60 protein-coding genes (2 of these 60 running past the window's edge) are annotated in these 54826 nt (G+C 69.7%); 39 read left to right on the top strand and 21 right to left on the bottom strand.

Annotated features, from left to right (window positions below; genetic code table 11):
- The 3 genes from xylA to RS86_RS07940 form a co-directional block, all read left to right on the top strand.
- On the top strand, nucleotides 1–540 hold the end of the coding sequence (xylA, locus tag RS86_RS07950; protein WP_045271667.1) for a xylose isomerase. Its footprint begins 651 nt before the window's first position; the window shows 540 of its 1191 coding nt (coding positions 652–1191); its start codon lies beyond the left edge, outside the window; the stop codon is at nucleotides 538–540.
- 125 nt (nucleotides 541–665) lie between these two features.
- On the top strand, nucleotides 666–1994 hold the full coding sequence (gene xylB / locus RS86_RS07945; protein WP_052680154.1) for a xylulokinase: 1329 nt from the start codon (nucleotides 666–668) through the stop codon (nucleotides 1992–1994).
- Nucleotides 1995–1999: 5 nt separating this feature from the next.
- Nucleotides 2000–2965: an acetylxylan esterase gene (locus RS86_RS07940; RefSeq protein WP_045271666.1), complete on the top strand. Its 966-nt coding sequence runs from the start codon at nucleotides 2000–2002 to the stop codon at nucleotides 2963–2965.
- A gap of 48 nt (nucleotides 2966–3013) precedes the next feature.
- Here the strand turns inward: RS86_RS07940 and RS86_RS07935 are convergent, their stop codons facing one another.
- The 6 genes from RS86_RS07935 to RS86_RS07910 form a co-directional block, all read right to left on the bottom strand.
- Complete coding sequence (locus RS86_RS07935; protein ID WP_045271665.1) at nucleotides 3014–4453, bottom strand: GH1 family beta-glucosidase; 1440 nt, start codon at nucleotides 4451–4453, stop codon at nucleotides 3014–3016.
- Nucleotides 4450–6579 carry an alpha-xylosidase gene (yicI, locus tag RS86_RS07930; protein ID WP_052680153.1) on the bottom strand — a complete coding sequence of 710 codons (2130 nt, stop codon included), beginning with the start codon at nucleotides 6577–6579 and terminating at the stop codon, nucleotides 4450–4452. Before yicI ends, RS86_RS07935 begins: the two co-directional genes overlap by 4 nt.
- On the bottom strand, nucleotides 6579–7421 hold the full coding sequence (locus tag RS86_RS07925; protein ID WP_045271664.1) for a carbohydrate ABC transporter permease: 843 nt from the start codon (nucleotides 7419–7421) through the stop codon (nucleotides 6579–6581). The genes yicI and RS86_RS07925 overlap by 1 nt, the downstream gene beginning before the upstream one ends.
- Nucleotides 7418–8341 carry a carbohydrate ABC transporter permease gene (locus RS86_RS07920; protein WP_045271663.1) on the bottom strand — a complete coding sequence of 308 codons (924 nt, stop codon included), beginning with the start codon at nucleotides 8339–8341 and terminating at the stop codon, nucleotides 7418–7420. Before RS86_RS07920 ends, RS86_RS07925 begins: the two co-directional genes overlap by 4 nt.
- Before the next feature lie 73 nt (nucleotides 8342–8414).
- On the bottom strand, nucleotides 8415–9713 hold the full coding sequence (locus RS86_RS07915) for an ABC transporter substrate-binding protein (protein ID WP_045271662.1): 1299 nt from the start codon (nucleotides 9711–9713) through the stop codon (nucleotides 8415–8417).
- Between the two features lie 132 nt (nucleotides 9714–9845).
- Complete coding sequence (locus RS86_RS07910) at nucleotides 9846–10823, bottom strand: LacI family DNA-binding transcriptional regulator (protein ID WP_235281689.1); 978 nt, start codon at nucleotides 10821–10823, stop codon at nucleotides 9846–9848.
- Here RS86_RS07910 and RS86_RS20795 point away from each other — a divergent pair.
- Nucleotides 10810–10977, top strand: a complete 168-nt coding sequence (locus tag RS86_RS20795; RefSeq protein ID WP_200892772.1) for a hypothetical protein — start codon at nucleotides 10810–10812, stop codon at nucleotides 10975–10977. The two genes, RS86_RS07910 and RS86_RS20795, sit on opposite strands and share 14 nt — an antisense overlap.
- 101 nt (nucleotides 10978–11078) lie before the next feature.
- On the opposite strand, the gene RS86_RS07905 is transcribed toward RS86_RS20795, so the two are convergent.
- Nucleotides 11079–13055 carry a bifunctional lysylphosphatidylglycerol flippase/synthetase MprF gene (locus RS86_RS07905; protein ID WP_235281687.1) on the bottom strand — a complete coding sequence of 659 codons (1977 nt, stop codon included), beginning with the start codon at nucleotides 13053–13055 and terminating at the stop codon, nucleotides 11079–11081.
- A gap of 164 nt (nucleotides 13056–13219) precedes the next feature.
- On the opposite strand from RS86_RS07905, the gene RS86_RS07900 reads away from it, so the two are divergent.
- From RS86_RS07900 to RS86_RS07890, 3 genes are all read left to right on the top strand, one after another.
- Nucleotides 13220–13870 (top strand): response regulator, encoded by a 651-nt coding sequence (locus tag RS86_RS07900; RefSeq protein WP_419177696.1) that lies wholly within the window; start codon nucleotides 13220–13222, stop codon nucleotides 13868–13870.
- Nucleotides 13867–14982 (top strand): sensor histidine kinase, encoded by a 1116-nt coding sequence (locus RS86_RS07895; protein WP_045271660.1) that lies wholly within the window; start codon nucleotides 13867–13869, stop codon nucleotides 14980–14982. The genes RS86_RS07900 and RS86_RS07895 overlap by 4 nt, the downstream gene beginning before the upstream one ends.
- A 126-nt stretch (nucleotides 14983–15108) precedes the next feature.
- Nucleotides 15109–15606, top strand: a complete 498-nt coding sequence (locus tag RS86_RS07890) for a DUF2076 family protein (protein ID WP_045271659.1) — start codon at nucleotides 15109–15111, stop codon at nucleotides 15604–15606.
- Between the two features lie 81 nt (nucleotides 15607–15687).
- Here the strand turns inward: RS86_RS07890 and RS86_RS07885 are convergent, their stop codons facing one another.
- Nucleotides 15688–17037 (bottom strand): hypothetical protein, encoded by a 1350-nt coding sequence (locus tag RS86_RS07885; protein ID WP_045271658.1) that lies wholly within the window; start codon nucleotides 17035–17037, stop codon nucleotides 15688–15690.
- A 196-nt stretch (nucleotides 17038–17233) separates the two neighbouring features.
- On the opposite strand from RS86_RS07885, the gene RS86_RS07880 reads away from it, so the two are divergent.
- Entirely contained in the window at nucleotides 17234–18592 is a 1359-nt protein-coding gene (locus tag RS86_RS07880) for an alpha/beta hydrolase (RefSeq protein ID WP_235281686.1), read from the top strand.
- A 49-nt stretch (nucleotides 18593–18641) separates the two neighbouring features.
- Here RS86_RS07880 and RS86_RS07875 read toward each other — a convergent pair whose 3' ends face one another.
- Nucleotides 18642–18962, bottom strand: coding sequence for an ArsR/SmtB family transcription factor (locus tag RS86_RS07875; protein ID WP_045271657.1), 321 nt, complete (start codon nucleotides 18960–18962; stop codon nucleotides 18642–18644).
- Between the two features lie 83 nt (nucleotides 18963–19045).
- Between RS86_RS07875 and RS86_RS07870 the strand changes: the two genes are divergently transcribed.
- Together RS86_RS07870 and RS86_RS20790 are read left to right on the top strand one after the other, a co-directional pair.
- Nucleotides 19046–20284 carry an MFS transporter gene (locus RS86_RS07870; RefSeq protein ID WP_052680152.1) on the top strand — a complete coding sequence of 413 codons (1239 nt, stop codon included), beginning with the start codon at nucleotides 19046–19048 and terminating at the stop codon, nucleotides 20282–20284.
- Nucleotides 20285–20397: 113 nt separating this feature from the next.
- Complete coding sequence (locus RS86_RS20790; protein ID WP_200892768.1) at nucleotides 20398–22284, top strand: ParB-like protein; 1887 nt, start codon at nucleotides 20398–20400, stop codon at nucleotides 22282–22284.
- A 579-nt stretch (nucleotides 22285–22863) separates the two neighbouring features.
- Here the strand turns inward: RS86_RS20790 and RS86_RS07860 are convergent.
- From RS86_RS07860 to RS86_RS07850, 3 genes are read right to left on the bottom strand one after another with little or no spacing between them, the layout of a single operon-like run.
- Nucleotides 22864–24648, bottom strand: coding sequence for an ABC1 kinase family protein (locus RS86_RS07860; protein WP_045271656.1), 1785 nt, complete (start codon nucleotides 24646–24648; stop codon nucleotides 22864–22866).
- 13 nt (nucleotides 24649–24661) lie between these two features.
- Nucleotides 24662–25192, bottom strand: coding sequence for a DUF3995 domain-containing protein (locus RS86_RS07855; protein ID WP_052680151.1), 531 nt, complete (start codon nucleotides 25190–25192; stop codon nucleotides 24662–24664).
- The gene (locus tag RS86_RS07850; RefSeq protein WP_045271655.1) at nucleotides 25192–25791 is read right to left on the bottom strand and encodes a PadR family transcriptional regulator; all 600 of its coding nucleotides are present in this window, start codon (nucleotides 25789–25791) and stop codon (nucleotides 25192–25194) included. Before RS86_RS07850 ends, RS86_RS07855 begins: the two co-directional genes overlap by 1 nt.
- A gap of 149 nt (nucleotides 25792–25940) precedes the next feature.
- Here RS86_RS07850 and RS86_RS07845 point away from each other — a divergent pair, with 149 nt between their 5' ends.
- A complete protein-coding gene (locus tag RS86_RS07845; RefSeq protein WP_045271713.1) occupies nucleotides 25941–26702 on the top strand; it encodes a ribonuclease H family protein in 762 nt (253 codons plus the stop codon).
- 25 nt (nucleotides 26703–26727) lie between these two features.
- A complete protein-coding gene (locus RS86_RS07840; protein ID WP_045271654.1) occupies nucleotides 26728–27024 on the top strand; it encodes a DUF503 domain-containing protein in 297 nt (98 codons plus the stop codon).
- 22 nt (nucleotides 27025–27046) lie between these two features.
- On the opposite strand, the gene panB is transcribed toward RS86_RS07840, so the two are convergent.
- From panB to RS86_RS07820, 4 genes are read right to left on the bottom strand one after another with little or no spacing between them, the layout of a single operon-like run.
- Nucleotides 27047–27916, bottom strand: coding sequence for a 3-methyl-2-oxobutanoate hydroxymethyltransferase (panB, locus tag RS86_RS07835; protein ID WP_045271653.1), 870 nt, complete (start codon nucleotides 27914–27916; stop codon nucleotides 27047–27049).
- Nucleotides 27913–28305, bottom strand: coding sequence for an aspartate 1-decarboxylase (gene panD / locus RS86_RS07830; RefSeq protein WP_045271652.1), 393 nt, complete (start codon nucleotides 28303–28305; stop codon nucleotides 27913–27915). The genes panB and panD overlap by 4 nt, the downstream gene beginning before the upstream one ends.
- Nucleotides 28305–29171, bottom strand: a complete 867-nt coding sequence (gene panC, locus RS86_RS07825) for a pantoate--beta-alanine ligase (RefSeq protein ID WP_045271651.1) — start codon at nucleotides 29169–29171, stop codon at nucleotides 28305–28307. Before panC ends, panD begins: the two co-directional genes overlap by 1 nt.
- Nucleotides 29168–30064 carry a Rossmann-like and DUF2520 domain-containing protein gene (locus RS86_RS07820; RefSeq protein ID WP_082076663.1) on the bottom strand — a complete coding sequence of 299 codons (897 nt, stop codon included), beginning with the start codon at nucleotides 30062–30064 and terminating at the stop codon, nucleotides 29168–29170. Before RS86_RS07820 ends, panC begins: the two co-directional genes overlap by 4 nt.
- Nucleotides 30065–30517: 453 nt before the next feature.
- On the opposite strand from RS86_RS07820, the gene RS86_RS20370 reads away from it, so the two are divergent.
- The 5 genes from RS86_RS20370 to RS86_RS07805 all read left to right on the top strand — a co-directional run bounded on the left by RS86_RS20370 (nucleotide 30518) and on the right by RS86_RS07805 (nucleotide 32867).
- Nucleotides 30518–30748: a FitA-like ribbon-helix-helix domain-containing protein gene (locus tag RS86_RS20370; RefSeq protein WP_152642114.1), complete on the top strand. Its 231-nt coding sequence runs from the start codon at nucleotides 30518–30520 to the stop codon at nucleotides 30746–30748.
- Nucleotides 30745–31137, top strand: coding sequence for a type II toxin-antitoxin system VapC family toxin (locus tag RS86_RS07815; RefSeq protein WP_045271650.1), 393 nt, complete (start codon nucleotides 30745–30747; stop codon nucleotides 31135–31137). The genes RS86_RS20370 and RS86_RS07815 overlap by 4 nt, the downstream gene beginning before the upstream one ends.
- 40 nt (nucleotides 31138–31177) lie before the next feature.
- The gene (locus tag RS86_RS07810; protein WP_052680150.1) at nucleotides 31178–31504 is read left to right on the top strand and encodes a hypothetical protein; all 327 of its coding nucleotides are present in this window, start codon (nucleotides 31178–31180) and stop codon (nucleotides 31502–31504) included.
- Nucleotides 31497–31664: a hypothetical protein gene (locus tag RS86_RS20620; RefSeq protein ID WP_160299681.1), complete on the top strand. Its 168-nt coding sequence runs from the start codon at nucleotides 31497–31499 to the stop codon at nucleotides 31662–31664. The genes RS86_RS07810 and RS86_RS20620 overlap by 8 nt, the downstream gene beginning before the upstream one ends.
- A gap of 75 nt (nucleotides 31665–31739) precedes the next feature.
- Entirely contained in the window at nucleotides 31740–32867 is a 1128-nt protein-coding gene (locus tag RS86_RS07805; protein ID WP_045271649.1) for a nuclease-related domain-containing protein, read from the top strand.
- 14 nt (nucleotides 32868–32881) lie between these two features.
- Here the strand turns inward: RS86_RS07805 and RS86_RS07800 are convergent, their stop codons facing one another.
- The 4 genes from RS86_RS07800 to RS86_RS07790 all read right to left on the bottom strand — a co-directional run bounded on the left by RS86_RS07800 (nucleotide 32882) and on the right by RS86_RS07790 (nucleotide 36606).
- Nucleotides 32882–34477, bottom strand: coding sequence for an APC family permease (locus tag RS86_RS07800; protein ID WP_045271648.1), 1596 nt, complete (start codon nucleotides 34475–34477; stop codon nucleotides 32882–32884).
- 122 nt (nucleotides 34478–34599) lie between these two features.
- A complete protein-coding gene (locus RS86_RS07795; protein WP_160299680.1) occupies nucleotides 34600–35256 on the bottom strand; it encodes a hypothetical protein in 657 nt (218 codons plus the stop codon).
- A 191-nt stretch (nucleotides 35257–35447) separates the two neighbouring features.
- Nucleotides 35448–35966 (bottom strand): hypothetical protein, encoded by a 519-nt coding sequence (locus RS86_RS20365; protein ID WP_152642113.1) that lies wholly within the window; start codon nucleotides 35964–35966, stop codon nucleotides 35448–35450.
- Nucleotides 35967–36033: 67 nt separating this feature from the next.
- Nucleotides 36034–36606 carry a TetR/AcrR family transcriptional regulator gene (locus RS86_RS07790; RefSeq protein ID WP_235281684.1) on the bottom strand — a complete coding sequence of 191 codons (573 nt, stop codon included), beginning with the start codon at nucleotides 36604–36606 and terminating at the stop codon, nucleotides 36034–36036.
- Nucleotides 36607–36712: 106 nt separating this feature from the next.
- Between RS86_RS07790 and RS86_RS07785 the strand changes: the two genes are divergently transcribed.
- From RS86_RS07785 to RS86_RS07715, 16 genes are all read left to right on the top strand, one after another.
- Nucleotides 36713–37708, top strand: coding sequence for an SDR family NAD(P)-dependent oxidoreductase (locus RS86_RS07785; RefSeq protein ID WP_045271647.1), 996 nt, complete (start codon nucleotides 36713–36715; stop codon nucleotides 37706–37708).
- Nucleotides 37709–38302: 594 nt separating this feature from the next.
- Entirely contained in the window at nucleotides 38303–38611 is a 309-nt protein-coding gene (locus RS86_RS07780; protein ID WP_045271646.1) for a hypothetical protein, read from the top strand.
- Between the two features lie 108 nt (nucleotides 38612–38719).
- Nucleotides 38720–41047: a phosphoribosylformylglycinamidine synthase subunit PurL gene (gene purL / locus RS86_RS07775; RefSeq protein WP_045271645.1), complete on the top strand. Its 2328-nt coding sequence runs from the start codon at nucleotides 38720–38722 to the stop codon at nucleotides 41045–41047.
- A 19-nt stretch (nucleotides 41048–41066) separates the two neighbouring features.
- A complete protein-coding gene (locus tag RS86_RS20615; protein ID WP_160299679.1) occupies nucleotides 41067–41231 on the top strand; it encodes a hypothetical protein in 165 nt (54 codons plus the stop codon).
- 77 nt (nucleotides 41232–41308) lie between these two features.
- Nucleotides 41309–41632, top strand: coding sequence for a cupin domain-containing protein (locus RS86_RS07770; protein ID WP_045271644.1), 324 nt, complete (start codon nucleotides 41309–41311; stop codon nucleotides 41630–41632).
- Nucleotides 41633–41670: 38 nt separating this feature from the next.
- Nucleotides 41671–42021 (top strand): TraR/DksA family transcriptional regulator, encoded by a 351-nt coding sequence (locus RS86_RS07765; protein WP_045271643.1) that lies wholly within the window; start codon nucleotides 41671–41673, stop codon nucleotides 42019–42021.
- Nucleotides 42022–42163: 142 nt separating this feature from the next.
- Nucleotides 42164–42592 (top strand): Asp23/Gls24 family envelope stress response protein, encoded by a 429-nt coding sequence (locus RS86_RS07760; protein WP_045271642.1) that lies wholly within the window; start codon nucleotides 42164–42166, stop codon nucleotides 42590–42592.
- Nucleotides 42589–42780: a membrane protein gene (locus RS86_RS07755; protein ID WP_045271641.1), complete on the top strand. Its 192-nt coding sequence runs from the start codon at nucleotides 42589–42591 to the stop codon at nucleotides 42778–42780. Before RS86_RS07760 ends, RS86_RS07755 begins: the two co-directional genes overlap by 4 nt.
- Nucleotides 42777–43121 carry a hypothetical protein gene (locus RS86_RS07750; RefSeq protein ID WP_045271640.1) on the top strand — a complete coding sequence of 115 codons (345 nt, stop codon included), beginning with the start codon at nucleotides 42777–42779 and terminating at the stop codon, nucleotides 43119–43121. Before RS86_RS07755 ends, RS86_RS07750 begins: the two co-directional genes overlap by 4 nt.
- Nucleotides 43118–43684 (top strand): hypothetical protein, encoded by a 567-nt coding sequence (locus tag RS86_RS19855; protein ID WP_052680148.1) that lies wholly within the window; start codon nucleotides 43118–43120, stop codon nucleotides 43682–43684. The genes RS86_RS07750 and RS86_RS19855 overlap by 4 nt, the downstream gene beginning before the upstream one ends.
- A complete protein-coding gene (locus RS86_RS07740; protein WP_045271639.1) occupies nucleotides 43681–44286 on the top strand; it encodes a hypothetical protein in 606 nt (201 codons plus the stop codon). Before RS86_RS19855 ends, RS86_RS07740 begins: the two co-directional genes overlap by 4 nt.
- A gap of 76 nt (nucleotides 44287–44362) precedes the next feature.
- Nucleotides 44363–44602, top strand: coding sequence for a CsbD family protein (locus tag RS86_RS07735; protein ID WP_052680147.1), 240 nt, complete (start codon nucleotides 44363–44365; stop codon nucleotides 44600–44602).
- 43 nt (nucleotides 44603–44645) lie between these two features.
- On the top strand, nucleotides 44646–44912 hold the full coding sequence (locus RS86_RS07730; protein ID WP_045271638.1) for a GlsB/YeaQ/YmgE family stress response membrane protein: 267 nt from the start codon (nucleotides 44646–44648) through the stop codon (nucleotides 44910–44912).
- 109 nt (nucleotides 44913–45021) lie between these two features.
- Nucleotides 45022–45597, top strand: coding sequence for an RNA polymerase sigma factor (locus tag RS86_RS07725; protein ID WP_045271637.1), 576 nt, complete (start codon nucleotides 45022–45024; stop codon nucleotides 45595–45597).
- Complete coding sequence (locus RS86_RS07720; RefSeq protein ID WP_045271636.1) at nucleotides 45594–46214, top strand: hypothetical protein; 621 nt, start codon at nucleotides 45594–45596, stop codon at nucleotides 46212–46214. Before RS86_RS07725 ends, RS86_RS07720 begins: the two co-directional genes overlap by 4 nt.
- Entirely contained in the window at nucleotides 46211–46546 is a 336-nt protein-coding gene (locus RS86_RS07715) for a hypothetical protein (RefSeq protein ID WP_045271635.1), read from the top strand. Before RS86_RS07720 ends, RS86_RS07715 begins: the two co-directional genes overlap by 4 nt.
- A 55-nt stretch (nucleotides 46547–46601) precedes the next feature.
- Here RS86_RS07715 and RS86_RS20945 read toward each other — a convergent pair whose 3' ends face one another.
- Nucleotides 46602–48242, bottom strand: a complete 1641-nt coding sequence (locus RS86_RS20945; RefSeq protein ID WP_052680146.1) for a LuxR C-terminal-related transcriptional regulator — start codon at nucleotides 48240–48242, stop codon at nucleotides 46602–46604.
- A 194-nt stretch (nucleotides 48243–48436) separates the two neighbouring features.
- On the opposite strand from RS86_RS20945, the gene RS86_RS20355 reads away from it, so the two are divergent.
- The 6 genes from RS86_RS20355 to RS86_RS07680 form a co-directional block, all read left to right on the top strand.
- Entirely contained in the window at nucleotides 48437–49648 is a 1212-nt protein-coding gene (locus RS86_RS20355; protein WP_045271634.1) for an MFS transporter, read from the top strand.
- Between the two features lie 383 nt (nucleotides 49649–50031).
- Entirely contained in the window at nucleotides 50032–51297 is a 1266-nt protein-coding gene (locus RS86_RS20780) for a hypothetical protein (protein WP_200892767.1), read from the top strand.
- A 161-nt stretch (nucleotides 51298–51458) separates the two neighbouring features.
- Entirely contained in the window at nucleotides 51459–52724 is a 1266-nt protein-coding gene (locus RS86_RS07695) for a hypothetical protein (RefSeq protein ID WP_045271632.1), read from the top strand.
- Nucleotides 52725–53008: 284 nt separating this feature from the next.
- Nucleotides 53009–53704, top strand: coding sequence for an SGNH/GDSL hydrolase family protein (locus RS86_RS07690; protein ID WP_045271631.1), 696 nt, complete (start codon nucleotides 53009–53011; stop codon nucleotides 53702–53704).
- 72 nt (nucleotides 53705–53776) lie between these two features.
- Nucleotides 53777–54463 carry a flavin reductase family protein gene (locus RS86_RS07685; protein WP_045271630.1) on the top strand — a complete coding sequence of 229 codons (687 nt, stop codon included), beginning with the start codon at nucleotides 53777–53779 and terminating at the stop codon, nucleotides 54461–54463.
- 86 nt (nucleotides 54464–54549) lie between these two features.
- Nucleotides 54550–54826: the beginning of a phage tail tape measure protein gene (locus RS86_RS07680; RefSeq protein WP_045271629.1), read on the top strand. It continues 614 nt past the right edge of the window; only the first 277 of its 891 coding nucleotides appear in the window; its start codon is at nucleotides 54550–54552; the stop codon falls past the right edge of the window.

Here is a 54826-nt window from a genome sequence, read left to right as displayed (position 1 = left end):
GTCGGCCACGAGCAGATGGCGGGGCTCAACTTCGCCGCAGGCATCGCACAGGCGCTGTACCACGGCAAGCTCTTCCACATCGATCTGAACGGCCAGCGCGGCATCAAGTACGACCAGGATCTCGTGTTCGGGCACGGCGACCTGCACAACGCCTTCGCCCTCGTCGATCTGCTCGAGAACGGCGGCCCCGGCGGCGTCCCGGCGTACGACGGCCCCCGCCACTTCGACTACAAGCCCAGCCGCACCGAGGACGAGACCGGCGTCTGGGACTCCGCCGCCGCGAACATGCGCACCTACCTGCTGCTCAAGGAGCGCGCCGCGGCCTTCCGCGCCGACCCCGAGGTGCAGGAGGCGCTGGCTGCCGCCCGCGTCGACGAGCTGTCCACTCCGACCCTCGGCTCCGGCGAGAGCTACGACGCGTTCCTCGCCGACCGCACCGCGTACGAGGACTTCGACGCGGACGCGTACTTCGGAGGCAAGGGCTTCGGCTTCGTGCGCCTGCAGCAGCTCGCCACCGAGCACCTCCTCGGCGCCCGCTGACCACAATCCCGCCGCCGACGCCCCCTCTGAGCGTCGAGGCCCCCTCTCAGCCGCGCTGCTCGGAGGGGGCCTCGACGCGGGAGAGGGGCCTCGGCGCATCACACCGAACGGAGAGGAAGACCCACATGCCCCTGGTGATGGGTGTGGACTCGTCCACGCAGTCGTGCAAGGTCGTCATCGTCGACGCCGTGACCGGATCCGTCGTCCGCACCGGACGCGCCGCGCATCCGGACGGCACAGCCGTCGACCCCGAGATGTGGTGGCAGGCGCTGAACGAGGCCATCGCCGATGCGGGCGGGATCGACGACATCGCTGCATGGTCGATCGGCGGCCAGCAGCACGGCATGGTCGCGCTCGACGCGAACGGATCCGTCATCCGCGACGCTCTGCTGTGGAACGACACACGGTCCGCGCACGCGGCGACCGAGCTGATCGCGGAGTTCGGCGCGAGCGCGCTCGCCACCCGCACCGGTCTCGTCCCTGTCGCCTCGTTCACCATCACCAAGCTGCGCTGGCTGCGCGACGCGGAGCCGGACAACGCCGTGCGCGTGGCAGCGGTCGCGCTCCCGCACGACTGGCTGACGTGGCGCCTGCGCGGCTACGGGCCCGAGAGCGAATCGCCGCTCGGCCCGGTCCTCGACGAGCTCATCACCGATCGGTCCGACGCGAGCGGCACCGGCTACTGGAGTCCGGCCGCCGGATCCTACGACCGCGAGCTGCTGATCTCCGCACTCGGGCAGGATGCGATCCTGCCGCGCGTGCTCGGGCCGACCGAGTCGGTCGAGGATCCTGCCGGGCGTCGCGTCGCCCCTGGTGCCGGGGACAACGCGGCGGCGGCGCTCGGTCTGGGCGCCGAGCCGGGAGACGTCGTCGTGTCGATCGGAACGTCGGGCACGGTCTGCGCGATCAGCCGGGATCCGATCGTGGATCCCTCCGGCACCGTGGCCGGATTCGCCGATGCGACGGGCCACTTCCTCCCCCTCGTCGCCACACTCAACGCCGCCCGCGTGCTCGACACCGCCGCCGCCCTCCTCGGCATCTCGCATGATGAGCTCAGCGACCTCGCCCTCTCGGCCGCCCCGGGCGCGGGCGGCCTGACGCTGCTGCCGTACTTCGAGGGCGAGCGCACCCCGAACCTCCCGGATGCCACCGCGACGCTGACCGGCATGACGCTCGCGTCGACGACACGGCCGAACCTCGCTCGCGCCGCCGTCGAGGGCATGCTGCGCGGCCTCGGTGCGGGCCTCGACGCCCTCCGCGGCCTCGGCGTCCCCCTCGATCGCGCCCTGCTCATCGGCGGCGGCGCGCAGTCCGAGGCGGTCCGCCGGATCGCACCGGAGATCCTCGGCATACCCGTCGTGGTCCCCGATCCCGGCGAGTACGTCGCCCTCGGCGCCGCCCGTCAGGCCGCGTCCGTCATCGCCGCGCGGCGCGCCGATCACATACGGGGCTGACGGACATGCCGCTGACCGATCTCCCTCTCGCGGAGCTCCGCGCCTTCCGCCCTGATGTCGCCGAGCCCGCCGACTTCGATGCGTTCTGGCGGGGGACTCTCGCCGAGTCCCGTGCCCTCGCCGCCGCCCCTGAGTTCTCGGCCGCGGCAACGCCGATCGGCGAGCTCATCGTCGAGGACCTCCTCTTCTCCGGGTTCGGCGGAGAACGGATCCGGGGCTGGATCACGCGTCCACGCCGTTCGGGACGCCTCCCCGTCGTCATCGAGTACATCGGCTACGGCGGAGGCCGCGGCACGCCCGGCGAGCGGCTGCGCTGGGCCGCCTCGGGCTACGTCCACGTGCTCATGGACACCCGCGGACAGGGCGCAGGCTGGGGCACCGGTGGGGACACCCCGGATCCGCACGGGTCCGACAGCGCGACTCCCGGATACATGACACGCGGCATCTCGCGTCGCGAGGACTACTACTACCGGCGGGTCTTCACCGACGCGGTCCTGCTCGTCGACGCCGTGCGCGCCCTCCCGTACGCGGACTCGTCGCGAATCGGCGTGACGGGCGGCAGCCAGGGCGGCGGAATCAGCATCGCGGCCGCCGCCCTGCACCCGGGCATCGCCGCAGCCATGCCCGACGTGCCATTCCTGTGCCACTTCCGTCGGTCGGTCGCGCTCACTCCCGAGAACCCGTTCCGCGAGATCGAGCGCTACCTCTCGGTGCACCGCGATCGCGTCGACCAGGTCTTCCATACGCTGTCGTACTTCGACGGGGTCAACTTCGCACGTCGGATCACACGACCCGCGCTGTTCTCCGTCGGGCTCATGGACGACATCGTGCTGCCGTCGAGCGTCTTCGCCGCCTACAACAGCCTTGCGACGGAGGACGCCTCGATCGAGGTCTACGAGTTCAACGGGCACGAGGGCGGAGGGTTCTCGCACTGGCTGCGCCAGGCGGCGTGGCTGGCCGAGCGCCTCTGATCGGGAAGCCCTCCTTTCCGATCAGAAGGTCCGGGTGCCCCCGCGGATTCACCGGGAGGGAGCGGAGGAACTCCCCTCGCTCGGCAGCGCAGCCCCGCGGGCGCGGATCACGTCGGCGACCCAGAGCGCGCTGTCCTTGGGGATGCGCTCCAGCGTCCCCTCCTCGACACGGACGATGCCGAAGCGCTTCGAGTATCCGTACCCCCACTCGAAGTTGTCCAGCAGCGACCACACGAGGTATCCGCGCAGATCGACCCCTCGCTCGATCGCACGGCTCGCCGCGGCGAAGTGCCGGCGGAGGTAGTCCACCCGCTCCTCATCGTGCACGCGCGGTCCCTCGGGTCCGCGGACGACCTCGTCCCGGAAGGCCGCGCCGTTCTCGGTGATCATCAGAGGCTGCTCCGGGAACTGCTCGTGCAGCGACACGAGCAGTTCCTCCAGGCCGTCCGGCGCGATGTTCCACCCCATCTCGGTGAACGGCCCCTCCTGAGGCAGGAACTCGACGCGGTCGCTTCCGGGCCACGCGCTGCCCCCGACGTCCTTGTGCCCGTCATGGCGGGAGGGTGCGCCCTGGCCGTCCCACATGCGCACGGCGACGGTCGAGTAGTAGTTCACGCCGAGCACGTCGATGGGCTGTGCGATCGCGGCCAGGTCGCCGTCCTGCACGAAGGCCCAGTCCGTCACCGATGCGGTGTCGGCAAGCAGGTCATCGTCGTAGCGCCCCCGCAGGATGGGGCTCGTGAACGCGCGGTTCGCCAGAGCGTCGATACGGCGACCGGCCTCCGCGTCCTCGCCCCGCATGACGTGGAAGTTCAGCGTGATCGAGGTGTCGGGCGCGTTGCGCGCCTCGCGCCTGATCTCGGGCACGGCGAGCCCGTGCGCGAGGTTCAGGTGATGCACGGCGGCGAGCGCCGCAGCGCCGTCCGTGCGCCCCGGCGCATGCGCCCCCGAGCCGTAGCCGAGATAGGCCGAGCACCACGGTTCGTTGAGGGTCGTCCAGGTATGCACCCGGTCTCCGAGGATCCGTGTCGCTCGCGCCGCGTAGTCGGCGAACCTCGACGCGGTGTCACGGGAGGTCCACCCGCCCGCGTCCTCGAGCTCCTGCGGCAGATCCCAGTGGTACAGCGTGGCGATGGGTCGGATCCCCCGGGCCAGCAGTCCGTCGACCAGCCGCTCGTAGAAGTCGCGGCCCGCGGGGTTCACCGTCGCACCCGCGTTCGGCAGCAGCCGCGACCACGAGATCGAGAACCGGTACGCGTCGAGCCCCAGCCGGCTCATCAGGTCGAGGTCCGCCTCGAGCCGGCCGTAGTGATCGCACGCGACGTCACCGGTATCGCCGTTCAGGATCCTCCCCGGCTCATGGCTGAACGTGTCCCAGATCGACGGCGTGCGTCCGTCCGAGGCCGCGGCGCCCTCGACCTGGTATGCGGCCGTCGCCGATCCGATCACGAACCCCGGCGGGAACGAGTACCGATCCATGCTGCTCATGCCTGATGCCCCCTCGACGTCGGTGCGGCTTCCATCCGGATCTCGGCGCCCTCCCGGATCCAGAGCGGAACGGTGTCGAAGCCGTGGATCTCCGTTCGCCACCCGCCGCCGTCGACCTCCGCGCGCGTGAACCAGTTCGTCCATCGCCCTTCCGGCAGATAGTACGAGACCTCGCCGGAGGCCGAGAAGACCGGCGCGACCAGCAGATCCGGGCCGAGCATGTACTGACGGTCCAGATGCGCCGTCGCCGGATCATGCGGGAACTCCAGCACCATGGGCCTCATCACGGGCCGCCCCGTGCGGTGCGCCTCCTCCCCTGCGGCGACGAGGTACGGACGCAGCGATCGCTTGAGGATGCCGAACGTCCTCGCGACGTCGACGGCGCTCTGCCCTGGCGCCTCGTCGCCCGTGTCGAACGCCCACGGCACGCGGTAGCTCGTGGAGCCATGCAGACGGGAATGGCTCGAGAGCAGGCCGAACGCGAGCCACCGTTTGAACACGGCCGGATCCGGCGATCCTTCGAATCCCCCGATGTCATGGCTCCAGTACCCGAAGCCGCTCAACGACAGCGAGAGACCGCCGCGCAGGGATTCGGCCATCGATACGAACGATGAAGAGCTGTCACCGCCCCAGTGGACGGGCATGCTCTGGCCGCCGACCGTCGCGGAGCGCGCGAAGAGCACCGCCTCGCCTTCGCCGCGCTCCTGCTGCAGGACCTCGAAGACGGCGCGGTTGTACAGGTCGGTGTAGCGGTGGTGCATGGCCTCGGGATCGCTGCCGTCATGCCAGGACAGCCCCAACGGGATCCGCTCGCCGAAGTCCGTCTTGATCGCATCGACGCCTTGCTGCAGCAGGCCCCGGACGTAGCCCTGGAACCAGGCGGTCGCCTCCGGGTTGGTGAAGTCCACGAGGGCCATACCGGCCTGCCAGCGATCCCACTGGAACAACGAGCCGTCGGCGCGACGCACCAGGTAGCCGTGTTCCGTGCCCTCGCGGAACAGGCGCGAATGCTGCGCGATGTAGGGATTGATCCAGGCGCTCACCGCAATGCCCCGCTCATGGAGGCGGGCGAGCATGCCTTCGGGATCCGGGAACACGGCGGGATCCCATTCGAAGTCCGTCCAGCGGAACTCCCGCATCCAGAAGCAATCGAAATGGAACACCTCCAGCGGGATGCCGCGTTCGGCCATCCCGTCGATGAACGACGTCACCGTCTCCTCGTCGTAGTCCGTCGTGAAGCTGGTCGAGAGCCACAGCCCGTAGGACCAGTCCGGGACCCGAGCGGGCCTGCCGGTCAGGCGCGTGTACCGGTCGATCACCTCCGCGGGCGTGGGACCCGCGATGACGAAGAACTCGAGGGCTTCGCCGGAGACCGAGAACTGCACCTGCTCGACCGCCTCCGAGCCGACTTCGAACGACACGTGCCCCGCATCGTTCACCAGCACGCCGTAGCCGCGGTTGGACAGGTAGAACGGGATGCTCTTGTAGGCCTGCTCGCTGGAGGTGCCGCCATCGGAGTTCCAGATGTCGACGGTCTGACCGTTCTTGACCAGCGGGCCGAATCTCTCACCGAGTCCGTAGATCAGCTCCCCCACATCGAGGGAGAGCTGGGCGTGGAGATAGGACGGGGCCTCCGCGAGTCCCGTGCCCGTGACGCCGTCCGCGCCGACCGGTTCCGCGGCCACGGCGGCCCCGGATGACAGTGACATGTAGCCGATCGACTTGTCGCCGCTGGCTGTGTAGATCCCCCCGTCGTGCTCGAAAGAGAGGTGCCATGGCGCCCCGGGCGCGACCCGGGCTCGGAGGCTCCCCGCGTCGACGAAGCCTCCGAACTCGTCGATACCGACCCGACCGACGGGGCCGTCGGCATCGGGCAGCGGGAACCGGCGCCCAGTCGTGCCGTCCCCGGTGTGATGCTCGATGCGGACTCGGATCACGCCCTCGGCGGGGCTGGCGAGCGAGACGGTCAGCAACGGCCTGTTCAGGGTGTCGCCGCGCGTGCCGATGACCCGCGTCGGAGCCCAGACCTTCAGCTCGCCGTCCTCGACCGCGAGCTCTCTCGCCTCCTGCGCGTACTGCGCGTCCACGCCCGGACGCAGCTGCCAGAACCCATCGGTGAACTTCATTACTTGACCGCTCCTGCCGTGATGCCCCGAGTGAGGGTGCGTTGGAAGATGAGGAAGAAGACCAGGGTCGGCAGCAGCCCGAGCAGCGCGGAGGCGCTCGTGGTGGTGACGTCCATGAGCCGGTCGCCCTGCAGCGCCGTGATCGCGACGGGCACCGTCTGATTGGCGTTCGACACGAGGAAGGTCAGCGGGATGAGGAATTCGTTCCACGTCCAGATGAAGAAGAAGATCAGCAGCACCGACAGCGTCGGGCGCGAGATCGGGAAGACGACGCGCCAGAGGATCTGCCAGCGTCCGGCGCCGTCCAGGGCTGCGGCCTCGAGCACCTCCTTCGGGAAGGTGCCGTACACCGAGGACAGCAGGTAGGTGCCGAAGGCCGACTGGATGACCGTGAAGGTGATGATCACCGACCATGGGTTGTCGTACAAGCCGACCTGCTTGAAGAGGAAGTACAGCGGGTACAGCAGCACCTCCTGCGGCAGCATGTTGGCCAGCAGGATCAGAACCACGATCCACAGTCGGCCCTTGACGCGGCCGATGCCGAGAGCGAACGCGTTGAGCATCGACAGGCCGACGGCGAGGACGGCGACCATGCCCGAGATGAAGAAGCTGTTCCAGAGCTTGAGAGGGAAGTCGACGCGCTCCCAGAACGCGACGATGCCGTCGAAGTAGAGCCCCGTGGGCAGCGCCAGCGGGCCGGAGCTGTTGTAGTCCCCCGGCGATTTGAACGAGTTGATCAGGATCAGCAGCAGCGGCACCGCGATGAGCAGGCCCAGCCCCACGGCGATCGCGAGAACGATCCAGTCGGAGAACCGGCGGCGGTTCGGACCACGACGGCTCATCGCTGCTCCTCCTTCGTCTCCATGCGGTTCTGCACGAGGATGAACACCACGCTGACGACGGCGATGACCACGGTGAGGGCGGTCGCGATCGTCGCACCGTAGCCGACCTGCTGCGACTGGAAGAACTCGCTGTATGCGTAGTAGGCGGGAACGATCGTCGAGGTTCCTGGGCCGCCGCGCGTGAGCGCGTAGACAGGACCGAAGACCTTCAGCGCCGCGATCGTGCAGGTCAGGGTGACGACGAAGATCTCCGGACGGATGATGCTGACCGTGATCGCGCGGAACCGCTGGAACCAGCCGGCTCCGTCCAGCTCCGCCGCCTCGTAAAGCTCGGGATCGACCCGCTGCAGCGCTGCCATGAAGATCACGACCGGGTAGCCCAGCTGCACCCAGACCATGATCACCATGATGCTGGCGAGCGCGGTGTCGGGGCTGCCCAGCCAGTTGTGCTGCAATCCACCGAGTCCGATGGATTCGAGCACCTGGTTCAGGGCGCCGTTCTTCGGGCGCAGGATCCAGCCGATCACGATCGCCGCGATCACGGCCGGGAGGATCTGCGGCAGGTAGTAGGTGGCGCGCAGGAAGCTGGCCACCCTCCCGCCGAACTTCTTGCCGACGAGGTCGAAAAGCATGGCCGCCAGCAGCAGGCCGAGAAGGGTCGGCACGACGACCATCGCGAGGATCATCGCGATGGAGTTGCCGAACGAGGTCCAGAACACCTCGTCGCCGAACAGCTTCTGCCAGTTCCCGAGTCCGATCCATTGCGGCGGTCGGATCCCGCGGTACTTCGTGAACGTCAGATAGACGTTCCATGCCAGCGGGAGCACGATGATCACCATCAGGAGGATCAGCCCCGGCAGGAGATAGGGCCAGAACGCGCGCGGGCGCGAACCCGGGATCAGGCTTCGTGAGTCGGCCATGCCGTCGTCCTTTCACGGAATCGTCGATCGGAGCGGTTCAGGGGGCGCGACACCGCGCGCCCCCTGAAGTCGCTCAGCCGACGATGTCCTTGACTCCGGCGGCGTACTGGTCACCGAGCTGCTTGCGGACCTCGGCAGGGCTCTTGGTGCCGTTGATGAGCTCCTGCAGTCCGGCGTTCAGCTGGTCGTAGAACGTCGGCGTGGGCCAGTCGGGGTAGAAGGCGATGCCATCGCGAGAGGTGACGCTGTTGAAGTTCTCGATGAGCTCCTTCGACTTCGCATCGGTGATGGCCGACACATCCGCCGCGACCGGCACTCCGCCGTTGTTGCCGAGAATCGCCTGGATCTCGGGGCGCATCGTGATGTCGATGAACTTCTCGGCGAGCTCCTTGTTCTTCGCATGCTCGGGGACCACCCACATGTTGCCCGCCGACCCCGGCGTGAGGTCCGTCCCCGGGAACAGGAACGTCCCCCACTCGAAGCCCTTGATCTCCGTCATGAAGCGCCCGTACCACCAGCTGCCGGAGTAGAACATCGGCGACTGCCCGTTGATGAACGAGACGCCGGCGTCCTCCGCCTTGATGCCGCTCGCGTCCTTGGAGATGTACCCCTTCGACGTCCAGTCCGCGATCGTCTGGGTGGCGTAGGTCAGCGGCTCGCCGTTCCAGTCGACCTTGCCCTTGTAGAGCTGGTAGTCGTCGATGAACGAGCGGTCGGCCTTACTCAGCGCGAGCTGGTACCAGAGCTGGCCCAGCGGATACTCCGCCGCCGACTCGGAGAGCGGCGTCTGTCCCTTGTCGGCGAAGGTCTTCATCGCCGCTTCGAACTCGGCGAGCGTCGTCGGCACCTTCACGCCCGCATCCTGGAACGCGGTCTTGTTGTAGTAGACCTCGACGTACTCGCCGTAGTTCGGCACGCCGTACCAGCTGCCGGAGCCCATGATGCCGCGGTCGTCGTACTTCGCCGTGGTCTGCAGGCTCGAGGCGAGCTTCTTGTCCCATCCGTACTTCTTCACCGCATCATCGAGAGGAGCCAGCAGTCCCTGGCTGGCGAGCAGGCCGGCCGTGGCGTTGCCCTTGTTGTACTCGAGCACGTCGGGCGCCTGATCCGAGTTGAGCACCTGGCTGGCCGTGGAGCGGATCTGCTCGAAGCTCTTCTCCTCGAACTCGACCTTCGCCCCGGTCTCCTTCTCGAAGATCTTGATGGCCTCGTTCCAGGCCTTGCCCATGGCGCCATCGGCATTCTCGTAGTGCCACAGCCGCAGGGTCTTGCCGTCGCCTCCGGCACTGTCGCCGCTCCCGGAGCATCCGGTGAGGGCGGCCGCGATGGCCGCGGTCGCGACCATGGCCGCGACGATTCTGGTGCGCTTCATTGCTACCTCCATGTGAATGTTGTCGAAGCGTTTCGACATGGGTGAAACGGGTAGGGGTACTGCTTCGGATAAGCGGGAGCGGCCCCGGCTTTCGGCGCGTTCAGCCCTGATGCGGACCGTGCCGGCCCGGCGTCATCGGGGAGGGCTGACCGAGCCCGAGTCGCGATACTGCGGGGCGAGCAGTCGCACTCCGGCCTCGACCGTGTCGCCGTCTGCGAGGCGTGCGGCGAGCTCGACCGCAAGCTCGCACGAGGCGTGCGGGTCCAGAGGGATCCGATCGATCGGCGTCGAGAGCGAACCGGTGTCGAAGGTGGAGCCGATCGAGACGAGCGACACGTCGCCAGGCACCGAGAGCCTGGCTGCCGCGAGCTCGGCGAGGACGAGCCGGTGGGCGCTGTCGTCGCAGTGCAGCGCGATCGCCGTCACGTCGGAGTCCTGCAGGAGCCGGCGCAGACCGTCGCGAAGATCCCCGCGGCCGGCCTCCCCCTCGCGCGGCGACACGACGGACAGTGCGATCCCGCGCCGTTGGGCTGCGACTTCGAGTCCATGCCGCACGCGCCGCGGAAAGTTGGACCGCTCGTAGGCATCCTCCGAATGTCCGACGAACCCGACCCGGCCGTGGCCCGCATCGGCGAGCTTGTCGATCGCGAGCGCAGACGCCGCTTCGAAATCCAGATCGACGCAGACCAGCCCCTCGGCGTCCTCCGGCACGCCGATGAAGACGGTCGGCACCTCGATCGACCGCGCCAGCGCCACACGATCGTCGCGCGGAGCCACATCCAGGACGAGGATCCCGTCGACGAGTCCGCTCGCCGAGACCCTTCGCATGCCCGCCGAGGCTTCGGCATCGGTCAGCAGCAGGATGTCGTAGTCGAATCGACGCGCGGCGATCGAGGTCGCCAGCACGAAGCTCATGTGCGTGGGGGCGTGCGTGTCGGGGCGGAACGGCTCCGTGAGGGCGAAGATGTTCGTCCTGCGCCCGGCGAGCATCCTGGCGCCGGCATTCGGCTGGTAGCCGAGGCGGGCCGCGGCCTGCTCGACGCGGTCGCGGGTCGAAGGCGAGATCGACCTCTTCCCGCTCAGCGCGTAGGAGACGGTGCTGATCGACACGCCGGCGGCTTCCGCCACCTCATGGATCTTCGCCATCATCGCTTCTCCGGGCTTCGTCGATCGGTTCAGGAGCGCTGCACTGTTGAAGCGCTTCGACAGACTCTATGCGCAGGGCACCCTGGCGCGCAACGTTTTTGTGCTCGACTACAACTAATGGGTGGTGACGACGAGACGTACTGCTCCTCGGGACCGCACGCGGCCGAGCCGAGCGGGCGTCGACGATCCGCGTCCGGACGACGATCCGCCCTCACGGCATCAGGACGGGACGCGCAGCGCGCGCACGACCTGCGTCAGCTTGAGAGAGGGCACGTAGGTGCGCAGCAGCGCGGGGCCGATCCTGGGCAGATGGAGCGGCTGCGGATAGCTCATCCAGAGCGCTTCATGCCGGGCGCCGAACTTGGCCTTGAACCGTTCGAGCGACGAGAAGCCGTAGCTGGGCTCCAGCAGCCGCGACATCCGGCGGGACAGCCAGCCGGCCTGCTGGCCTTCGTGCGCGGCCAGCGGGGTACCGGACAGACCGATCGTCTTGAGTCCGTCTGCTGCGGCTTGCTGGACGGTCGAGACGATCGCGAACTCCATCGCGCCCGGCATCGCACCGCGATCGCGACGCATGACGTCGAGCGTCCACCCGACGAGCTCTCCATCTCGATGAAGCGGGAGCCAGCTCGTCACGACCTGGACGCGGCCGTCCGCTCCGATCGCCAGCATCAACCGCACCTCCGGGTCGGTCAGCTCTGCGAGCCCGCCGAGGGTGAAGCCCATCTCCGGAAGGCGCTTGTCGTCGGCCCAGCCGGCGCAGAGCGCATCGACCTGCCCCCGCACCGAGGGAGCAGCGTCGGCATACGTGGTCCACACGGCTGAGACCCGTTCGCGACCGGCTCGGTTGACGGCGGTGCGGAGATCGGTCCGCCGTCGGCCGCTGAGCGTGAAATCCTCCACGTCGATCACGGCGTCCGTGCCGACAGGGATACGCGTCCACCCTTCCGCCTGCAGCACCGACGCCGACTCGTCATGGATGCTGTAGAACACCGGCGTCCAGCCCCGCGATTCGCAGAACGCGGCGAACGAGCGCAGCGCGAGGCGCGGATCATCGGAGATCGGATCCCCGACCGTGAAGGCGATTCCATCGCGGACCCGGTAGGCGACCGCTGAGCCGTCGACTCCGAACCACAGCGAATTGCCCGCCCAGGTGGCCATGTGCGCGAACGTCGTGTCGCCCGACGCCTTGAGCGCCGCATGCAAGCGCCGACGGTCCAGGGCCGTTGCGACCGGAGCGGGCCGACGGACGACTTTGCGTGCTCCCAGGGCCAGGAGCAGAGCGGCCGACGTCGGCAGGCCGCCCGACAGCAGCACGATGATCAGCAGTTCGGCCTCCTCCCCCGTGAGCCCTCGCCAGATGATCTCGCCGTCGAGCATCGGGCGCACGATCCACTCGATCGCGGTGTTCGCCGCGACCGCGGCAAGAGCAGTGCCTCCCAAGATGATGCCGAGGATCCGGCCCCGCATGATGAGTACGGCGCTCACGACGAGCAGAACGGATGCGATCGGAGCGACGATCGGGTCGATGGCAGCGCCGGTCCAGGCCAGCACGCCCGTGGCGTTCGGGGAGACGGAACCCAGCGCCAGCGCGCTCGCGACGATCACCAGGATCGATGCCAGGACGCTGCGCCAGCGGGTCTGCACGCTGGGCCTCCAGTCCGTACCGAGGACCGCGGGGCGACCGATCGTCGCCACCGGCACCGCGGCGAGCGCGGCGAGGATCCGCGCGACATCGGATGCGTGTCCTGACATGAGCAGCAGTGCGACGACGCCCGTTCCGACGACCCAGCGCAGCGTGCGGCGAGGCGCCGGCCTGAGACGACTGGAGACGGCCACGAGCAGCGCGGCGCTGGTCACGGACGGCGTCCACACCTGATACCCCAGCGCCTCCTGAGACATCGGCTCCCCGAGGGCCGCGGCCGCCGACAGCACGCCCCACGCGGCCACGACGCCGGCAGCCGTCGCGGCGGCGGCGACGCTGAACGCCCATCGACTGCTCACCAGTCGCTCCGCCGTCGCGACCGACACGATGAGAAGGATCCACGAGAGCACGCTGAAGTGCGCGCCTTGGAGCTCCACTTCGCTCGCCCAGGTGGCTCTGGCGACCCCCGCCCCCAGCGCTGCGGCGGCGAGGGCCAGCGACAGCGGGTACCGCAGAGAACTGCGGGCGAGACGGGACAGAACGTGGCGCATGCCACCAGTCCAGCGGTTCGCCCGCTCCGTGCCGTCAGCCGATCGGCGTAACCGCATCCGTCGACCGGCGGGGATCTGATCCATCTGGCGACGGAGACCGGACATCGGGTGCTTGTTTGCCCTAGCGTTCTCTGGAGGGAGAAGAGGAACCCATGATCCGTGTCGTGATCGTCGACGACGAGGCGCTGGTGCGCACAGGCTTCACGATGATCCTGAACGCCACCGACGACATCCGTGTCGTCGGAACCGCGTCCGGCATCGAAGCGCTCGATGTGATCAAGGCCGAGAAGCCCGACGTGCTCCTGCTCGACATCAGAATGCCCCAGATCGACGGGCTGACCCTGCTGGGCATCATCTCGACGCTGCCCGAGCGCCCCGCCGTCGCGATGCTGACGACCTTCGACGCGGACGAGTACATCATGACGGCTCTCGGCTCGGGCGCTTCCGGATTCCTCTTGAAAGACACCGAACCCGAACAGCTCGGTCAGTATGTGCGCGCCTTGGCCGCGGGCGGAGTCGTGCTGTCTCGACGGGCCTCCCGAACTCTGCTGGACACCCACCCCGGCCTGGGAGCTGCGCTCGATGAGGAGGCCGAACGGGTATCCACCCTGACCGATCGTGAACGCCAGGTTCTGACACTCGTGGCCGAGGGCCTCTCGAACGCCGATATCGGCGCACGACTGTACCTCGGTGCCGGCACGGTCAAGGACCACGTCAGCGCCATTCTCGCCAAGCTGGGCGTCACGAGCCGGGTGCAAGCCGCCCTGGCGGCGCAGCGTGCCGGCGTGCTCGACGAACGGCGCCCTGGCCGATGAACCGCCTGCTGGCGATCTGGCAGCGCATACCTCCCTGGGTGACGGACCTCCTCGCCGTCGTCATCGCTGTCGCCGATACCCTCCTCTATTACTACGACCAAGGAGCACTCAGCATCGGCGCCAGTGCTCTCGCCTGCGCCGCACTGCTGATCCGCCGCCGATGGCCGCTGATCGCATTCGCGCTGACCCTGCCCGCCGCGCTCATCGCGAACATCCTCGCCGCGCCGATCATCGCTCTGCTCGCGCTCGCGAGCCGCACCCGTCGGCGATGGCTGCTCTTCATCTGCGGAGCGCTGTTCGCTGCCGCCGAGGCCATCGGCTGGCCTCTCACCAACCTGTTCACGGCCGATCAGAACTGGACAGCCGTGACCTTCGTCTATCAACTGGCCACCGCCGCCGCTCCGATCCTGCTCGGACAACTGACGCTGGCCGCGTCCGATCTGCGGGCCAGGATCGCGGAGATCGAGGCGACGAAGCAGCATGAGCAGGATCTCTACGCACAGAGTCTCCTCACGCAGGAGCGCAATCAGCTCGCCAGGGAGATGCACGATGTGGTCTCGCACCAGGTGAGTCTGATCTCGGTTCAGGCGGGCGCGCTGCAGGTGACGGCCACCGACCCGGAGGTGAGCAGTGCGGCCCGATCCATCCGCACGATGGCCGCCACGACCCTCGACGAGCTGCGCTCCATGGTGATGCTGCTGCGGGCCGCCGGCACACGCAGCCCCGGGTTGGCCCCGCAGCCCACCATCGCCGAACTGGCCGACCTCATCACCGCGAGCGGCCTGCCCGTCACCGCGACGGGAGAGCTTCCGCACGATCTCCCGTCCGCCGCGCAGCGCGCCGTGTACCGGACGGTGCAGGAGGCGTTGACGAATGTCCGCAAGCACGCGCCCGGATCCGCGATCCGCGTGAAGCTGTGGTCGGACGACAAGTCCTGCGGCGTCATCATCAAGAACAGCCGCGCCTCCGAGCCGCCGTTGACTCTCCCGAGCGCGCAGCTGGGCCTCCTGGGCATCAGGGAGCGCGCCGAACTGCTCGGCGGAACCCTCGTCGCGGGCCCCAGCGGAGACGGGTTCGGTGTGCAACTCACCCTTCCCCGCCGCCCCGGCTGACCCACCGATCGGGAGCCCCCTTCCCGCCACACGGCGGATCTGCTTTCTCTCCGACATGAACAGCATGGGTATGTCGACACTGATCGACGTCGATGAACGATCCATCACCGTGAGAAGGGAATCCCCATGCAGACCTCCGATGCGCGCCTGATCATCGATCTGGCGGACTCCGTGCGCAACGCCGCCCCCATTCAGAAGGATGCCGAAGCCGCGCAGCTGATCTCCCAGCTGATCGGCTCCCAGCCCGATGCGCTCTACTTCCTCGTGCAGACCGTGCTGCTGCAGAAGGAAGCGCTCGCCGCCCAGCAGGCTCAGCCCGCCCCCGATGCCGGCGGCCCGTACGCGGCCTCGGCCGCGGTCGCACCTCCCGGCCCCGCCGAGACCGAAGAACGGCGCGGGCGATGGGGCGGACTGTTCGGTTCGCGTCGACAGACCGGTCCTGCAGAGGGCGGCTCCGGGGGAGGCAGCTTCCTCAAGACGGCGGCGGCAGGAGCGGCCGGTGTGGCAGGCGGCGTACTGCTCGCGCAGGGGATCTCCGGCCTCATGTCCGCGCCGCACGACCAGAATCACGCGGAAGACGACGACGACTCCGACTGGGACGACGACGGCTGGGAGTCGTTCTGATCCGGCGGTGCCCTGAGCACGATGAACGGGCCGACGCGCGCCGGGATGAAGAGGACGCCCGGCGCGCGGTGCAGCGATCGGCTACGAGCCGCCGCCGAGCCGATCGCAGGGCACCCTGACCTCCCAGCCGAGAGTCTGCTCCAGGGTGACGTCGCCCCGGCCAGGATCCTGTTCGCAGAGTTGCCGAGCGGCCGCGACCTGCGGGGTCCACGCCGGCCCCTGAGATCGCCGCGTGTCCCACGGCCCGAAATGAAGCACCATGGAGGCGACAACTCCTGCAACCGCGAGCCGGGAGAGCAGTGCCCGCCGGCGGACCGCTCCTGTCGAACCCGGTCGTCGCGCCCTCGCGACGCCGTCTGCCGCGACGACGATCGCTGAGGCGATGAGCATGGACGGAAGCACGCCGTACCGCGGAAGCCAGATCGAACGCAGTTGTTCCGTCGTATGGCGCGCGTAGTCGTAGTAGTCCTCGGGGTTGGCGTAGACGCTGCCGCAGTAGATGACGACGGCTCCTGCCAGAAGCACGGCGACGAGGATCCGATGCGACCGCGACGACGAACGCAGCAGCAGGCCGAGAAGAAGGAGGGTCGCCGCCGCGGCGCCGACCACGATGGCGAGACCGTGCCCGGCCAGCGCCGGCCCGATCGCCTGCTGCGGAAGAGCGAGGGGCAGGACCGCGTTCGCGACGAACCCCTTGACGTACGACAGAGGCTCGACGTGGCCGAAGGCCGTCTGCCTGCGCGGGCTCAGCAGCGAAGCCGCCACCTGCGCGGCGAGTCCGGTGAGCAGGCCGGCGAGGACGATGCGACGCATCGGATCGCGGACCCGCCACAGTGCGACGGGGATCAGCAGCACCGCCTGGATCTCGGTCAGCGCGGCGAACGCGACCACGACCGCCACGACGACGGCAACGCCTCGACGGCGCGGCGTGACCAGCAGCAGCCACAGGAGAGTCCACATCATCAGCGTGTGCAGGTTGGCGGTGTTGCCCAGCACCTCGCGCGCCGCCAGTGGGGCCAGGACGGTCAAGGCGGCGACGACGGCGGCATGGACCGGAAGGAGGATCTGGCGTGCGCACAGCCACACCACCGCCGTGCAGACCCCGGCGACCAGACAACTGCCCGCCGTCATGGCGACCGCCATGGACTCGACCGGCAGAGCGGCAGCGAGTCCCGCGATGAGCCGCGGGATCACATGCAGATAGCCGCCATAGGGCACGAACACCTCGTCGAACCCCGAGTCGATCGCACCCTGAAGGAAGTCCCGTCCGTCCTCGGCCCAGAGGGTGTCGCGGGCGGTCCCCGGCAGCCGCAACCAGGCGGCCGCGGCGCCCGCCACGGCGATCACGGCCGCCATCGCGATCACGATGGCACCGCGGGGCGGCACGCTGATACGGCGGCCAAGACCCTGCTCGTCACGGATCGCCGCCATTGCGGTCATCGTGCTCTCGCCGTGGCTTGTCATTGAGTTCCCGGATGCGCGTCGTGGTCGGCGTTCTGCTCTTCCATCGTTTCTGGCGCACTCGACGGCCGGATCCCCTGACCGGGGGTGGAGGCACCGCCGGTCAGGGGGAAGAAGCAGAGGGTCTCCGGATGCCTTCGGCATCCCGCCCCGCGAGGATCGGAACGTGACCGACTTCTTCTCCGCGCTCTGGCTCGGGTTCCTGCACGTCCAGATCATCGACGGCGTGGTTCCCGTGGTCGTGTACGTGATCGCCGGGGGCAGCGTCGCCGCGCTCCTCCTCTGGGGGGTGACGAAACGCTGGATCCTCACCGCAGCGTTGGCGATGACCGCCGGTGCCGTCGCCGCGGTCGCCCTCTGGCTGGTCTGCGTCCGGTGGCTCGATCTCTTCGGAGGGAGTCTGGGAACCCCCACCTACCTCTGGCTCGCCGGGGCGCTCGCCGCCGTCGCTGTCGGAGTGGCATCGCTGTTCCGCCGTGGGGCTCTCCGGCGCAGTGTCGCCGTGATCGCCGTCCTCTCCTCCGCGGCCGTCGGCACGCTCGGCATCAACGCGGGCTTCGGCCTGAATCAGAGCATCGGCGACCTGCTCAACATCGTCGTGGAGAAGCCGCTCCGGCTGCCTGCCGCTTCTGCAAGCACGCAGAACCCGGGCGCCCCCGCCCAGCCCCTCTGGGAGACCTGGGTGCCCCCTGCCGATATGCCCGCTCAGGGCCGCACGGGAACGGTGTCCATTCCGAACACCAGCAGCGGATTCAGCGCCCGCAGCGCGGGCCTCTACCTTCCTCCCGCCGCACTGACGGCGACGCCTCCCCGCCTTCCCGTCGTGCTCATGCTCATGGGGCATCCCGGCAACCCCGACCCTCTGCCCATCTCGCAGGTCCTGGACAGGTACGCAGCAGCCAACCACGGCCTCGCCCCGATCGTTCTGGTCGCGGATCAGGTAGGGGCCGAGGTGAAAGACACCGGGTGCGTGGATTCGCGCATCGGAAAGGCTCGCACCTACCTCACACAAGACGTGATCCCCTGGATGCGCACGAACCTCAACGCATCGCCCGACCCCCGCCTCTGGACCATCGCCGGATATTCCAACGGCGGTCAGTGCGCGATCTCGCTCGGGGCCGAACACCCGGAGATGTTCGGAACGGTGATCAGCGTCTCCGGAGAGGAGTTCCCCGGCGCCTCCAGCCCTGCGGACGCGCTCCAACGCCTCTTCGATGGCGATGCCAGGAAGTACGAGCAGGCGAAGCCGCTCACGCTCCTGGCACAACACAGCTACACGGGAACGACAGCCGTCTTCACCGCCGCCAAGGACGATCCGCGCTTCCTGCTCGTCGCCCAGAAGTTCGCGGCAGCAGCCCAAGCGGCCGGCATGGACGCGCAGCTTCGCGAGATCCCTCACGGCGGGCACGGTGCCGCGGCGCTCGCCGGCGGTCTCCAAGCCGCCTTCGCCGTCGCCTACCCGGCGCTGGAGCTCTCGCCACCGGGCCGAGAGGCAACATCGTCGCCATCGGCGAAAGGCCCCTGACAAGAAGGTCCGCCGCTGGGCCCGGCCGCTCCGTGACGCCGGTTCGGGATCAGACCTCCGGCGAACCCAGCACAGCCTCGAGCAGACCGGGGAACTTCGTGTCGAGGTCTTCCCGGCGCAGGGTGAGGAGGCGGCGGCGGCCGTTGGGGTCGTTGCGGATCACGCCCGCCTCGCGCAGCACCTTCATGAAGTGCGACTTGGTGGACTTCGGCAGATTCGGATCCGTCGCATGGCACGAGGCCATGTCAAGCGGACCGTCGACCAGCTGGCGCGCGATGGACAGGCGTTCCGGATCGCTCAGCGCGAAGAGCACCGCCGTGAGCTCGATCTCGGAGCGTTCCGGATGCGGGAGGTCTGCGGCGCCAGGCATGGTTCGATAATACTTGTACCTTCCGCGCAGGGCGAGTAGTCTGCACAACGTTCGAGAATTCTCGAACGGATGAGGAGCAGTCGATGACCACCCAGCCGATCGCCGTGCCGCGGATCCCTGAGTCGGGCGCTCTGCCCTTGCCGTCCGCGCGGCCCGCGCGCGCCCGCTTCGGATTCGCGCTCGCGCTCGTCGCGCAGATCCTGATGATGGCCGGAGCCAGTGCGCCGTCGCCGTTCTATCCGGTGCTCGCGCAGCACCTCGGGTTCGACGCGATCGTGATCACCGCGGTGTTCGCCGTCTACGCGGTCGCTCTGCTTCTCACCCTGCTCACGGCCGGGTCGCTCTCGGATCACATCGGGCGGCGCCCGGTGATCGCCACCGGGCTGGTGCTGCTCGCCGCCAGCATGCTGCTGTTCGGGAATGCCGGATCCGTGACGCTGCTCGTGCTCGCCCGGATCCTGCAGGGCGTCGCGAGCGGGCTGCTCATCGCGTCGCTCTCCGCGACCGTCCTCGACCTCGCGCCGCCGGCGCGCCCCGCGACGGCGGCGCTCTGGAACGCGCTGAGTCCCGGGATCGGCCTCGCCTCTGGCGCACTGATCGCAGCGCTCGCGCTGGATGCGACATCGGAGGCCCTCGGCGACGTGTTCATCCCGCTCGCCGTGGTGTACCTCGTGCTGGCCGCACTGGTGGTGCTCACGCCAGAGACCGCGCCGCGCCTGCCCGGCGCTTGGGCATCGTTGCGCTTCCGACTCTCCGTGCCGGCGGACATCCGCGCCGAGTTCTGGCGCGCAGCGCCGGCGGTCATCGCCGGCTGGGCGACCGGCGGGCTGTTCCTCTCCCTCGGTGCGACGATCGTCCACGGCGAGCTGGGCGGCACCGCGCACCTCTGGCAGGGCCTCGCCGTCGCTCTGCTGGCCGGAGTCGGCGCCGTCACCGCGTTCGCGATCCGGCGCCGCACGGCCCGCACGATCGTGATCTTCGGCACCGCCGCACTCGCCGCGGGCACCGGGCTCTCGCTGCTCGCGCTCGCGATCGGCTCGCTGCCCGCGTACCTGATCGCCGCGTCCGTCACGGGCATGGGGTTCGGCACGGCGTTCTTCGGCGTGGTCGGATCCCTCGCGCCGCGGATCCCCGCGACCCAGCGCGCGGATGCCTTCGCCGTGCTGTACGTGCTCGCGTATCTCGCCTTCGGCGTGCCCGCCGTCATCGCCGGGGTGCTGGTCGCTCCGCTGGGACTCGGGACGGTCTGCCTCGGCTACGGGGTCGTGGTCATCGTGCTTTCGCTGATCGCGCTCGTCCTCCGCGCCCGACGGCGCACCTGAGCGGCTGAGCACGTCGGGCGACCCGCCCGGCAGCCTGCGTCACCGACTGTTCATCCGTGAGCAACCCGGTGTCCGCTTGGGGTGGCCAGGGTCGAATCGGATCCCGCACGCGGATGGTCGACATCCGGATCGCGGATCCGCACCCGCCCCCGCATCCCCTGGAGACTCCCGTGCCCCTGCTCCGCTCGCGTCGCACGCTCGCCGTCGCGCTCGCCTCGTTCCTCGCCCTCGGCGGATCCGTCGTCTCGGCGCTCTCCGCCGCGGCGGCCGACAGCCCGACCGACGTCAAGGACGCCTCGTGCGTCGTCGGCGACGCACGAGCACTGTGCGCCCCCGTGGGTGATCTGCTCGATGTGCGCATCGGCGACGTGCACCCGACGCAGCCCTCGCTGGGCTACGACGAGGTCTACTACAAGCTCGGCCGCTACGACACCGAGCTGTCGAAGGACGCGGTCAACAAGAAGTTCGCGGACTGGTGCGAGGCGAACGGCCAGCAGGATGCCGCGAGCGCTCAGCCGAACGCGACCCTGCTGGATCCGTCCACCTTCACCTGCGCGGTGCCGGTCGGCAGCGAGACGGCCGACACGATCGCCCCGATGAAGACCGTGGTGATCGGCCCGCAGGGCGTGCTCTATCTCACGGACGGGCACCACACCCTCACCTCGTTCCAGGAGAACAGCGGCCCCGACGTGCACGTCCGGCTGCGCGTGCTCGGCAACCTGTCCGGCCTCTCGGACGCGGACTTCTGGGCCGCGATGCAGGCGAACAAGTGGACCTGGCTGCGCGACGTGAACGGCGATGCGATCACCCCCGCCCAGCTGCCGTCGAACGTGGGCCTGTCGAACTTCGAGGACGACCGCTTCCGCAGCATCCTCTACTTCGCGCGCGACATCGGCTACTCGGCCGACGGTGCCGTGCCGTTCCAGGAGTTCTACTGGGGCACCTGGCTGCGCACCCGCGCGGACATCCCCGTGGCGGGCTGGAACCAGGACGACTGGGCCGGATCCCTCGCGCTCGTGAAGCAGCTCAGCCATGCGCAGGTCGCGCTCGGCGCCGGCACCGTGGTCGACCCGCAGTCCGGCTACACGGCGGGCGACCTCAGCGTGCTCGGCGCGTGGAACGACGGCAAGGCCGAGTCCAAGGGCGAGTGGGCCAAGCTCGCCAAGCCCTACTCCGACGCCAAGCCGGGCAAGCTCGCGTACATGACCGAGTACCGCCTGCGGCACGTGACGCCCGCCCCGACCGCACCCGCCGCACCGGCCGCGCCCGCGGCGGTCGTCTCCGGCGCCTCGCCCGCAGGCTCCCACGTCTCCGCCACCTGGTCGGCGCCCGCCGACGGCGGCTCGGCGATCACCGGCTACACCGTGTCGCTCGGCGCAGGCCTGTCGTCCGAGGTCGACGCCCTCAGCACGTCGTCCGCCTTCGACGGCGTGACGCCCGGATCGTATTCGCTGACGGTCACCGCGCACAACGCGATCGGATCCACCGTCTCCGCCGCGACGCCCGTGACGGTCGCCGACCCCGCCGCTGTGCAGGGCTCCGTGGCGATCTCGGGCGACCTGCGCCCCGGCGGATCCGTCACCGTCACCGCGAACGGCCTCGCCGCCGACGCGGCGGGCTTCGCGGTCGTGGTGCACTCCGACCCGGTCTCCCTCGGCACCGGATCCACGGACGCGACCGGCGCGTTCGCGCTGCAGGCCGCGCTGCCCGCGTCGCTCCCCGCGGGAGCGCACACGGTCACGGTGTCCTTCAACGGCACCACGGTCGCCTCGGCCGCCCTCACCGTCGCGGCAGCGGGTGGCGACGGCGGATCCGGCACCGGCACTGGTTCCGGCACGGGTTCGGGTTCGGCCGGCTCGGGCACGGGTGGTTCCGGCTCTGGCTCGCTCGCGACGACCGGATCCGCAGCACCGATCGGCCTCGGCATCGCCGGCGCCGTCGTCATCGCGGCGGGCGTGCTGCTGCTCGCCCGCCGCAGGGCCGGTGTCGAGCAGGACTGACGCCGCAGCGCTGCACTGCGCCGACGAGGGTGCACGGCCGGGATCCGGTCGTGCACCCTCGTCGTTCCCGTCGTGGTTCCCGCCGCGGTTCCCGTCGTGGTTCCCGTGGTGGTTCCCGTGGTGGTTCCCGTCGCGGCCGGTTCGGGGCGCACTTTCCCGTTTTGGGGCGCACCGCACCCACTTCTACGGACGAGACACGCCCCAAACCGCCGGAACACGCCCCAAATCCGGACTAGACGAACCGGGAGCAGCACCCCCTCGGTCGGCGCTGCCCGGCCTATGAGCCGGGTTTTGGGGCGCACTTCCCCGTCTTGGGGCGCACTGCACCCGGTTCTACGGACGAGACGCGCCCCAAAACCACTGAACGCGCCCCAAACCCGGAGCGCACAAGCCCGGAAGGTTCAGACCAGGAACTGCCCACCTCGTGGTTCCAACCCGGCACTCAAACCCGGTTTGGGGCGCACTTCCCCGTTTTGGGGCGCCCCACACCCGGATCCACGGATGTGGCACGCCCCAAACAGCAGAACCGCGCCCCAAACCGGACCCGGCCCGCCACAAACGAGCCCGACCCCGAGAACGCTAGCGCGGCCCGCGGCGGAACAAGCCGGCGAACAGGGTGTGCAGCAACGGCAGCGCCGAGACGCTCATCAGTACCGTGCCGAGCACCGGGTTCACCGCGAGCACGAGCGCACCGCCGATGAGCAGAGCGGCGAAGAGCAGCCCAGAGACGCCGCGGCGGATCAGGCCGTCGATACGGTCAAGGCGTCGCTCGATGCGCGAGGTGTCGAACGTGACGGATCCCTCGTCGATGCGCGTGACGAGGTCGTCGATCCGCTTCGGCAGCCGCCACAGGACGCCCGCGTTCGAGACCGCCTGCTGCGCGAACTCCTGCACGAGGTTGCCGCTCTCGTCCGCAAGCAGCCGGGTGGCGTAGGGCTCGATCGACTCCCAGATGTTGAACTGCGGATCCAGCCCGCTGCACATCCCGGAGGTGAGCGAGACGGCGCGGATGAGCAGCAGCAGCCCTTCGGGCAGCTGCACCGGCAGCGAGCGCATCGTGTCGCCGAACTCGACGGCGAAGCCCTGGAACTCCCGCGGATCCACGTCGCGCAGCTCGGCGAAGCCCATCCCGCCGAAGCGCGCGAACAGCGCGGAGAGCGCCCGCTCCAGCTCGCGGTTCTCGGCGGAGGGCATGAGCACGCCGATCTCCTGCGCGGCGGCGACCATGCCCTTCCCGTCGCGGGACGCGGCCGCGATGAACAGCGTCCGCAGCCCGCGGCGGATCCCCTCCGGTACCTCCGCCATCATCCCGAAGTCGATGAACGTGAGCCGCCAGGCGGGGTGGACCTCGCCGGGAACCGAGGATGCCGAGGACGCGCCGGGCATGCCGGCGCCGCCGGCGCGGTGGGGCGTCACGAAGATGTTCCCCGGATGCGGATCCGCATGCACGAATCCGTGCGTGAAGAGCTGGTCGAACATGACCTCGGCGAACACGCGGGCGACGTCGGAGGGATCGATCCCGGCCGCACGCAGGGCGTCGATGTCGTTGATCTTGATCGCGGTGACATCGGACAGCGTGAGCACGCGACGCGTGGTGCGCTCCCACGCGACGAGAGGCGCGTCGACCCTCGGATCGTGGGCGAAGTTCTCGGCGAACCGCTCGGCGGCTGCCGCCTCGTGCAGGTAGTCGATCTCCTCGAGGCTCGTCTGCGCGAACTCCTCGACGAGAGCAGGCGCGTCCACTCGATCAGCGATGAACCGGATGCGCCGCAGCCATCCCGCGACCCGGCGGAGAGCCGCGAGATCCGTCGCCACGACCTGGTCGATCCCGGGCCGCTGCACCTTGACCACGACCTCGTCGAATCCCGCATCGGCGGCGTCCGCCTCGGACAGCCGCGCGCGATGCGCCTGCCCGAGTGAGGCCGCGGCGAGCGGGGTGTCGTCGAACGAGGCGAACGCGCGTGAGAGCGGCACCCCCAGTTCGGCCTCGGCGAGCGCGCGGATCTCGGCGATCGGCACGGGCGGGACCTCGTCCTGCAGGCCCGCGAGCTCGGTCGTGATCTCCGGCGGCAGCACGTCCAGGCGCGAGGACATGAACTGGCCGACCTTGATCATCAGGCCGCCGAGCTCGACCGCCAGCACGTGGAAGCGCTGCGCGAGCACGCGCATCCGACGTTCGCGAGAGCTTTCGGCGACGCGCGTGAAGCCGATCCGCGGCAGCACGAGCTCGAACCACCACGTCTGCATGAGCACGCGCGCGGCGAATCCCAGGATCCGCCGGTAGCGGGCGCGCAGCGGGGGGGCCTGATCTTCGGCCGCGCTCTGGCGCATCGCCGGCGACGCCGGATTCCGATCGTTGACCATGACGATGTGCCTCCTATCCCATCTTCCTGCGCCGGATCCGCCCGAGCGACCCCCACGCGACCGCCGCGCCGAGCACGAGGCACACGGGCCGGTAGACGACGCGGTCGAGCCGGCGGAACCGCGCACTCGGTTCGGGGAGTCGCAGGGCCTTCGTCGCGGCGACTCCACCGGCGAGTCCGCGAGCGATCAGCGCGCCTGCGGCCCCCGCGCGGATCAGCCTCGCGGTGGGGCCGGCACCGCCGGCCCCACCGACGACCGCGGCGCCGCCGAGGGCCAGGACCGCCACTCCTACGGTGGGACCGGCGGCCGGCACATGCTCCGATCCGACGACCGCATCAGCCAGTGCGGCCGCGTCGCGCGCCGGCCACGGGCTGCCGGCGGCCCAGACGAGATGAAGGACGCCGACCGCGGCGAGTCCTACCGCTCCTACGGCCCGCCCCGCGATTCCCGCCGCGCCGAACGCATCCTTCGTCCGTCGCGGGAGCGGCGCGGCTGACGCCGCCCCGATCCCGAGTTCTCCTCGCTCTGCGGAACCGCCCGCCATCAGTCGGCGAGGATCGCGTACAGGCGGCGACGCGCCTCATCGAGCACGTCGATCGCCTGCTGCACCTGTTCCGGAGTGCCGGTGCGCGCCACCTGCGCGGCCGCGCCCGCGAGGTCGACCCCCGCCTTCGGCAGCGCCCCGAACGATGCCGAGCCGGCGCCCGCGCGAGCGCCGGAGCCCTCCCACGGCGGCGTGCCGGCCTCATCGGCCACGGCCCGACCGGCCTCGGTGAGCGAGTAGGTCTTGCGTCCGCCCTGCTCCGCGGCCTCGATCAGCCCCTCGTCGGCGAGCAGCTGCAGCGTCGGATACACGGATCCGGCACTCGGCTTCCACGAGCCGCCGCTGCGCTCCTCGATCTCCTGGATGATCTGGTAGCCGTGCATCGGCTGCTCGGCGAGCAGGGCGAGCACCGCGGCCCGCACGTGACCGCGTGCCATGCGCGGGGCCTGCGGGCGCTGGTCGAAGGCCGAGCGCAGGTGCTCCATCGCCTCCCAGAGTCCGGCGGTCGGGTTCATCCCGGGGCGTCCGCCGAAGCCGCGTCCACCGCCGGGGCCGAACCCCGACCCGCCGAATCCACGCGGTCCGAATGTGTTGTCCATGACGACCTCCTCGATTCCTGCTCATCCCGAGCGATAGTTAACGATATGTCGCTATGTATCGGAAGGGAAGGGCGGATCCGGATCCGATCGCCGGCGGGTACGACCCCGCCACGCCCGGCCCTCGTCCCACCACGCCCTACGGTGGAAGCATGACGATCACCGCCGCGGCAGACGGTTCCGCCCTGGGCAACCCCGGACCCAACGGCTGGGCCTGGTACATCGACGACGGCAACTGGGCCGCCGGTGGATCCCCGCACGGCACGAACAACCAAGGCGAGCTGCGCGCCGTGCTCGAGCTGCTGCTCGCGACCGCGGGCGCCGCGGACGAGAAGCTCGTGATCGAGTGCGACAGCCGGTACGTGATCGACTCCGTGACGAAGTGGATGCCGGGGTGGAAGCGCAAGGGCTGGCGCAAGTCGGATGGCGGCCCTGTGCTCAACCGCGATCTGCTCGAGGGCATCGATGAGGCGCTCCGCGGACGCGACGTGTCGTTCACCTGGGTCAAGGGCCACGCCGGGCACCCCTTGAACGAGGCGGCCGACCACCGCGCGAACGCCGCCGCGACCGCGTATCAGAAGAAGCGGGATCCGGACCGGGGCCCGGGCTTCTCGGGCGGTCCGGCGGTCGCAGCCCCTTCGATGCCTGCCGTCGCCACCGCCGCCGCTCCCGAGGCCCGCGCAGCGACACCCTCGGCCGGATCCTTCGCCCTCCCGGTCGTGGCCTCCTCCGCCGCCCCCGCGCCCGCACTCTGGGCCGAGGCCTCCGACCTGCTCGACGGCCTCGATCTCCCTGCGGATGCGACCCCGACCGAGCTGCGCGTGGCGCTCAGCGCCGAAGAGCACGCGCGCCTCCGCGACCGTGCCGACGCCCAGGGCGTGACCCTGGAGGAGGCGTTGCGCCGCCTGATCTGAGCGCGTCAAGTGCCACACTGGCCGGATGTGGATCGGATGGATCGAGTTCGACATCCTGCTCGGCGACGTGCGCTCCCTGAAGGAGAAGCGCAGCGTGATCCGGCCGCTGCTGGCGGAGCTCAGCCGGCGAACCGAGGCCGCAGTCGCCGAGGTCGGCGCGCAGGATCTGCACCGCCGCACGATGCTCGGCGCGTCGGTGGTCGCCGCGCACGCCTCGCACGTCCGCGACGTGCTGGATCAGGCCGAGCGCCTGCTCGCCGAGCAGCATCCGGAGATCACTGTGCTGTCCGCCCGGAGGGGCCTGCACAGCAGCGAGGACTGAATGCTCGGTTCCCCACGGCGGCTCATCGCCTCGCGAGCAGCTCCCGCAGCCTTGCGGCTTCGTCTGCGGGCATCGAATACGCGTGCTCCGGCGCCGGATAGACGTGCTCGCGCACCTCGTCGGCGTAGGCGGTGACACCGTCGATCGCAGCGGATCGCAGGTCCGCGTAGCGCTTCACGAACTTGGCCGCGCCCCCGTCGTAGATCCCGAGCAGGTCGTGGAACACGAGCACCTGACCGTCCGTTGCGGATCCGGCGCCGATGCCGATCACCGGGATGTCGAGCAGCGGCATGAGCGCCGCGGTGACCTCACTCGGCACAGCCTCGACGACGAGCAGCGAGCATCCCGCATCCTGCAGCGCGACGGCGCTGTCGATCACGGCGAGGGCCGCGTCGGCGGTGCGGCCCTGGGAGCGGTACCCACCGAGCGACGTCGCCGTCTGCGGGGTGAGGCCGACGTGACCGACGACGGGGATGCCTGCGGATACGAGCGCCCGTGCCCGGTCGACCGAGGTGCCGCCACGCTCGATCTTGACGAGGTCGCAGCCGGTCTCCTTGATGAAGCGCTGGGCCGTGGCGAGCGCCTGCGCATCCGAGCTCTCGTATGATCCGAACGGCAGATCCGCCACCAGCAGCGGCTTCGTGAGTCCCCGGCGCACGGCCTTCGTGAGCATGATCATCTCGTCGACCGACACGGGCACCGTGCTGTCATAACCGAGCACGGTCATCGCGGCGGAATCGCCCACGAGCACCATGTCGACGCCGGCCGCCTCGACGATCTGCGCGCCGGGGTGGTCGTACGCGGTGACCATGACGATCGGCTCGCCCGCAGCCTTCTTCGCAGCGAGGTCGCCGAGCGTGAGCCGGCGAGTGGCGGCGGCGTGCGCGCTCATGCCAGGGCCTCCGTCAGCAGCACATCCACGGCGTCGTCGACCTGGATGATCGCGTTCGATCGGTCGACGTGCACCACGGTCGGTGCGTAGTCCGTGAGGTCTTCGCGCGAGTAGTCGGCGTAGGAGATCACGATCACGGTGTCGCCGGTGTGCACAAGACGGGCGGCGGCGCCGTTGACCTGGATCACGCCGGATCCGCGCTGTCCCGCGATCGCGTAGGTCTCGAAGCGGGATCCGTTGTCCACATCGACCACGTGCACCTGCTCGTGCGGGAGGATGTCTGCCGCCTCGAGCAGGTCGGGGTCGATCGTGATGGATCCGACGTAGTGCAGGTCGGATCCGGTGATCGTCGCGCGGTGGATCTTCGACTTCAGCATGGTGCGTCGCATCAGGCGTCGCCTCTCCTGTCGGCAGAACGAAGGATGTGGTTGTCGATCAGTCGTGCAGCGCCCACGCGAGCGGCGACCGCGAGCAGCCCTTCGCCGTCGAGACGGGTGACGGGCTGCAGAGTTTCGGCGTCGCGGAGCTCCAGGTACTCGGGAGTGATGCCGGCAGCGGTGAGGATGGTCCGGGCCGCGGCGGTGAGGGCGTCGGCGTCGCGCTCCCCTGTCTCAGCGAGAGTCTGTGCCGCGTCGAGTGCCCGGTTGAGCGCCGTCGCCTGCGCACGGGCGTCGGCGTCGAGGTAGACGTTGCGCGAGCTCATCGCGAGACCGTCGGCCTCGCGGACGATCGGACACGCCTCGATCCGCACGTCGAGGTTCAGGTCGCGCACGAGCCGGCGGACCACGAGAACCTGCTGCGCGTCCTTCTGCCCGAAGTACGCAACATCAGGGGCGACAATCCCGAACAGTTTCGCGACGACCGTGGCGACGCCGTCGAAGTGGTGCGCACCGCGGCTGGCGCCGTCGAGCACGTCGGTGATGCCGCCGATGTGGATCGTCGTGGCGAAGCCGTCGGGGTAGATCTCGGCCGGCTCGGGAGCGAAGAGGATGTCAACGCCGCTCTGCTCAGCGAGTTGGGCGTCGCGCAGCTCGTCGCGCGGGTAGCTGCTGAGGTCCTCGTTCGCACCGAACTGAATGGGGTTGACGAAGAGTGAGACGACGACGAGGTCGTTGTTCGCGCTGGCCTGCTTCATGAGCGACAGGTGGCCGGCATGGAAGGCGCCCATGGTCGGCACGAGGCCGATGGTCTTGCCCTGGCCCTTGGCGTCGCGGACGGCATCGCGCACCTCGGCAATCGTGCGGATGATCCTCATGCGCGGGTCCTCTCGGAATCGGTCGTCGACTCACGTTCCACGGTTCCTGAGCGCCCTTCGTCTCGTCGCTGCGCTCCTCGCTCAGGAACCGCGAAGCGAGACGAAGGACGCTCAGGAACCGCGAAGCGAGACGAAACGCCATCACCGTCAGTCGCCGCGAGCGTCCGGGTCTGCGCGATCAGCGCATCGAACAGCGGGAGCAAGTCTGGGACCGCCACATCCACGGCCGCGCGCTGCCGGGCGACGGTCCCCTCATCCCCTCGGGCGATCGGACCGGTGAGCGCCTCTGCGGCACCGACCTCGACCCAGTTCTCGACGGTCTGCCGCACGAGCGGGGCAAGGATCGCACGCGCCTCCGCCGAAGGGATCCCGGCCGATCCCGCAACCTGCTCGGCCGCGTCGAGCACGGCGAACAGCAGGTTCGAGGCGATGGACGCGGAGGCGTGGTACCCCGCACGATGCGCGTCGTCGACGCGGAACGGATGCGCCCCGATGGCGTGGGCCAGCTGCTCCGCTATTACCAGGGCTTCCGGCGTTCGTCCGTCGATCGCTGCGCCGATGCCACGGAAGACGACGGGCGACTCGGATCCGGTGAACGTCTGCAGCGGATGGATGCTGAAGTCGACATCGTCGAGCCCCGTCGCTCCGGAGACGTGGCCGATCAGGCGCGCATGCGGGCGGGCGACCTCGGCCGCTTCGTGGATCGCCGCGTCAGGAACGCACAAAACCACGAGGTCGGTGGCGGGGATCGCGTCGCCGCGTTCGAGCAGCCCTCTCACGTCGAATCCCGCTTCGACGAGCGCTCGTGCGAGCACGCTGCCGAGCCGCCCGGCACCGATGACGGCGATGCTGCCGGCCGGCACCGAAGGCACGGAAGAGGTGGATGCGTTCATTGTTGGACCCTGGGCGGGATCGGCGTCCGGGACGGGTCGAGTATCCGCCCGCGGGCCGACCCTCGCCAAATCAGAGATCAATAAGACACTGAATCTATGCCACTCCTGACGCATACTGATCTTGTTGGACGTTTATCACTTGCTGATTCGATCTGCACCAGCCGTGAGCGACTTCTCGCGGGCTCGTCCTGCACATCCCGAAACTGGTACGAGTTCTTCCCCTGGTCCGCTCCTGGCGCGAACCTCCGTTGCGGTCGCGACGCAGGCTGAGCGGATGGGGATCAGATACTTCGCCTTCGCGGTTTCGGCCAGGCAGATTGCTCAGTCACGGGAGTGTCCGCGGGACTGCGTGCCAGGCAATCTCGTCCGCGCCAGAGAGTTCGCCCAACGGGTCGCGGACGCAGGGTTCGGCATCCGCTATCAGATCGGATGACCCGCATGCATACTGTAAGCATGCCGAACGTGCTGATTCGCGACCTCGACCCGGCGGTGCACTCCGTTCTGTCAGCGCGAGCGGAAGCGCGCGGACAGTCGCTTCAGCAGTACCTGACGGCGGAGCTCACGCACCTGGCTGAGCGGCCGACGCTGGCGGAAGTGCTCACGGAGCTGGGTCAGCGCCCGCCACGACACATCCCTCGCGAAGCGATCCTCAAGGGGGTTCGAGACGGCCGGCGAGGTCGATGATCGTCGTCGACGCCTCTGCAGTCGTCGAATTGCTCGTCGATCACAGAACCGCTCCGCAGCTGCTCGACCGCCTCGTGAGCGAGACGCTCATCGCTCCCGACGTCCTGCCCGTCGAGACCGCCTCGGCGCTCCGCGGCTTGCACCTCGGGGGACATCTCGACAGTCATGACCTCGACGTCGCCTGCCACGATCTGCTCCGCCTCCCCATCGACCTTCACCCCACGCTGCCGTTGATCCCGAGAGTGCTGGCACTTCGAACCAACTTCTCCACCTATGACGCAAGTTATGTCGCGCTCGCGGAGGCGTTCCGATGCCCGCTGCTGACGCTTGACCTGCGGCTGGCGAAGGCGGCCCGACTGCATTGCGATGTGGAAGTGGTGGAGTGGTGATACCTCAGGCACCCCGCACCCGATGCGCAAGTATGGATCCATGACCACCCAGCGAACCGTCGTACTGCACGTGTCGGATCGGCCGGAGGACGTCACCCGGGCCATCGGCATGGCGGGGATCCTGCACGGGCATCGCCCTGAGACCCGGATCCGGATCATCGTGAACGGCCCGGCGATCCCCGGCGTCGCCGCCGATGCCGCTCCGCTTCCGGCGACGGACGTCGCCACGGTCGAGGCGTGCGAAGGCGGCCTGCGAAGCCATCGCATCTCCGTCGGGGCACTCCAGCCCGGCGTCATCACTGTGCCGGCCGCCGTCGTCGCGCTGAGCGACGCTCAGTTCGAGGGCGCTGCCTACGTGCGTGTCTGACGCACACCTCGACCGCGCACGCCCGCAGAGCAGCGACGGCACAAACGGCACCAGCCGCAGAACGACCCGACAGATCGGAGATCGTGTGGACGATGACGAGGTGATCAACGCCTCGCTCATGTTCGAGGACACCGACCGCGCCATCGCCGCGATGCGCTGACGATCGGAATATCGGATCCGTCCGGCGCGCAGTCGGTTGCCGAGAAAAGTCGGCCGCGCCTGATTGGCTGGACGGATGGAGACATCCACGCTCGTCCTGATCGTCACCGCCGCGGTCCTGTTCATCGCCCTCGTCGTCACCGCGTGGGTGATGAGCCGGCGCACCCGGCGCGCCAAGGAGGAGCTCGCCGCGGCACAGCAGGAGCATTCCTCGGAGGAGAGCGCCCTCACGGCTCGGCATGCCGGCGAGAAGCGGGAGCTCCAACAGCAGCACGACTCGTCGCTCGCCGAGCTGGCCGTCCGGAACGATTCACAGGCGCAGCAGCGCCTCGCGGAACACGAGACCGAGATCACCCGCCTGCAGGCCGAGCGCGATGCCGCGGTCAAGGCCGGGACCGAGTCCCAGCAGCTCGCGGGGCAGGGCATGCGGTGGGAACTCGCCTCACGCGAACTGCTCGTCGACGCGTGCACCGCTGCGGGACTCGACGCGATCATCGCGACGAACATCGTGTTCTCTCCGCACGACGACGAGGCCACCGCGCCGTACTGCGTGCAGCTCGACCACCTGGTGATCACCGAGAAGGCCGTGGTCCTCGTCGACAGCAAGAACTGGAAGGGGCTCATCTTCGACGGCAAGAAGCCTTCGTCGATGGCCGGTGCGCTGTCCATCCTGTTCGACGAGACCGCGCTGCCGACGTCGTACGCGATCTCACTGAAGCGCGACAGCGCCGGATCCGTGTCGGTGCGTTCGAAGCTCGAGCACGAGTCGCCGGCGTTCCAGGTACGGCGGCAGGCCCGGCGGTTCCACGGCCACCTCGCGGCCCGGCACGGCTCCGCCCCGTACCTGCAGACGTGCGTCTTCTACTCGCATCCGGACGCGCGGGTCTGGACGGACGGACTGGATGAGGGCGAGCGCGGCCGGGCGACCCGGATCGCCTCGGCCCGCACGATCCAGAAGGCGCTCATCGACGTGCAGACGAACGGATCCACGGCGCCGACGTCGCATCAGCTGACCCAGCTGGTCGCGACCGTCCGCGAGCTCGGCGCCGACCTGCACGGCACCGGCCGATTCGCCTCCGAGTTCGCCAGCCCGGTGCCGCTCACGTTCCGTGTACCCGCGCGCGCCGCGCGGACGACCGCTACCGCGCCGACGGCGACGCAGGACGGCCCGCGGATGGCGACCCGACGGCGCGCGGTGGCCTGACCCACCGCCGGGGCTTACAGCCCGTCGTCGAAGACCTGCTGCGCCGACGGGTCCTTGGTGGCGTCGGTCTTTGCGAGCCGCTCGCCACGGAAGAACGCCGGATCCGCCTTGGCCTGCACGAACATCAGGATCACGCCGATCCCGAGCACGGTCACGCCGATGATCCCGACCAGGCCGATCCCGGCGATGTTGCTGCCGGACCCGGCCGACGGGTCCATCGCGTCGATCGTCGTCTTCACGAACACGATGAGCAGCAGGATCCCGCCGATGCCCGGGAGCACGACCTTCGAGATGACGGATCCGAGGCCCTCGCGGAACGCGGACTTGCGGAAGTACCAGGGGCTCGCGAGGGCTGTGATGCCGTAGTAGAAGCAGACCATCATGCCGAGCGCGGTGATCGTGTCCCACAGCACGTCCTCGCTGATGAAGCGCATGACCGCGTAGAACACGGAGGCGACGATTGAGGAGAGCAGCAGCGCCACGTGCGGCGACTTGTACTTCGGGTGCACCTTCTTGATCGCCGCAGGCAGCGCGCCGTAGTGCGACATCGCGAGCAGCGTGCGCGCGGGCGAGATCGCCGTGGAGTTGATCGACGCCATGGCGCTCACCAGGATCGCGAGCGAGAGCAGGATCGCCGCCGGCCCCATGACCGGGTGGGCGAGCGCGGCGAAGACGTTCTCGATGATCTCCGGGTTGCCGAGGCCGGTCGGCCCGTCACCGAGACCCGCAAAGGCGACGGTCGCCGTCGCAGTGCCGACGTAGAGGACGACGAGGATCCCGACCAGGATCATGGCCGCCTTGCTCTCGGTCGACAGGCGGCCCTTGGACGGCTTCGTCTCCTCGCCCATGGTCAGCACGGTGTCCCAGCCCCAGTACACGAAGATCGAGACCGCGATGCCTGCAGCGAAGGCACTGAAGCTCGACACCTCGAACGGGTTGAACCAGCTCAGCTCCGGCATCTTCGCCTGCTTGTTGGCGGGGTCGCCCGCGCCCACGAACATCGCGACGACGAACCAGACCATGACGGCCATCTGGAAGATCACGGTGATGTACTGGAAGATCTTCGTCGACGTCATGCCGCGGTACGAGATGTAGGTCGCGAGCGCCATGAAGGCGAGGCAGACGAGGATGTTGATGAACTTGTTCGCCGCCAGATCGGCGATCGACGGATCCCCGACGAGGATGCTGATCGACTGGAACAGGAACTCCACCGCGATGCCGGCGAGGTTCGACAGCACGAGCACCGTCGCCGCGACGAGGCCCCATCCCGCCATCCAGCCGATCCAAGGTCCGAACGCGCGTGTCGCCCAGGTAAAGGACGTGCCGGAGTCGGGCATCGCAGAGTTGAGCGCGCGATAGCCGAGCGCGACGAGCAGCATCGGGATGAAGCCCATGAGGAAGATGGCGGGCGTCTGGTAGCCGACCTCGCTCGCTGCCGGGCCGACTGCGGCCGTCAGCGTGTAGGCGGGCGCGCACGTCGAGATGCCGATCACGAGGGCGCCGAGCACGCCGACGGTTCCCGTCGGAAGGCCCTTCTTGCTGATCCCGGTGACCGAGTCGAGGGTTCGCGTCGCCGGATCCGATGTGGCCTGGTCGTACTTCTCTGCCATGAGAGTCCTGCTTTCCTGCGTGGGTAGCGCGTGTGCGGCGGCGGGAGCGGATCGGGAGCTCGTGACCGCGTGCCGCGATGTTACGACCTTATGGGTTGGCTGAATGGTTGCGGAATCCCCTTTCAGCAGCCGGGAGCCGACGGGCGCTCATGACAGGTGCCGAGCACGAGAGCCGTATGCGCCTTGACGACACGGATCTCCTGCCCTGCGGGTGGGCCGCTCAAGGTGCCGCGGATCGGGATCCAGCCGCTGCCGAGGTCGACGTCCGCGGTGTAGGTGACAGTGACCGTGGCGGTGTACCGCCCGGGTTCCTTGTAGACGTGGCTCGTAGTCGTCGGGGTGAACTGCGCCTGGCGGTTGGCGTCCCACGCGGTGCCGGGCCCTGCGCTGTCGCGGCGTTCTCCGTCGCCGTAGTCGAAGGCGTAGTTCACGGGAGTGAAGCGGATGCTCAGGGCCCGCCCCAGGACCGTGCCCGGGATGGTCTCGGTCTTCGCACTGCTGAGGAAGTTGGCCGGTAGGCCGACGACCGCGACGTTGCCAGGCTCACCGCCGACCGTGGCGGTGGACGGGACGAATCGGGCGAGGTCGGTGATGGTGACGCTCCAGGCCGGTGTGCCGGGCGTTGTCGGCGCTGGGGTCTCGGTGGTCGGAGCGTCGACGCGAATGCCACCGAGGCAGCTCTGGTCTTCGTGGACGTCGTCGCGACACGTCTCGTAGATCGACAACGGCTTGGCCGGCTCCAGTGCGGGCGAAGCGCCCTCCGTAGCCGGACTCCCCAATAACGGTCCACCATCCGCTCCGGGAGATGGTTCCTCACCATTCGCGTTGCTGTCCTCACTACCGGTTAGCGTCACACCGCCGCCGTCAGAGCAGCCGAACATTGCGCCGATGCGGCCACATGAGGCGTCAGCATCCGTCGCGGGCACGGCGCTAACAAGTGTCATCGCAATCAACACGGCGGCTGACGCGACTAGCACTTCGCGTCCGCGGAGGCCGATTTCACGATCACCAGCGAGCTTCCCGAACGGGCGAAGTCAACTTGGAGGGGAACAGTCGTTGGCCTCTCGGTCGGCGTCACGTCGTTGCCAACATTGTCGAAGATACGAGTGCCACTTACGTCAAGACAGACGATTGCAGCTACCCGAGAAGTCTCGAGGTTGGAACTAAGTCCGTTGAACAAGGCGATGTCAGTTCTCCCTCGAATCGACAACCCGTTGGCTTCCAGATCCCGCCGACCGGCAATCTCCTCATCGAGAGCTGCGCCTGCGAGAAATGTCTCCGGCCGAGCGTTCGCATCTCCAGCGTCGGCCTGGGCGCCCGCAGTGTTGTAGTCCCGGTACACCTGCTCAGCCGCCTTGAACGCTTCCGCTTCGCTCGCGAACAGCGGGGTGGGTGTCGGTTCGGGAGTCGGGACGGGCGTGCAGGCCGAGAGCCCGATCACGCCCGCGACGACGGCCGTGGTGATGAGAGCACTGTGCCGGGGAATCATCCCGACACCGTAGCCAGATCCGCCGGAGCGCCGCAGAAGTTATCCACAGGCCCGGCGAAGGACGGACTCAGTGCACTGCGAGCCCGTGCATCACCAGATCCACGAGCGCGTTCACGCGCTCAGCGGTGAGCGGGCGGCCGAGCAGCGCCGCGTACGACGTCGCCGCAACGAACTGATCAGCCACGGCGGCAGGGTCGGCGTCCGCCCGAACCGCGCCCTCCTCCTGCGCGCGGAGGATCCGGGCGACGATCCACGACACGATCGGATCCGCGAATCGATGGTTCAGGGCTGCGCCCAACTCCGGATCCGTCGCGGTCACGGCGATAAGCGCGCGGGCGAGCTCCACGTTCTCGGAGCGGGACAGGTGCTCGCCCGCGGTGGCGAACCACGCCCGCAGGTCCGCCGCCAGATCCGACGAGAACGGCAGGGCGACATCCGCTCCCGGGAGCGAGCCCTCGAGCAGCGCCTCGCCGAGGATCGCCGCCTTCGACCCCCACCACCGGTAGATCGTCTGCTTCGAGACCCCCGCCTCGGCAGCCAGTCCCTCGATCGTCACGGCGTCGTAGCCGTCTGCGGCGAGCGCACGGCGCATCGCCGCCAGCACGGACTGGCGGGCATTCTCACTGCGCGGACGAGGCACCCTCCGAGGGTAGCGAGGTGTACGCTCATGAATAAGTGGACGCACCGTTGCGAAACTCGATCGCAGCCGAACCGACCGGATCCACGAGCGAACGAAGGAGACACCCATGGCCCTGACCGCGAATTCCTCCATCGGCGACTGGCTGGCCGATGCGACCGGCGGCGAGCTGATCACCGGACTGCTGGTGCAGTCCGGTGCGAGCGCCGACTCGCTCGCCCCTGTGCTCGGCCTGCCGCTGCAGCAGCTCGTGGTGATGAGCCAGGGCGCCATGCCGCAGTCCGTGGTCGACGACCTCGTGCGCGCGGCGAACGGCGGAGTGATCCCCGAGGATGCCGCCCCGCAGGGCTGGACCGAGCAGGTCACGCCCGGACGCTTCGCGGGAAAGACCGTGATCGTCACGGGCGCGGCATCGGGCATCGGCAAGGCCACCGCCTCGCGCATCGCCCGCGAGGGCGGTCGCGTCATCGCCTGCGACATCGCGGCGGACAAGCTCGACGCCCTCGCCGCGGAGCTCCCCGGCATCGTGACCGTCGCCGGCGACCTCACCCAGCAGGACGCGATCGACCGCGTCGTCGCCGCAGCGGGCGACCGCATCGACGCCCTCGCGAACGTCGCCGGCATCAACGACGACTTCTCCCCCGCCGGCGAGACGCCCGACGCCGTCTGGGACCGCGTGATCGCAATCAACCTCACCGCGCCGTTCAAGCTCATGCGCGCGGTGCTGCCTCTCATGGAGGCGGCGGGACGCGGATCCATCCTCAACGTCTCGAGCGAGGCCGGCCTGCGCGGCAACGCCTCCGGCAACGCCTACACGGCCAGCAAGCACGGCATCGTCGGCGTCACCAAGTCGGCAGCCTTCATGTACGGGCCGAAGGGGATCCGCGTGAACTCCGTCGCTCCCGGCGGTGTCGCGACCGGGATCCCGATGCCGCCGCACATGTCCGAGTACGGATCCGGCCGGCTCGCGCCGTTCCAGCAGGCGATCCCCACCGTGGCCACGGCCGAGCACCTCGCCGCGTCGATCACGTTCCTGCTCTCGGACGACGCCGTGAACATCAACGGCGCGATCCTCGCCTCGGACGGCGGGTGGTCGGTGCAGTAGCGAGTCGCCGCGCGCGCCTGACAGCGGGACACCTGCACGACGCGGGTACGTCTGCACGACGCGATCACCGGATCCGTCGTGCAAGCGTGCCGAGGTCGTGCAGGCGTGCCGCGCGGAGGACGCAGCCCGGGCTACTTGCGGCGCCGCACCACCAGCACGATGAACAGCGCGACGAAGACAGCGACGAGCGCTCCTGCGGTGATTCCCACGGTTCCTCCCCAGCCCGCGGCCCGGCATGGGCGGCGGGCTTGGATTGTCGCACACGGAGTTCGGCACGGGCACCGTTCGGCACGGGCACGGCGCCGGCGCCCCACGAGCGCAGCCGTCTACCCCGATCTCCACAGCCGGTCAAGCCCCTGTGCATGGCGCTGGATCGTGTCTACCGTCGTCCTCGTCACCGGGAGATGGATACGGGAGATCCCGGCGCATGCGGGGCTTCTCTGGGCTTCAAGTCCTCGCCAAGCCGCGGAACTCCCAGGGTCCGGGCCGGATCACCACCGGCCCGGATCCTCTCCCGTGGGCGCCGAGCGGATCGCCACGCAGAAGAGCAGTGTCCGCATGCAGGATCCGGTGGAAAGGCGTAGCGTCCGGAACATGGCCATCCTCTACTACGGCGGCGCCGAGCACCCGATAGAGATCGAGGACATCGCCCTCGCCCACCTGAAGATCGTGATCGCGACGAAGCTCCGACGAAACGAGAGCTTCACCCTGTCCTGGCGCCACGACGGCGACCAGCCCCGCGGGCGCTCGACGATCTGGCTGCACCCCTCCATCCCGCTGCGGTTCGAGTTCGACGATCCGACGCCGCCGGAGATCGATCCGCGGCGCATCCAGGCCTACGCGAACTCCGCCAACACCTCCGGCGGGATCCTGCTCCCCGACGAGGCCACTCTGGCACTCTGAGCGCCCCAAGGAAGCCCGCTGAGCCGTCGCACGGCGCGACCGCGATCAGGCCGCCTAACCGCAAGTAGACTGGGTCCTGCCCCGCCTCCCCTCGCTCCAGGAGCCCGCGTGACCTCTCCGAACACCCCCACCGACCACGTCCCCGACTCGGTCGCCAACGCTGAAGCGACTCCGGAGAAGGAGCAGCCGTACGCGGCGCTCGGCCTCAAGGACGACGAGTACGCGCGGATCCGCGAGATCCTGGGCCGCCGCCCCACGTCGGGCGAGCTGGCGATGTACTCGGTCATGTGGAGCGAGCACTGCTCCTACAAGTCCTCGAAGAACTACCTGCGCCGGTTCGGGCAGAAGGTCTCGGACGAGATGAAGAAGCGCCTCATGGTCGGCATGGGCCAGAACGCGGGCGTCATCGACGTCGGCGAGGGCTGGGCCGTCACGTTCAAGGCCGAGTCGCACAACCACCCCTCCTTCATCGAGCCGTTCCAGGGCGCAGCCACCGGCGTCGGCGGCATCGTCCGCGACATCATCTCGATGGGCGCCCGCCCTGTGGCCGTCATGGACGCGCTGCGCTTCGGCGCGATCGACGACCCCGACACGGCCCGCGTCGTGCACGGCGTGACCGCCGGCATCAGCTTCTACGGCAACTGCCTCGGCCTGCCGAACATCGGCGGCGAGACGGTGTTCGACGCCGTCTACCAGGCCAACCCGCTCGTGAACGCGCTCGCCGTCGGCGTGCTCCGCCACGAGGACCTCAAGCTCGCGAACGCCACCGGCGTCGGCAACAAGGTCGTGCTGTTCGGCGCCCGCACCGGCGGCGACGGGATCGGCGGCGCGTCGATCCTGGCCTCCGACTCGTTCGATTCGACGGGCCCGACCAAGCGTCCCGCCGTGCAGGTCGGCGACCCGTTCGCCGAGAAGGTGCTCATCGAGTGCTGCCTCGAGCTGTACCGCGACGAACTCGTCGAGGCGATCCAGGATCTCGGCGCCGCCGGCATCTCCTGCGCCACGAGCGAGCTGGCCGCGAACGGCAACTCCGGCATGCACGTGTCGCTCGACAACGTGCTGCTGCGCGACCCCACCCTGACCGCTGAGGAGATCCTCATGTCGGAGTCGCAGGAGCGCATGATGGCGATCGTCGCCCCCGAGAAGCTCGACGCGTTCCTCGCCGTCGTGAAGAAGTGGGACGTGGAGACCTCCGTCCTCGGCGAGGTCACCGGCGACGGCCGCCTCATCATCGACTGGCAGGGCGAGCGCATCGTCGACGTGGATCCCTCCACGGTCGCCGTCGACGGCCCGGTCTACGACCGCCCGGTCGCCTACCCGACCTGGATCGACGCACTGCAGGCCGACGCCGCGGAGCTGCTCCCCCGTGACAACGACCCCGAGGCGCTCGAGCAGCAGTTCCTCGCGCTGCTGGAGAGCCCGAACCTCGCCGACACCCGCTGGATCACCAACCAGTACGACTACTACGTGCTCGGCAACACCGCCCTCGCCTTCCCCGACGACGCCGGCATGATCCGCGTCGACGAGGAGTCGGGCCTCGGCTTCTCGATCGCGACTGACGCGAACGGCCGCTACAGCCAGCTCGACCCGTACGCGGGCGCGCAGCTCGCCCTCGCCGAGGCCTACCGCAACGTCGCCGTCACGGGCGCGGAGCCGACGGCCATCACCGATTGCCTGAACTTCGGATCCCCCGAGAACCCCGAGGTCATGTGGCAGTTCGGCCAGACGGTCGACGGCCTCGCGGACGGCTGCTTCGAGCTCGGCACCCCTGTCACCGGCGGCAACGTCTCGTTCTACAACCAGACCGGCGACGTGCCGATCCACCCGACCCCGCTGGTCGGCGTGCTCGGCATCATCGACGACGTCTCGCGCCGGATCCCCTCCGGCTGGCAGGACGAGGGCCAGAACATCTACCTGCTCGGCACCACCGCGACCGAGCTGTCCGGATCCGCCTGGGCCGACGTCATCCACGGGCACCTCGGCGGCCTGCCGCCCAAGGTCGACCTCGCCGGCGAGAAGCGCCTGGCGGGCCTGATCGGCGCGGCGCGCGACGAGTGGCTGATCTCCTCCGCGCACGACCTGAGCGAGGGCGGCCTCGGCCAGGCGCTCGCCGAGGGCGTCATGCGCTTCGGCGTCGGCGCCCGCGTGTGGCTGACCGAGCTCATGGAGCGCGACGGCGTCGACGCCGTGACGGCCCTGTTCTCCGAGTCGGCCGGCCGCGTGATCGTGACCGTACCCCGCGAGGACGACGTGAAGTTCCAGGGACTCTGCGAGGGACGCGGATACCCCGTGCTGCGCATCGGCGTGACCGACAGCGCCCCGCAGCTCGAGGTGCAGGACGTCTTCACGATCTCGGTCGACGAACTGCGCGCGACCTCCCAGGCGACCCTGCCGGCAGCGTTCGGCCCGACCGTGGCGGAGCCCGTCGGGGCCTGACCGCCCGGCGAGGAAGCTCATGAACAGCACCCCCGACCCTTCGGCCGGCTCAGGGACCGACGAGGACCTCTCGATCTACAGCACCCAGCGGCAGCGCAGGATCCGCATCACCGCGTGGGTCGTGATCGTCGCGCTCATCCTGGTGGGCGGCGGATCCACCGTGCTCGCCGTGCTGCTCGGCTGAGACGCCGGACCATTCAGGGCGCCGGGGTTCATCTCCGGCGCCCTGCGGCGTACCCTCGGGCAGGAAACGGAGGCGCCATGACCGTCCAGCCCATCGACGTCGCCCTCGACGCGAGCATCGAGGGATTCCTCATCGGATCCCCGGTGAGCATCATCCGCGAGTACGCATCGACGCCGGGATCCGGTCCGCGACTGCACCGGCATCCCTACGTCGAGACGTTCGTGATCCACCGCGGCCGCGCCCTGTTCACGGTCGGCGAAGAGCAGGTCGTCGGCGCGGGCGGGCAGATCCTCGTGGTGCCGGCGCTCGTCGCGCACCGGTTCGAGGTGCTCGACGGCGGCACGTACGAGGCCACGCACGTGCACGCGAACGACCGGTTCGTGACGGAGTGGCTCGAGTAGGTTCCGCGGATGTCGGATCCGGCGGCTACCGTGTCGGCATGACCGCCGACGCCCGTGTGCTGCTCGAGGAGCTCCGCGTGCGCGCCGCGGCGCGGGCCGCCTCGGCATCGCACGCGCTCAACGAGCTCGTGCACGACAGGGAGAGCTCGAACGACGACGACGAGCACGACCCGGAGGGTGTGACCCTGTCGTCCGAGTGGTCGCGGCTGGCGGCGTTGCAGGGCGATGCCGCCGCTCAGCTGCGGCAGGTCGACGACGCCCTCGCCCGTCTGGAAGCGGGCGCCTACGGGGTCTGCACGTCCTGCGGGCGACCGATCCCTCCCGCCCGACTCGACGCGCGCCCGTTCGCCGAGCACTGCGTCGCCTGCGCCGAGCGCCTGGGGCGTTGAGGGCGGCGATCGTGGTCCGCTCACGGAGATTCTGATCTCTCCCGAACTTCTTTGTGACGAATCGGCGCCCGTCTCCGTCATGGAGGTGAGGTCGCAGACAGCGACACGCACGGGGAGTGCGGATCACCGAGGGGGAACGGACATGGCCAACGACATCACCGGCAAGCAGGCCGCGGAGAGCACGGCCGCCCAGGGCGGGAAGACCACGATCGAGGATGCGGTCGTCGCGAAGATCGCCGGCATCGCCGCGCGCGACGTTCCGGGCGTGTACGCGCTCGGCGGTGGAGCAGCGCGCGTCGTCGGCGCCATCCGCGATGCACTGAACTCGACCGACCTCGCCCAGGGCATCGGCGTCGAGGTCGGCGAGAAGCAGGTCGCCGTCGACGTCACGCTCGTCGCGGAGTACCCGGTCTCGCTGCAGGAGCTGGCGGGTGCCGTGCGCGCGTCCGTGTACCGGGCGATGCAGGAGCTCGTGGGCCTGGAGGTCACCGAGGTCAACGTCACCATCAACGACGTCCACATCCCGTCCGAGGACGAGGGCGACGACGGCCAGGAGGCGCGAGTCCAGTGAACGCGAGCACCATCGGCGCCGCCGTCGGTGCGGTGCTCGCCCTGACCTGGGTCGCCTTCGGCTTCTGGGCCTTCCTGTTCGTGGGTCTCGCGATGCTCGCCGGGGTGGGCGTCGCCCGCCTCGTGCGGGGCGACATCGACCTGCACGGGCTGGTCCAGGCGCTGCGCGGGCGACGCACCTCGTCATGAGGGCGGCTGTCGCGCACACCGCGGGGTCGGCGCTGCGCGGACGGACGACACTCACGGCGCGGGCGCTGCATCGCCTCGCCGTCGGGATCGTCACGAGCGCCTACGGGGCGGATCCTCGCGAGGTCACCCTCCGCTGGGACGACGCGGACGGCGGGCTGCACGCCACCGTGACACTTCCGCTGCGGGTGGAGAACGCGGCGGGGCGGACGCTCCAGGAGCAGGGCGCGAGTGTGCGCACCTCCCTGGTGACGGGCATGGCGGAGCGGGCCGGGCGGCGCGTGGACGCAGTGGACCTGCGATTCGCCGGCATTCACCGTGAGGACGAGAGGAGGGTGCGATGAACGAGGGGGATCGGGTCGGGGACCGGCGCCTGCTGCGCCGCGAACTCCGCACCTCCCGCGCGACACCCGCGGTCGTCGTCGCGGTCGTGCTGCTGGGGGCGGCACTCGCCACCGTTGCGGCGGCGATCTGGACCACGGACCCGTCGGGGGCATCCGTGGCCCGGGACGCCGCGGCGACGGTGAGGACGGCCTGGGAGGAGCCGTCCTGGCGTGCGGCGGCCGCCGCGATCGCGGGCATCGTGGGCATCGCGCTCATCGCCCTCGCGATCGGGCCGGGCCGTCGCCGCCGACACGGACGTGGAGGCGCCAGGGTGGAGCTCGTCGTCGATGACGGGCTGCTCGCCGACGCCGCGGCGCAGGCCGTCGCCCGGCACTGCGCGCTGGCCGCATCGCAGGTCTCCGCGACGGTGACGGCACGACGCGTGCGGGTGCGGATCCGTCCCGTCAGCGGCGTGCCCGTCGACAGGGCCGGTGCCGCGGATGCGGCGCGGGGAGCCCTCGAACGGATGGGCTTCGGTATCCGCCCCGTCGTCACCGTCGACGCGAAGGGAGTCGTCGCATGACCTCGTCGAGCAGGATCCTGAACCGCGTGCTTCTGCTGCTGGCAGGGCTGATCGCACTCGTGGGCGCGTTGCTCGCGGCCCGCCCTCTGCTGCCGGAGCGGCTGTTCGCTCCCTGGTGGCCGCCCGTGCAGCGCGCGGTCGACGACGCCTCGCACGCCCTGAACTCCTGGAGCACACCGTGGGGAGCCGCCGACGGTGCTCACGTCGCCGCCGCCGCGGCAGGGCTCATCGTCGCGATCGGTCTCATCGCCTTCCTCGTGACGCGCCGGCGTCCGCGCACCCGCACTGTGCTGCGGTTCGCGGACCGGACCGGCAGCACCGCCGTGGACGAGACGATCGCCGACGCGGTGCTCACAGAGCCGCTCCGGCACCGGAGCGACGTCCTCTCCTCCCGCATGCAGGGCTACCGGATCGGAGGAAGGACTGCCCTGCGGCTCTCGGTCGTGCCGCGATCCGGCGCGGATCTTCCCGCCCTGCTCGCGGAGACGGAACGCGGCGTCGAGGGGTGGGACGTGCTGAGCGGCACGCGGACGCCGGTGGTCGTGCACTTCGCCGATCGCGGCGGCTTCGACCGCCTCCGCTCCGCCACACGAACGAGATGACGGATCCGTCCAGGCACGGACGACCGCCCGCAGACGACCGGCGCCGAGGGCGCCGGGACAGAGAAAGGAATCAGGCATGAGTCTGAAGGACAAGGCTGAAGCCAAGGGACAGCGGCTTCTCGGCGACGCCGAGGAGAGGATCGGCGAGGCCGCCGGGAACGAGGGGCTCGCCGAGCAGGGCCGCGAGCACCAGGCCGAGGGCCGGCTGAAGGAAGTCGCGGCCGAGGTCAAGGAGACCGTCGCCGACACCGTCGAGAAGGCCAAGGACGCGGCGAAGGACGCCGCGGACAAGGCCGGCCGGCTCTTCAAGAAGTGAACCCGCTCCGGCATGCCCGGAGCCGACGAAAGGAAAGCAACTCATGGGATTCCTCGGATTCCTCCTCCTCGGCCTCATCGCCGGGGCGATCGCCAAGCTGATCCTCCCCGGCAAGCAGGGCGGCGGCTGGTTCGTCACGCTGCTGCTCGGCGTCGTAGGCGCCCTGCTGGGCGGGTGGCTGGGCGGGCTGATCTTCCACGTCGGCCTGGAGTCGTTCTTCAGCCTCGCGACGTGGCTGCTCGCGATCGGCGGCTCGCTCGTCGTTCTGCTGATCTACGGACTGATCGTCTGGCGACGTCGCGACGCATGACGCGTCGGCGCGGTGCTCGCTGCACCATGCGCCCACGCGCGACCATGGGGTCGGTGTCGCACACCGACCCCACGGCCGCGCGATACCCGTCTCGAAGGGAGAGTGATCGATGACCGGCCTTGACGACCGACCGGCCCTCGACGTCGCCGACGACCGCACGATCGCCGGCCGGGCCGCCGACGGAGACGTCGAGGCGTTCGCGGTCCTCGTGCGCCGCTACACCCCGTTGCTCCGCGCCTATGCGCGCCGGATCCTCGGTGGCACGGCGAGCGTGGACGACATCGTGCAGGAGAGCTTCATCACGGCATGGCAGCGGCTGCCGGAACTGGATGACATGGGCCGGGTGCGCGGCTGGCTCATGCGGATCGTGAGCCGCAAGGCGATCGACGAGGTCCGTGCGCGACGCCCGCACATCGAGATGGACGCCGCGGAGGGCCTCGAACTTCCCGCCAGCGCTGAAGACCGCCCCGAGCAGAGCGCCGAACGGCGCGCCGAGCTGACAGCCCTCGCCGATGCGCTGCAGGAGCTTCCGGACGCGCAGCGCGAGACCTGGGTGCTGCGCGAGATCGGCGGCTGCACGTACGACGAGATCGCCGAACAGCTGGACCAGCCGGTGAGCACGGTGCGCGGGCTGCTCGCCCGCGCGCGCAAGCACATCATCGTGCGAATGGAGGAGTGGCGATGACCCGTGACGACAGCACAGGCTCGAGCGGCCTCGGCTTCGAACCCGAGGACCTCGACGGCCACAGCATGGACGAGCTGGCGGACTACCTCGACGCCGGCAGGACGCCCGCCGACGCCTCGATCGAGTCCTCGCCGGGCTGCCGCATCGCGCTCGACGCGCTCGAGCGCCTGCGCCGGCTCGGCCCTGCGCTGCTCGACCAGGACGCCGCGGCCGAGCCTCAGGCGGACGAGAACTGGGTCAGATCGATCATCGACGGGATCGCGCGCGATGCCAGGGCCGGTCGCCGCATCCCGTTCCGGGTCGCGGAGCCCGATGACGATCTCGGCATCACGGAGGGGGCCGTGCGCGGCCTGATCCGTACGGCCGGAGACGCGATCCCCGGAGTGCTCATCGGGCGCTGCCGGCTGGACGGCGACCTGACCGTTCCGGGCGCCCCGATCGGGGTCCGCGTGGAGGCCAGCGTTCCGTACGGGCTGCCCATCGCCCGGCTCGCGGAGCGGCTGCGCACCGAGATCGGCGACCGTCTGCGCACCCACGCCGAACTGAACATCTCCGGCATCGACATCGTCGTGCACGATGTGAGAGATCTTCCGAGGAGCGGAGGCGACAGGCGATGAGCGAAGAGGAAGCCGCCGAGCTGGCGGCGCGCATCGAGAAGGATCTCCTCGCCGAGCCGGGCGTATCCGTCGTCTACCCCGCGTCCGGTGCCGGGTTGCTGCGCGAGGCCGCCGCGAACCTCCTGGGCTCGGGCGACACGGGACCGCGCGTCGCGATCCGCGCCGGAGATCCGCTGCGGGTCGACGTCGCGCTCGGTCTCGACCAGGCGCGGCCGGCCGGAGAGACCGCGCGCGCCGTGCAGCGGATGATCCGACAAGCCGCCGCCGGTCCGGTGCAGATCCGCATCACGGTCGCCCACCTGGAGGTGCCCCCGGAGTCGAGCGGGGGCTGAGTTCACGACGGTCGCCGATACGCCGCACTCGTGCGGCGTATCAGCGGCAGAGCCGTCAGAGTTCGCCGTCGTGCAGGAGGCCGCGGCCTCGGGCTACGGCGATCGCGTCTTCCCTGTTGGTCACTCCGAGCTTGCGGTAGAGGCTTCTGACCTGGGACTTGACGGTGTTCGAGGAGACGTAGAGAGTCGACGCCACGGCTTTGATCGATGAGGTGCGGACGAGTTCGCCGAGCACGACGGCTTCGCGCTCGGTCAGGTTCGCCTCGTCTTCCCCGTGCAGCAGGAGCGATCGCGCCGGAAGGTCCTGAGCGATGTCGGCGCGACCGGCGTCCGCGAGCGCTCTTCGCACCCGTTCCAGGTCGGATGGCGGGATCAGCACGAGTGCCAGACGCTGACCGCTGTGCTCCAGCACGGCGGCGAGCTGGAGAGCAAGCCTTGCGCTCCGCGCCGACGGCGCGGAACGCAGAAGGGCGGCCAGTTCGATCGTCAGCCGTTCTGCCTCCGAGCGGGAGGAGAGCCCCACGCCGGCGGCGCGCCGCGATTCGCCGAGAGCCGTGTCGATGCGCCCGAGCACCAGAGCGACACGCGCCCGCTGGATGTGCGCGTCCGCGTCGGAGCCCGGATCGTGACGGAGGGCGACCGAGGCGGCATCGGCGTCGCCGAGGGCGAGATGGATCACTCCGCGTATGCCGGCGAGCCGATGCCGGGACGCGACGGATCGTCCCTCGGCGCCCCGCCTCGCGACGAACGCGTCGAGCCGCGCGATCGCCTCCCCCGGTCGCCCGTCGACGAGCTCCGTCCAGGCCTCGACGATCGCGATCTCCACCCAGAACTCGATCGTGTCGGGGTCGTTGACCATGCTCGCCAGATGCTCGCGCGCCGTGGCGGTATCGAAGCGCTCGAGCGCGATCATCGCTTCGGCCAGGCGGTAGAAGGTGCCGGGATACATCGATCTCTGGACGTCCGTCCAGGAGTCTTCACGCGCGAGCTCGGTGTATCGCGCGGCCAGCCCCATGTCGCCGCGGAACGCGTGGATGCCCGCCAGCATCGAGATGTTCGAGAACCCGTTCTGCGGGCGCTCCGGCGCCGCTTCGGCGTAACCCTTCTCCAGCGTCCCGAGCGCTTCGTCGACGTTTCCCGCGCGGTAGAACGACGTCCCGATCTGGCTGTAGATCCGGGGGACGTCACCGACCTCCTCGCGCTCGGCGTCGCTCAGGCCGTCGAGCGCGCGCACGGCCGCCCGCGCGGAGCGGAGCCCGAGGCGGGGACGGCCGAGGAGGCGATATGCGACCGCCTCGCTGGCGCGGATGAGAGCGCGATCGATCGCGGGGAGCTCGCGCTTCCTGCCATGCGCCGCCCGCAGGACGGAGACGAGGATGCGGGCGGACCTGAGGCGGTGGTGCGGGAGGCCGTAGAACGACAGTCCGTACGCGAATCCGAGAAGCGGACGACTCTGGAGGTCGGACTGCGGCATGTCACGGAAGAGGCCGCGGAGCTCATCCGAATGGGCGGCGATCAGCGCGAACCAGTCGGCCCGGAGCAGATCCATGACGGCGTCGTAGTCCTCGATCGCGACGGCGTCCGAGATCTCCTGCACTGTCGCCGGCACGGCCAACCCGGAGTGATGCCGGACAGGATCTTCCGTGCTGCTCGTGTCGCTCGTCTGTCCGTCTCCCAGAGCCGGCGTGCTCTCCATATCCGATATTCTGCCGGAGTCGTCGCACCCCGACCGACAGCGGGCGCGGCGCCATGCTCCGCACGCCGGAGCGCCCGCCCGATCATGCCGCCCAGGCCAGAGGCGGGCACTCCGGACGAGAGACCGTCATGAACCATGTCGCGGGAGAACCGCTGCCCCGTGATCGCCAGGAAGCACCGGCCGATGAATCGCGGATGCTCGGCCTTCAGGCGAACCTCGCGAAGTTCTTCCTGCTGGCCGCCCTCGTTCCCCCGGCGACCGTGGCGATCGCGCGACGAGCGTCGGAGATCGAGGGAGCGGACGCCGCCGCAGGCTGGACGGCGGCCACCATCGCAGTCGGCTCCGGCAGCGCGATCGTAGGCGCGCTCCTCGCAGGGCGGGCCGCCGACCTCGGAACGCGATCGGCCCGCAGCCGCTGGTGGGTGCTCTTCGGTGGAACGGCGCTGGGGGTTCTCGCGCTCGCGTGGATGAGTCTCTCCCGTTCGGGATGGGAGCTCGCCGTCGGCTGGGGCCTGGCACAGGCGGGCCTGTCGGGAGCGATCGCCGTGTCTCGGGCTCTGCTGACGCACGTGCCGGCCATTCGGCGAGAGCGGAGCGCGGTGGTCATGATCGCGGTGTCGTCGGTGGGGCTGCTCATCCCCATCGCGTTGTTGATGCTGCTGCCCGGATCGGCGTGGGGGACGTCGATCTGCCTCGCGCTGTGCGCCGTGGCCGTGGTCGCGATCGCATTGGCGCGGACCCCTGCGCCGGCAGATGTTCAGCATCACCCGAGGACCTCCGCGCCCGCCCCCGAGTCGGAGCCATCGGCGGCGCCGCGGATGTCATGGGGCGCCGTGCTCGTGCTCGGCTTCAGCTCGCAGGTCGCCCTGTCGGCGTACCTGACCTACCACCCGCTGGATATCGTGACGCGTCTCGGTCTCGAATGGGATCAGGCGACGCAGGCGGGGACCCTCGTCCTGGCCCTGGCACTCCTCGGCCTCGTCGGAGCATCCGTCGTCATGCTGATCTTCCCCCGCATGCTGGGACGCACGCTGCCCCTCCTGACCATCGCCGGTGTGCTGCTCGTGTCGGGATTGGTCCTCCGGGCGATGACGACCTCCCTCGCGCTGCTGGCGATCGCGGGCCTTCTCAGCGGGATCGCGATCGGCATCAGCACGACATTGCTCTTCACCGCAGCGTTGGCGCTCACGACATCGGAAAGGGCGGGCTGGAGGCTGGGCGTGTACAGCGCCGTCATCGGCATCGGCTCGCTCATCGGTCCGTCGCTCGTCCTCGGGGCCGTGATCGCGATCAGGGGCGTTGCGGACTACTCCGCACTGTTCCTGCTGCTCGCCCTCATCCCGTTGAGTTGGATCGCCGTCGCACTCACGGCGATCCTCCGCCCGCGACGCACAGGAGCACGGTGATCCGGCCGAACGTCCAGCGGCGCATAAGGCCCGTCGCAGAGGCGCGGTGACCCCTTTTCACCCCCGTTTCACCCCGGAATCCGTCGCTTCCTCCGGGCTGCTCGGACAGTCTGTTCAGTATCCGATACCTGCCGAGCGCGGGAGTGCGGCAGCTCCGCCGGCGTGAGCGCAAGACGTTCATGACCGATTGCGGTGTGCGATCCTCGCGCCTGCTGTCCGCGCCGTGAATCCGGATTCCAGAGCGCAAAAAACGAAGGAGACATGCCGAGATGCTGCAAGGACGTGCAGGCGAATCGCTGGAGGCCACGGACGACGGCGGCGCCGTTCGGAACGGACGGATCAGTCGGCGCACGATCGTTCGGGGCGCGGCATGGAGCGTCCCCGTGATCGCGACCGCCGCCGCCATGCCGCTGGCTGCGGCGTCCGTGGCCGCACCGGCCCTGAAGTTCGTCAACGGCCCCTACACGGCGACCGGGTGCGGGCCTCTGGGCGATGTTGTTCTGAATCTGACGTCGAACGGCGCGACGCCCGACGCCGGAAAGACCGTGACGGTCACGCTCCCGGCTGGGCTGCGGTGGGCGGATGGGTCGACCACCCCTAGGTCCTTCTCTCCGACGGACGCGACCGGCAGCATCACCATCCCCTCCGGACAGATCCTCGGCGCATCCGCAACCAGCGCGGTGCTCACCGCGACGTCCAGCACCGGCGCCACGGCAACGGCCCCAGTGACCGTCACCCCGAATCTCGTCGCACGGGACTGGCGTGCCGGTGATGGCACGATCGTGACGTTCGCGAACCCGGCCGCGACGTCGGCCGGGTGGAACTTCTTCTTCGGCCCCGGCGGAAAGCTGTATCACGGTGACACGCTGATCGCATCGAACGTCTCCAGCGCCGTCGGCGACACCCAGGGCGATGCGACCAACGGGGTGTTGGACGGCGTCGCGTACGTCGACGAGAACGGCGTCGCACACATCTGGAGCTGGGATCCGGCGACCAACGCGATCAGCGCAACCGCCCTCACCGGCGTTCCCACGGGGGCGCGCGCGGTGGGCTGGAACTTCTTCCTCACCCCGGCCGGCGGGCTCTACCACGGCAACGACCTCATCGACACGGGCGTCACGAGCGCTATCGGCGAGCAGATCATCGGCGCCGAGTCCGTGACGTACGTGACGAACGGCCAGGCGCGGATCTACTTCATCAACCCCGCAGATCCCTCCAGCGCGATCCAGCGCGACTTCCCGGCCGTCCCCAACGGCGCAGGAGTGAAGGCGGTAGGCCACAACTTCGTCCTCACCGCGGGCGGAGACCTGTACCACAGCTCGGGTGAGCTGGTCGGGATCGGTGTCAGCGCCGCCGTCGGCGACCAGCTGGGCGACCTGACCACCGGAGCCACCGACGGGGTCTCCTTCATCGAAGGCGGAGTCGCCAAGTCGTACCAGTGGTTCCCCGACGGGTCGACCCCCATCACGACGACGTTCGCCACCGTGCCGGCGGGTGCCACCCCGGTCGGCTGGAGCTTCTTCCTCGCCCCCGACGGCGGGCTCTTCCACGGCAACGACCTCGCGGCGTCGAACGTGGTCAGCGCGGTCGGCGGCGAGTTCACCGCCGGCGTCGACGGCGTCACCTACGTCGAGTCCGTCGCGTGCTGAAGCCCGCAAAGCGAAGCCGAGAGAACACAGCGAAAGGAAGCACCACGATGTTGCAACGACCTGCAGCGGGACAGGCTCAGGAGCCGAGCGCGCCTGAGGGCGCCACGGCGGGACGGATCAGTCGGCGCACGATCGTTCGGGGCGCGGCATGGAGCGTCCCCGTGATCGCGACCGCCGCCGCCATGCCGCTGGCTGCAGCATCGGCGGGCGCACCAACGCTGAAGTTCGTCAACGGCCCCTACACCGTGGGCGGGTGCAGCAACCTGACCGGCGTGACTCTCGCCGCGACCACGAACGGCACGACTCCCGCGGCGAGCACGACGGTGAGCGTCGTCCTGCCGAGCGGCCTCACCTGGGCGGACGGGTTCACCGGCCCCCGCAGCTTCACCACCGACCCGAACGGCAAGGTCGTCCTGCCTGCGATCAAGGCGACGCCCAACGCGGCCTCCGTTCCGACGATGGGCGCGTCGATGACCGGGGCGAACGCGACCGCGCCGGTGGCGGTGACGGCTCAGGTCGGCGCGAAGATCTACGACGTCGTCTCGGCCGGAAACCCGCCCGCGACCGGGATCCCGCTCGGTTCCGTCGCCGTCGGCCACGGAACCTTCCTCAACCCCGACGGCAGCCTCGTGTACTTCAACACCGTCGCAGGCAAGGCGATGCCGCTCGCGACGAATGTCACCAGCGGCACGACCGTCCTCATCGGCAGCACCCAGTCCTACTCCACGTACGTGTCGGGCGGGGTCGCCATGGTGCAGGACGTGGCGACGGGCACCACGATCACCGCGGCCGGCGTGCCGAACGGATCCACCGCCGTCGGTCACGCGACGTTCCTCGCCGCCAACGGCGATCTGTACTACTTCAACTCCGCAACGAACGCATCCGTCCTCGTCGCGTCCGGGGTGTCGAGTGCGAAGGTGTCGCTCTTCGCCGGCACGCAGCCCGTGCTGACGTTCGTCGCGGGCGGTGTCGCGAGGGCGTACAACGCCACCACCGGGAACTACGTCACCGCGACCGGCGTCCCGGCCGGAACCACCGCGGTCGGCCATTCCACGTACCTCGCACCCGACGGGCTCCTGTACTACTACCGGGCCGCCACCAACACCACGACCGTGGTCAGCTCAGGGGTGTCCAGCGCGACGACGGCGCTCTACGGCGGCACCGATCCCTACGTGACGTACGTGACCACCGGCATCCCGGCGGTCTACAGCGTCACCAACGGCACGTACCAGACGGCGACGGGCGTCCCCGCGAACTCCGTCGTCGTCGGGCACGCGACCTACCTCGCCCCCGACGGCCGGCTGGTCTACTACAACGCCGGAGCCAACGCTCCGATCGTCCTCGACACGGGCGTGACGAGCGCCGTCGTGCACCTCTACGGCGGCACCGACCCGATCGCGACCTACACGCACAACCTCGTCTGCTGACGCGGCGACGGAATGGCGGCACGCGCGCGTACGCCGCCGCCATTCCGACCGGCGCCGCGAACGGGCGGCAGAGCGCCTCGCCGACCGTCTGGGGAACGGCCAGCCGTCTGGGGAACGGCCACTGAAGGTCGAGGCGCCCCACCCGGCCCGAGTCCCGCTGGGCCGATCGGAGTCGTGCACAACCCCGTCCGATGATGATGCAGCCGATATACCAGTTAGGCAACCCCATCGCGCCACGTCATCGATCTCGAACAGTGCGCGGCATCCCCCGGCAGAATGGATCCATGACCGCCGACGCCGACGTCCTCGCCCGCGCGCTCTCCGCAGATGCCCCGCTCACCTGGGTGCTCACAGGAGACTCGATCACGCACGGGCTCGTGCACACCCAAGGCGGACGCACCTACGCCGAGCACCTGCACGAGATCGTCCGCGGCGAACTCGGCCGCGTGCACGACGCGGTCATCGACACGGCGATCAGCGGCTGGCGGATCGTGCAGATCCTGGAGGACTTCGACCGACGGGTCGCAACGTGGCGCCCACAAGTCGTCACGCTCATGATCGGAACGAACGACTGCTCCGACGGGGGCGCGTTCCCCGTGATCACCCCGGCGGACTTCGCCCTGTCGCTCACGGAGTTCGTGCGGCGCGTGCGTGCGCTCGGCGCGATCCCCGTGCTGCAGACGCCGCCCGCGGTGGACGTGCCGAACGCTCCGGAGCGCGCCCGCATCGGCGCGTTCGCCCAGGCCGTCCGCGATGTCGCGGCGGCCGAGGACGCGATCCTCGTCGACCAGTTCGCCCGCTACGCCGAACTCGGGAGCGGCGGGGTGCCGTGGGGCCTCATGAACGACCCGTTCCACCCCAACGCCGCGGGGCACGAGGCCCTCGCCCTCGAACTCGCCACGGTGCTCCGACTGGACCCGGCCGGATCCCGTGTGCTCCCGAAGCTCCGCGCCGACGTCGCCGCCGCGCGACTCGGCTGAGCCGCGCAGCGCCCGTGGTGCGCCGTCCGATTTCCGCCAGACCCGCGGAGTGGATTCGCCGAGAGTGAGGGCATGGACTTCCTCACGGCGCTCGATCCGCACACCACGATCTCCCCGGCGATCCTGTACTTCGGCACGCCCGTGTCGCTGCTGTCGACCGTCGACGAGCACGGCCACCCGAATCTCGCGCCGAACTCGTCGCTGTGGTGGCTCGGCCAGAACGCGGTGATCGGCATCGGATCCCGCAGCCAGACGGCGCAGAACCTGCTCGCGACGGGCGAGGTCGTGATCAACCTGCCCTCCGAGCACGAGGTCGACCACGTGGACCGGCTCGCGCTGACCACAGGACGCCCGGAGGTCTCGGCTCGGCGGCAGGCGGCCGGCTACCGGCACGTGCGCGACAAGTTCGCCCAGGCGCGGGTCACGCCGCTCGATTCCGAGACCGTCGCCCCGCCGCGCATCGCGGAGTTCCCGGTGCACGTCGAGGGCGTCGTCGCGAAGGTGCATCCGCTGGGCGGCGCCACGAGCCCCGCCGAGGCCGATCTGCTCGCGGTCGAGGTCGCCGTCACGCGTGTCCACGTTCGCGAGTCGCTGCGCCTCGCGGGGCATGCCGATCGCATCGATCCGGAGCGGTGGAATCCGCTCATGCTGAACTTCCAGCGGTTCTTCGGGCTGGGTGCCGAGACGCGTCCCTCGCGCCTGGCCACGATCGACGAGGAGTGGTACCGGGGGTCGTCGGCGCCGATCCCGGCCGGGTGACGGACGCACCGGTCCTGACGAGGCTGCTGAGACCTGCGTCGCGCCGATGACGGGGCGGATCCGACCGGCATAGGCTGAGGGTCATCATGGACGCTCTCAATCAGATCTTCGAGTGGTTCGGTGGCCACTGGTGGATCATCTTCCCCCTCATGGGCGTGGGTGGCGCCATCGTCGGGCGGCTGCAGGGCCTCTCCCGCCAGCACCACAAACAGAAGCTGGAGACGCTGCGACTGAAGGGCGAGATCAAGGCCGCCCAGCTCGCCGCGAGGGGCCAGATCGCGCCGCAACTCTCTCCGCGGGAGATCGCGCAGCAGCAGGCGAACTCCTCCAAGGAGCTGCTCGAGCGCCTGTTCGCCGAGCACG

Origin of the sequence: Microbacterium azadirachtae (genome assembly GCF_000956505.1) — a bacterium.
Classification (GTDB): Bacteria; Actinomycetota; Actinomycetes; order Actinomycetales; family Microbacteriaceae; genus Microbacterium; species Microbacterium azadirachtae_A.
This window is presented reverse-complemented; position numbering and strand designations above follow the sequence as displayed.

What these genes read in the sequence shown, in the direction of transcription:
- xylB (WP_052680154.1), top strand. Translation starts at nt 666, where the DNA reads ATGCCCCTGGTGATGGGTGTGGACTCGTCCACGCAGTCGTGCAAGGTC.
- RS86_RS07940 (WP_045271666.1), top strand. Translation starts at nt 2,000, where the DNA reads ATGCCGCTGACCGATCTCCCTCTCGCGGAGCTCCGCGCCTTCCGCCCT.
- RS86_RS07935 (WP_045271665.1), bottom strand. Translation starts at nt 4,453, where the DNA reads ATGAGCAGCATGGATCGGTACTCGTTCCCGCCGGGGTTCGTGATCGGA.
- yicI (WP_052680153.1), bottom strand. Translation starts at nt 6,579, where the DNA reads ATGAAGTTCACCGATGGGTTCTGGCAGCTGCGTCCGGGCGTGGACGCG.
- RS86_RS07925 (WP_045271664.1), bottom strand. Translation starts at nt 7,421, where the DNA reads ATGAGCCGTCGTGGTCCGAACCGCCGCCGGTTCTCCGACTGGATCGTT.
- RS86_RS07920 (WP_045271663.1), bottom strand. Translation starts at nt 8,341, where the DNA reads ATGGCCGACTCACGAAGCCTGATCCCGGGTTCGCGCCCGCGCGCGTTC.
- RS86_RS07915 (WP_045271662.1), bottom strand. Translation starts at nt 9,713, where the DNA reads ATGAAGCGCACCAGAATCGTCGCGGCCATGGTCGCGACCGCGGCCATC.
- RS86_RS07905 (WP_235281687.1), bottom strand. Translation starts at nt 13,055, where the DNA reads ATGCGCCACGTTCTGTCCCGTCTCGCCCGCAGTTCTCTGCGGTACCCG.
- RS86_RS07895 (WP_045271660.1), top strand. Translation starts at nt 13,867, where the DNA reads ATGAACCGCCTGCTGGCGATCTGGCAGCGCATACCTCCCTGGGTGACG.
- RS86_RS07890 (WP_045271659.1), top strand. Translation starts at nt 15,109, where the DNA reads ATGCAGACCTCCGATGCGCGCCTGATCATCGATCTGGCGGACTCCGTG.
- RS86_RS07885 (WP_045271658.1), bottom strand. Translation starts at nt 17,037, where the DNA reads ATGGCGGCGATCCGTGACGAGCAGGGTCTTGGCCGCCGTATCAGCGTG.
- RS86_RS07875 (WP_045271657.1), bottom strand. Translation starts at nt 18,962, where the DNA reads ATGCCTGGCGCCGCAGACCTCCCGCATCCGGAACGCTCCGAGATCGAG.
- RS86_RS07870 (WP_052680152.1), top strand. Translation starts at nt 19,046, where the DNA reads ATGACCACCCAGCCGATCGCCGTGCCGCGGATCCCTGAGTCGGGCGCT.
- RS86_RS20790 (WP_200892768.1), top strand. Translation starts at nt 20,398, where the DNA reads ATGGTCGACATCCGGATCGCGGATCCGCACCCGCCCCCGCATCCCCTG.
- RS86_RS07860 (WP_045271656.1), bottom strand. Translation starts at nt 24,648, where the DNA reads ATGGTCAACGATCGGAATCCGGCGTCGCCGGCGATGCGCCAGAGCGCG.
- RS86_RS07855 (WP_052680151.1), bottom strand. Translation starts at nt 25,192, where the DNA reads ATGGCGGGCGGTTCCGCAGAGCGAGGAGAACTCGGGATCGGGGCGGCG.
- RS86_RS07850 (WP_045271655.1), bottom strand. Translation starts at nt 25,791, where the DNA reads ATGGACAACACATTCGGACCGCGTGGATTCGGCGGGTCGGGGTTCGGC.
- RS86_RS07845 (WP_045271713.1), top strand. Translation starts at nt 25,941, where the DNA reads ATGACGATCACCGCCGCGGCAGACGGTTCCGCCCTGGGCAACCCCGGA.
- RS86_RS07840 (WP_045271654.1), top strand. Translation starts at nt 26,728, where the DNA reads ATGTGGATCGGATGGATCGAGTTCGACATCCTGCTCGGCGACGTGCGC.
- panB (WP_045271653.1), bottom strand. Translation starts at nt 27,916, where the DNA reads ATGAGCGCGCACGCCGCCGCCACTCGCCGGCTCACGCTCGGCGACCTC.
- panD (WP_045271652.1), bottom strand. Translation starts at nt 28,305, where the DNA reads ATGCGACGCACCATGCTGAAGTCGAAGATCCACCGCGCGACGATCACC.
- panC (WP_045271651.1), bottom strand. Translation starts at nt 29,171, where the DNA reads ATGAGGATCATCCGCACGATTGCCGAGGTGCGCGATGCCGTCCGCGAC.
- RS86_RS07820 (WP_082076663.1), bottom strand. Translation starts at nt 30,064, where the DNA reads ATGAACGCATCCACCTCTTCCGTGCCTTCGGTGCCGGCCGGCAGCATC.
- RS86_RS20370 (WP_152642114.1), top strand. Translation starts at nt 30,518, where the DNA reads ATGCCGAACGTGCTGATTCGCGACCTCGACCCGGCGGTGCACTCCGTT.
- RS86_RS07815 (WP_045271650.1), top strand. Translation starts at nt 30,745, where the DNA reads ATGATCGTCGTCGACGCCTCTGCAGTCGTCGAATTGCTCGTCGATCAC.
- RS86_RS07810 (WP_052680150.1), top strand. Translation starts at nt 31,178, where the DNA reads ATGACCACCCAGCGAACCGTCGTACTGCACGTGTCGGATCGGCCGGAG.
- RS86_RS07805 (WP_045271649.1), top strand. Translation starts at nt 31,740, where the DNA reads ATGGAGACATCCACGCTCGTCCTGATCGTCACCGCCGCGGTCCTGTTC.
- RS86_RS07800 (WP_045271648.1), bottom strand. Translation starts at nt 34,477, where the DNA reads ATGGCAGAGAAGTACGACCAGGCCACATCGGATCCGGCGACGCGAACC.
- RS86_RS20365 (WP_152642113.1), bottom strand. Translation starts at nt 35,966, where the DNA reads ATGATTCCCCGGCACAGTGCTCTCATCACCACGGCCGTCGTCGCGGGC.
- RS86_RS07785 (WP_045271647.1), top strand. Translation starts at nt 36,713, where the DNA reads ATGGCCCTGACCGCGAATTCCTCCATCGGCGACTGGCTGGCCGATGCG.
- RS86_RS07780 (WP_045271646.1), top strand. Translation starts at nt 38,303, where the DNA reads ATGGCCATCCTCTACTACGGCGGCGCCGAGCACCCGATAGAGATCGAG.
- RS86_RS20615 (WP_160299679.1), top strand. Translation starts at nt 41,067, where the DNA reads ATGAACAGCACCCCCGACCCTTCGGCCGGCTCAGGGACCGACGAGGAC.
- RS86_RS07770 (WP_045271644.1), top strand. Translation starts at nt 41,309, where the DNA reads ATGACCGTCCAGCCCATCGACGTCGCCCTCGACGCGAGCATCGAGGGA.
- RS86_RS07765 (WP_045271643.1), top strand. Translation starts at nt 41,671, where the DNA reads ATGACCGCCGACGCCCGTGTGCTGCTCGAGGAGCTCCGCGTGCGCGCC.
- RS86_RS07760 (WP_045271642.1), top strand. Translation starts at nt 42,164, where the DNA reads ATGGCCAACGACATCACCGGCAAGCAGGCCGCGGAGAGCACGGCCGCC.
- RS86_RS07750 (WP_045271640.1), top strand. Translation starts at nt 42,777, where the DNA reads ATGAGGGCGGCTGTCGCGCACACCGCGGGGTCGGCGCTGCGCGGACGG.
- RS86_RS19855 (WP_052680148.1), top strand. Translation starts at nt 43,118, where the DNA reads ATGAACGAGGGGGATCGGGTCGGGGACCGGCGCCTGCTGCGCCGCGAA.
- RS86_RS07740 (WP_045271639.1), top strand. Translation starts at nt 43,681, where the DNA reads ATGACCTCGTCGAGCAGGATCCTGAACCGCGTGCTTCTGCTGCTGGCA.
- RS86_RS07735 (WP_052680147.1), top strand. Translation starts at nt 44,363, where the DNA reads ATGAGTCTGAAGGACAAGGCTGAAGCCAAGGGACAGCGGCTTCTCGGC.
- RS86_RS07730 (WP_045271638.1), top strand. Translation starts at nt 44,646, where the DNA reads ATGGGATTCCTCGGATTCCTCCTCCTCGGCCTCATCGCCGGGGCGATC.
- RS86_RS07725 (WP_045271637.1), top strand. Translation starts at nt 45,022, where the DNA reads ATGACCGGCCTTGACGACCGACCGGCCCTCGACGTCGCCGACGACCGC.
- RS86_RS07720 (WP_045271636.1), top strand. Translation starts at nt 45,594, where the DNA reads ATGACCCGTGACGACAGCACAGGCTCGAGCGGCCTCGGCTTCGAACCC.
- RS86_RS07715 (WP_045271635.1), top strand. Translation starts at nt 46,211, where the DNA reads ATGAGCGAAGAGGAAGCCGCCGAGCTGGCGGCGCGCATCGAGAAGGAT.
- RS86_RS20945 (WP_052680146.1), bottom strand. Translation starts at nt 48,242, where the DNA reads ATGGAGAGCACGCCGGCTCTGGGAGACGGACAGACGAGCGACACGAGC.
- RS86_RS20355 (WP_045271634.1), top strand. Translation starts at nt 48,437, where the DNA reads ATGCTCGGCCTTCAGGCGAACCTCGCGAAGTTCTTCCTGCTGGCCGCC.
- RS86_RS07690 (WP_045271631.1), top strand. Translation starts at nt 53,009, where the DNA reads ATGACCGCCGACGCCGACGTCCTCGCCCGCGCGCTCTCCGCAGATGCC.
- RS86_RS07685 (WP_045271630.1), top strand. Translation starts at nt 53,777, where the DNA reads ATGGACTTCCTCACGGCGCTCGATCCGCACACCACGATCTCCCCGGCG.